This window comes from Acidobacteriota bacterium (assembly GCA_020349885.1).
In the GTDB taxonomy this organism is placed as follows: Bacteria; Acidobacteriota.
This window is the reverse complement of record CP070701.1, coordinates 1-55,038: the sequence shown is the minus strand read 5'-3', so window position 1 is coordinate 55,038 and position 55,038 is coordinate 1. Positions and strand designations below refer to the sequence as shown.

At 63.9% G+C, this 55,038-nt stretch carries 57 protein-coding genes and 4 tRNA genes (1 of these 61 only partly in view); 21 read left to right on the top strand and 40 right to left on the bottom strand.

Going from position 1 to position 55,038, the window contains the following annotated elements:
- The 8 genes from recA to JSV08_00270 form a co-directional block, all read right to left on the bottom strand.
- Nucleotides 1-876, bottom strand: partial view of a recombinase RecA gene (gene recA, locus JSV08_00305; protein ID UCF80903.1) — the 5' portion only. Its footprint begins 219 nt before the window's first position; 876 of the gene's 1,095 nt are visible here — the first part of the coding sequence; its start codon is at nt 874-876; the stop codon falls past the left edge of the window.
- Between the two features lie 93 nt (nt 877-969).
- Nucleotides 970-1,398 (bottom strand): archease, encoded by a 429-nt coding sequence (locus JSV08_00300; GenBank protein ID UCF80902.1) that lies wholly within the window; start codon nt 1,396-1,398, stop codon nt 970-972.
- Between the two features lie 120 nt (nt 1,399-1,518).
- Nucleotides 1,519-1,590 (bottom strand) — tRNA-Cys (locus tag JSV08_00295).
- A gap of 34 nt (nt 1,591-1,624) precedes the next feature.
- Nucleotides 1,625-2,575: a 4-hydroxythreonine-4-phosphate dehydrogenase PdxA gene (pdxA, locus tag JSV08_00290; protein UCF80901.1), complete on the bottom strand. Its 951-nt coding sequence runs from the start codon at nt 2,573-2,575 to the stop codon at nt 1,625-1,627.
- A gap of 118 nt (nt 2,576-2,693) precedes the next feature.
- Nucleotides 2,694-3,212, bottom strand: a complete 519-nt coding sequence (locus tag JSV08_00285; protein UCF80900.1) for a hypothetical protein — start codon at nt 3,210-3,212, stop codon at nt 2,694-2,696.
- 258 nt (nt 3,213-3,470) lie between these two features.
- Entirely contained in the window at nt 3,471-4,148 is a 678-nt protein-coding gene (queC, locus tag JSV08_00280; protein UCF80899.1) for a 7-cyano-7-deazaguanine synthase QueC, read from the bottom strand.
- A 16-nt stretch (nt 4,149-4,164) separates the two neighbouring features.
- Nucleotides 4,165-5,265: a mechanosensitive ion channel gene (locus tag JSV08_00275; GenBank protein UCF80898.1), complete on the bottom strand. Its 1,101-nt coding sequence runs from the start codon at nt 5,263-5,265 to the stop codon at nt 4,165-4,167.
- Nucleotides 5,262-6,056 carry an MBL fold metallo-hydrolase gene (locus JSV08_00270; protein UCF80897.1) on the bottom strand — a complete coding sequence of 265 codons (795 nt, stop codon included), beginning with the start codon at nt 6,054-6,056 and terminating at the stop codon, nt 5,262-5,264. The genes JSV08_00275 and JSV08_00270 overlap by 4 nt, the downstream gene beginning before the upstream one ends.
- A 261-nt stretch (nt 6,057-6,317) precedes the next feature.
- Between JSV08_00270 and JSV08_00265 the strand changes: the two genes are divergently transcribed.
- Nucleotides 6,318-6,704 (top strand): hypothetical protein, encoded by a 387-nt coding sequence (locus tag JSV08_00265; protein UCF80896.1) that lies wholly within the window; start codon nt 6,318-6,320, stop codon nt 6,702-6,704.
- Between the two features lie 157 nt (nt 6,705-6,861).
- Nucleotides 6,862-7,005, top strand: coding sequence for a hypothetical protein (locus tag JSV08_00260; protein UCF80895.1), 144 nt, complete (start codon nt 6,862-6,864; stop codon nt 7,003-7,005).
- Nucleotides 7,006-7,161: 156 nt separating this feature from the next.
- Here the strand turns inward: JSV08_00260 and rsmG are convergent, their stop codons facing one another.
- The 11 genes from rsmG to JSV08_00205 form a co-directional block, all read right to left on the bottom strand.
- Nucleotides 7,162-7,788, bottom strand: a complete 627-nt coding sequence (gene rsmG, locus JSV08_00255) for a 16S rRNA (guanine(527)-N(7))-methyltransferase RsmG (protein ID UCF80894.1) — start codon at nt 7,786-7,788, stop codon at nt 7,162-7,164.
- Nucleotides 7,789-7,798: 10 nt separating this feature from the next.
- Entirely contained in the window at nt 7,799-9,238 is a 1,440-nt protein-coding gene (locus JSV08_00250) for an MCE family protein (GenBank protein UCF80893.1), read from the bottom strand.
- Complete coding sequence (locus tag JSV08_00245; GenBank protein ID UCF80892.1) at nt 9,210-9,983, bottom strand: ABC transporter ATP-binding protein; 774 nt, start codon at nt 9,981-9,983, stop codon at nt 9,210-9,212. The genes JSV08_00250 and JSV08_00245 overlap by 29 nt, the downstream gene beginning before the upstream one ends.
- Nucleotides 9,980-10,750, bottom strand: coding sequence for an ABC transporter permease (locus tag JSV08_00240; GenBank protein ID UCF80891.1), 771 nt, complete (start codon nt 10,748-10,750; stop codon nt 9,980-9,982). The genes JSV08_00245 and JSV08_00240 overlap by 4 nt, the downstream gene beginning before the upstream one ends.
- A gap of 111 nt (nt 10,751-10,861) precedes the next feature.
- Nucleotides 10,862-11,962: a rod shape-determining protein RodA gene (rodA, locus tag JSV08_00235; GenBank protein UCF80890.1), complete on the bottom strand. Its 1,101-nt coding sequence runs from the start codon at nt 11,960-11,962 to the stop codon at nt 10,862-10,864.
- On the bottom strand, nt 11,949-13,805 hold the full coding sequence (gene mrdA, locus JSV08_00230) for a penicillin-binding protein 2 (GenBank protein ID UCF80889.1): 1,857 nt from the start codon (nt 13,803-13,805) through the stop codon (nt 11,949-11,951). The genes rodA and mrdA overlap by 14 nt, the downstream gene beginning before the upstream one ends.
- The gene (mreD, locus tag JSV08_00225; protein ID UCF80888.1) at nt 13,802-14,287 is read right to left on the bottom strand and encodes a rod shape-determining protein MreD; all 486 of its coding nucleotides are present in this window, start codon (nt 14,285-14,287) and stop codon (nt 13,802-13,804) included. The genes mrdA and mreD overlap by 4 nt, the downstream gene beginning before the upstream one ends.
- Complete coding sequence (locus JSV08_00220; GenBank protein UCF80887.1) at nt 14,277-15,107, bottom strand: rod shape-determining protein MreC; 831 nt, start codon at nt 15,105-15,107, stop codon at nt 14,277-14,279. Before JSV08_00220 ends, mreD begins: the two co-directional genes overlap by 11 nt.
- A 36-nt stretch (nt 15,108-15,143) precedes the next feature.
- Entirely contained in the window at nt 15,144-16,169 is a 1,026-nt protein-coding gene (locus JSV08_00215) for a rod shape-determining protein (protein UCF80886.1), read from the bottom strand.
- 25 nt (nt 16,170-16,194) lie between these two features.
- Nucleotides 16,195-17,628 carry a sensor domain-containing diguanylate cyclase gene (locus tag JSV08_00210; GenBank protein ID UCF80885.1) on the bottom strand — a complete coding sequence of 478 codons (1,434 nt, stop codon included), beginning with the start codon at nt 17,626-17,628 and terminating at the stop codon, nt 16,195-16,197.
- On the bottom strand, nt 17,625-19,064 hold the full coding sequence (locus JSV08_00205; protein UCF80884.1) for a fibronectin type III domain-containing protein: 1,440 nt from the start codon (nt 19,062-19,064) through the stop codon (nt 17,625-17,627). Before JSV08_00205 ends, JSV08_00210 begins: the two co-directional genes overlap by 4 nt.
- Before the next feature lie 286 nt (nt 19,065-19,350).
- Here JSV08_00205 and JSV08_00200 point away from each other — a divergent pair, with 286 nt between their 5' ends.
- From JSV08_00200 to JSV08_00165, 8 genes are all read left to right on the top strand, one after another.
- A complete protein-coding gene (locus JSV08_00200; GenBank protein ID UCF80883.1) occupies nt 19,351-22,521 on the top strand; it encodes a S8 family serine peptidase in 3,171 nt (1,056 codons plus the stop codon).
- A gap of 228 nt (nt 22,522-22,749) precedes the next feature.
- Nucleotides 22,750-24,174: an aldehyde dehydrogenase family protein gene (locus tag JSV08_00195; protein UCF80882.1), complete on the top strand. Its 1,425-nt coding sequence runs from the start codon at nt 22,750-22,752 to the stop codon at nt 24,172-24,174.
- 16 nt (nt 24,175-24,190) lie between these two features.
- Nucleotides 24,191-24,982: a SurA N-terminal domain-containing protein gene (locus JSV08_00190; protein ID UCF80881.1), complete on the top strand. Its 792-nt coding sequence runs from the start codon at nt 24,191-24,193 to the stop codon at nt 24,980-24,982.
- 99 nt (nt 24,983-25,081) lie between these two features.
- A tRNA-Glu gene (locus JSV08_00185) sits at nt 25,082-25,156 on the top strand.
- A gap of 59 nt (nt 25,157-25,215) precedes the next feature.
- Nucleotides 25,216-25,288: transfer RNA gene (locus JSV08_00180), tRNA-Ala, on the top strand.
- A gap of 34 nt (nt 25,289-25,322) precedes the next feature.
- Nucleotides 25,323-25,883, top strand: a complete 561-nt coding sequence (gene pgsA / locus JSV08_00175) for a CDP-diacylglycerol--glycerol-3-phosphate 3-phosphatidyltransferase (protein ID UCF80880.1) — start codon at nt 25,323-25,325, stop codon at nt 25,881-25,883.
- A complete protein-coding gene (locus tag JSV08_00170; GenBank protein ID UCF80879.1) occupies nt 25,880-26,557 on the top strand; it encodes a DUF502 domain-containing protein in 678 nt (225 codons plus the stop codon). Before pgsA ends, JSV08_00170 begins: the two co-directional genes overlap by 4 nt.
- Before the next feature lie 99 nt (nt 26,558-26,656).
- Nucleotides 26,657-27,493, top strand: coding sequence for an ABC transporter permease (locus tag JSV08_00165; GenBank protein UCF81800.1), 837 nt, complete (start codon nt 26,657-26,659; stop codon nt 27,491-27,493).
- Between the two features lie 44 nt (nt 27,494-27,537).
- Here the strand turns inward: JSV08_00165 and JSV08_00160 are convergent, their stop codons facing one another.
- The 11 genes from JSV08_00160 to JSV08_00110 form a co-directional block, all read right to left on the bottom strand.
- Nucleotides 27,538-27,768, bottom strand: coding sequence for a type II toxin-antitoxin system HicA family toxin (locus tag JSV08_00160; protein UCF80878.1), 231 nt, complete (start codon nt 27,766-27,768; stop codon nt 27,538-27,540).
- A gap of 2 nt (nt 27,769-27,770) precedes the next feature.
- The gene (locus JSV08_00155; GenBank protein UCF80877.1) at nt 27,771-28,007 is read right to left on the bottom strand and encodes a type II toxin-antitoxin system HicB family antitoxin; all 237 of its coding nucleotides are present in this window, start codon (nt 28,005-28,007) and stop codon (nt 27,771-27,773) included.
- Nucleotides 28,004-28,402 (bottom strand): hypothetical protein, encoded by a 399-nt coding sequence (locus JSV08_00150; protein UCF80876.1) that lies wholly within the window; start codon nt 28,400-28,402, stop codon nt 28,004-28,006. The genes JSV08_00155 and JSV08_00150 overlap by 4 nt, the downstream gene beginning before the upstream one ends.
- Nucleotides 28,403-28,426: 24 nt before the next feature.
- On the bottom strand, nt 28,427-29,773 hold the full coding sequence (locus JSV08_00145) for an FAD-dependent oxidoreductase (protein UCF80875.1): 1,347 nt from the start codon (nt 29,771-29,773) through the stop codon (nt 28,427-28,429).
- Between the two features lie 37 nt (nt 29,774-29,810).
- The gene (locus tag JSV08_00140) at nt 29,811-30,671 is read right to left on the bottom strand and encodes a phytoene/squalene synthase family protein (protein ID UCF80874.1); all 861 of its coding nucleotides are present in this window, start codon (nt 30,669-30,671) and stop codon (nt 29,811-29,813) included.
- Nucleotides 30,668-31,612, bottom strand: coding sequence for a squalene synthase HpnC (hpnC, locus tag JSV08_00135; protein ID UCF80873.1), 945 nt, complete (start codon nt 31,610-31,612; stop codon nt 30,668-30,670). The genes JSV08_00140 and hpnC overlap by 4 nt, the downstream gene beginning before the upstream one ends.
- Nucleotides 31,612-32,433 (bottom strand): ABC transporter substrate-binding protein, encoded by an 822-nt coding sequence (locus JSV08_00130; GenBank protein UCF80872.1) that lies wholly within the window; start codon nt 32,431-32,433, stop codon nt 31,612-31,614. Before JSV08_00130 ends, hpnC begins: the two co-directional genes overlap by 1 nt.
- A 76-nt stretch (nt 32,434-32,509) precedes the next feature.
- Entirely contained in the window at nt 32,510-33,292 is a 783-nt protein-coding gene (locus JSV08_00125) for a Stp1/IreP family PP2C-type Ser/Thr phosphatase (GenBank protein ID UCF80871.1), read from the bottom strand.
- A 122-nt stretch (nt 33,293-33,414) separates the two neighbouring features.
- The gene (locus JSV08_00120) at nt 33,415-34,062 is read right to left on the bottom strand and encodes a DnaJ domain-containing protein (protein ID UCF80870.1); all 648 of its coding nucleotides are present in this window, start codon (nt 34,060-34,062) and stop codon (nt 33,415-33,417) included.
- A 6-nt stretch (nt 34,063-34,068) separates the two neighbouring features.
- Entirely contained in the window at nt 34,069-35,220 is a 1,152-nt protein-coding gene (locus tag JSV08_00115) for a hypothetical protein (GenBank protein ID UCF80869.1), read from the bottom strand.
- The gene (locus JSV08_00110; GenBank protein UCF80868.1) at nt 35,180-35,983 is read right to left on the bottom strand and encodes a helix-turn-helix domain-containing protein; all 804 of its coding nucleotides are present in this window, start codon (nt 35,981-35,983) and stop codon (nt 35,180-35,182) included. The genes JSV08_00115 and JSV08_00110 overlap by 41 nt, the downstream gene beginning before the upstream one ends.
- A 125-nt stretch (nt 35,984-36,108) precedes the next feature.
- On the opposite strand from JSV08_00110, the gene JSV08_00105 reads away from it, so the two are divergent.
- The 3 genes from JSV08_00105 to JSV08_00095 all read left to right on the top strand — a co-directional run bounded on the left by JSV08_00105 (nt 36,109) and on the right by JSV08_00095 (nt 38,637).
- Complete coding sequence (locus tag JSV08_00105; protein UCF80867.1) at nt 36,109-36,627, top strand: helix-turn-helix transcriptional regulator; 519 nt, start codon at nt 36,109-36,111, stop codon at nt 36,625-36,627.
- A gap of 238 nt (nt 36,628-36,865) precedes the next feature.
- Complete coding sequence (locus JSV08_00100) at nt 36,866-37,708, top strand: RNA polymerase sigma factor RpoD/SigA (GenBank protein UCF80866.1); 843 nt, start codon at nt 36,866-36,868, stop codon at nt 37,706-37,708.
- 11 nt (nt 37,709-37,719) lie between these two features.
- Nucleotides 37,720-38,637 carry an ATP-binding protein gene (locus JSV08_00095; protein ID UCF80865.1) on the top strand — a complete coding sequence of 306 codons (918 nt, stop codon included), beginning with the start codon at nt 37,720-37,722 and terminating at the stop codon, nt 38,635-38,637.
- A 176-nt stretch (nt 38,638-38,813) separates the two neighbouring features.
- Here JSV08_00095 and JSV08_00090 read toward each other — a convergent pair whose 3' ends face one another.
- Both JSV08_00090 and JSV08_00085 read right to left on the bottom strand, forming a co-directional pair.
- Nucleotides 38,814-39,146 (bottom strand): response regulator, encoded by a 333-nt coding sequence (locus JSV08_00090; protein ID UCF81799.1) that lies wholly within the window; start codon nt 39,144-39,146, stop codon nt 38,814-38,816.
- A gap of 48 nt (nt 39,147-39,194) precedes the next feature.
- Nucleotides 39,195-40,088 carry a GAF domain-containing protein gene (locus JSV08_00085; GenBank protein UCF80864.1) on the bottom strand — a complete coding sequence of 298 codons (894 nt, stop codon included), beginning with the start codon at nt 40,086-40,088 and terminating at the stop codon, nt 39,195-39,197.
- A gap of 301 nt (nt 40,089-40,389) precedes the next feature.
- Here JSV08_00085 and JSV08_00080 point away from each other — a divergent pair, with 301 nt between their 5' ends.
- Genes JSV08_00080 through JSV08_00070 form a run of 3 tightly spaced genes read left to right on the top strand, consistent with a single transcriptional unit; the run spans nt 40,390 to nt 43,700 of the window.
- Complete coding sequence (locus tag JSV08_00080) at nt 40,390-41,160, top strand: succinate dehydrogenase (GenBank protein UCF80863.1); 771 nt, start codon at nt 40,390-40,392, stop codon at nt 41,158-41,160.
- Nucleotides 41,161-41,163: 3 nt separating this feature from the next.
- Entirely contained in the window at nt 41,164-42,960 is a 1,797-nt protein-coding gene (locus JSV08_00075) for a fumarate reductase/succinate dehydrogenase flavoprotein subunit (protein ID UCF80862.1), read from the top strand.
- Nucleotides 42,960-43,700: a succinate dehydrogenase/fumarate reductase iron-sulfur subunit gene (locus JSV08_00070; GenBank protein ID UCF80861.1), complete on the top strand. Its 741-nt coding sequence runs from the start codon at nt 42,960-42,962 to the stop codon at nt 43,698-43,700. The genes JSV08_00075 and JSV08_00070 overlap by 1 nt, the downstream gene beginning before the upstream one ends.
- On the opposite strand, the gene JSV08_00065 is transcribed toward JSV08_00070, so the two are convergent.
- The 3 genes from JSV08_00065 to JSV08_00055 all read right to left on the bottom strand — a co-directional run bounded on the left by JSV08_00065 (nt 43,621) and on the right by JSV08_00055 (nt 47,132).
- On the bottom strand, nt 43,621-44,898 hold the full coding sequence (locus JSV08_00065; GenBank protein UCF80860.1) for a PD-(D/E)XK nuclease family protein: 1,278 nt from the start codon (nt 44,896-44,898) through the stop codon (nt 43,621-43,623). The two genes, JSV08_00070 and JSV08_00065, sit on opposite strands and share 80 nt — an antisense overlap.
- A 98-nt stretch (nt 44,899-44,996) precedes the next feature.
- Nucleotides 44,997-45,995: an esterase gene (locus JSV08_00060; GenBank protein ID UCF80859.1), complete on the bottom strand. Its 999-nt coding sequence runs from the start codon at nt 45,993-45,995 to the stop codon at nt 44,997-44,999.
- Nucleotides 45,996-46,052: 57 nt separating this feature from the next.
- Entirely contained in the window at nt 46,053-47,132 is a 1,080-nt protein-coding gene (locus JSV08_00055; protein UCF80858.1) for a PIN domain-containing protein, read from the bottom strand.
- A 179-nt stretch (nt 47,133-47,311) separates the two neighbouring features.
- Here JSV08_00055 and JSV08_00050 point away from each other — a divergent pair, with 179 nt between their 5' ends.
- From JSV08_00050 to JSV08_00030, 5 genes are all read left to right on the top strand, one after another.
- Nucleotides 47,312-48,688 carry a tetratricopeptide repeat protein gene (locus tag JSV08_00050; protein ID UCF80857.1) on the top strand — a complete coding sequence of 459 codons (1,377 nt, stop codon included), beginning with the start codon at nt 47,312-47,314 and terminating at the stop codon, nt 48,686-48,688.
- A gap of 8 nt (nt 48,689-48,696) precedes the next feature.
- Nucleotides 48,697-50,232: a 2,3-bisphosphoglycerate-independent phosphoglycerate mutase gene (locus JSV08_00045; protein ID UCF80856.1), complete on the top strand. Its 1,536-nt coding sequence runs from the start codon at nt 48,697-48,699 to the stop codon at nt 50,230-50,232.
- Nucleotides 50,229-51,155 carry a ComF family protein gene (locus JSV08_00040; protein UCF80855.1) on the top strand — a complete coding sequence of 309 codons (927 nt, stop codon included), beginning with the start codon at nt 50,229-50,231 and terminating at the stop codon, nt 51,153-51,155. Before JSV08_00045 ends, JSV08_00040 begins: the two co-directional genes overlap by 4 nt.
- Nucleotides 51,106-51,462, top strand: a complete 357-nt coding sequence (locus JSV08_00035; GenBank protein ID UCF80854.1) for a hypothetical protein — start codon at nt 51,106-51,108, stop codon at nt 51,460-51,462. The genes JSV08_00040 and JSV08_00035 overlap by 50 nt, the downstream gene beginning before the upstream one ends.
- A gap of 73 nt (nt 51,463-51,535) precedes the next feature.
- The gene (locus tag JSV08_00030; protein UCF80853.1) at nt 51,536-52,693 is read left to right on the top strand and encodes an SAM-dependent methyltransferase; all 1,158 of its coding nucleotides are present in this window, start codon (nt 51,536-51,538) and stop codon (nt 52,691-52,693) included.
- Between the two features lie 41 nt (nt 52,694-52,734).
- Here the strand turns inward: JSV08_00030 and JSV08_00025 are convergent, their stop codons facing one another.
- The 5 genes from JSV08_00025 to JSV08_00005 form a co-directional block, all read right to left on the bottom strand.
- Nucleotides 52,735-53,244 (bottom strand): molybdenum cofactor biosynthesis protein MoaB, encoded by a 510-nt coding sequence (locus tag JSV08_00025; GenBank protein ID UCF80852.1) that lies wholly within the window; start codon nt 53,242-53,244, stop codon nt 52,735-52,737.
- 36 nt (nt 53,245-53,280) lie between these two features.
- Nucleotides 53,281-53,700 carry a molybdenum cofactor biosynthesis protein MoaE gene (locus JSV08_00020; GenBank protein ID UCF80851.1) on the bottom strand — a complete coding sequence of 140 codons (420 nt, stop codon included), beginning with the start codon at nt 53,698-53,700 and terminating at the stop codon, nt 53,281-53,283.
- Between the two features lie 7 nt (nt 53,701-53,707).
- The gene (gene moaD, locus JSV08_00015; protein ID UCF80850.1) at nt 53,708-53,953 is read right to left on the bottom strand and encodes a molybdopterin converting factor subunit 1; all 246 of its coding nucleotides are present in this window, start codon (nt 53,951-53,953) and stop codon (nt 53,708-53,710) included.
- Entirely contained in the window at nt 53,950-54,786 is an 837-nt protein-coding gene (locus tag JSV08_00010; protein ID UCF80849.1) for a TIM barrel protein, read from the bottom strand. Before JSV08_00010 ends, moaD begins: the two co-directional genes overlap by 4 nt.
- Before the next feature lie 62 nt (nt 54,787-54,848).
- Nucleotides 54,849-54,936: transfer RNA gene (locus JSV08_00005), tRNA-Leu, on the bottom strand.
- Nucleotides 54,937-55,038: the final 102 nt, after the last annotated feature.

The window sequence follows — 55,038 nt, the reverse complement described above, 5'->3', positions numbered from 1 at the left end:
TTCTCCCGCGCGCGAGATGCCCTTCCCGTAAAGAATATCGAACTCCGCCTGCCGAAACGGCGGCGCCAGCTTGTTCTTGACCACCTTGACCGCGGTGCGGTTTCCGACGGTGTCCTGGCCCTCACGAATAAGGCCCTTGCGGCGCACCTCTACGCGAACCGAGGTATAGAACTTGAGGGCGCGGCCGCCCGTCGTCGTCTCCGGATTGCCGAAGAAGACGCCGATCTTTTCCCGTATCTGGTTGATGAAGATGAGGCACGTCTTGGACTTCGAAAAGATGGCGACCAGCTTGCGCATGGCCTGCGACATTAGGCGCGCATGGAGTCCCATGAAGGAGTCTCCCATTTCTCCCTCGAGTTCGGCGCGGGGCACGAGGGCCGCCACGGAATCCACGACGACGATGTCCATCGCGCCGCTCCGCAGGAGCATCTCTGCAATCTCGAGCGCCTGCTCGCCGTGGTCGGGCTGAGAGACGAGGAGCTCGTCCGTGTTGACGCCCAGCGAGCGCGCGTACACGGGGTCGAGCGCATGCTCGGCGTCCACGAACGCGGCGGCACCGCCCGCCTTGTACGCCTCCGCGATGGCGTGGAGGGCAAGCGTGGTTTTCCCGGAACCCTCGGGGCCGTAAATTTCCGCGAGCCTCCCCCGCGGGTAGCCGCCGACTCCCAGCGCATAATCAAGCATCAGCGAGCCCGAGGGGATGCTCGGAACCTCCACGCGCACGTCGTCGCCGAGGCGCATGATGGAGCCTTTGCCGAAGCGCTTCTCAATCTGGGAGACGGTCGTCTCGACAACCTTCTTATGTTTATCGCCCGTCGCGGCCGGCGCGCCGCGCTTTTCCGAAGCTTTCGCCTTTTCGGCTGCGGGGGTGGTCATGTGGGCTCCTTTCGCAGAAGCATGTCCATATACGAGTTTTGCCGATAGAAAAGGGATTATAGCATGAGACGTGGAAGAAGGCTACGGCCGGCCCTACACGTCAAAGAGCACGGTGGCCTTCCAGCTCTTCTTTCTCACCTTTTTGAGCGTGAGCCCATGGTAGGTCACGGCCTTAATGTCGCGCAGGACGGTGTGGCGTTGCGGGTCGAGCGTTTCCCCCCTCACCGAGGCGTGCAGCGTCCGCTCCTCTATGTTATGCACCTCGACGCGGCCTCCCACAAGGCGCTGCGTCTGGTAAAGGTAGTTGAGCTCCTGGAGAAAGCGCACAAAAAGCGCCTCGATGTCGTGTGCGCGGATCGAGAGCTCGACGGTCTGGCGCGTGCGCACGTCGCCGCCCTTGACCAGAAGGGCGTAGAAACCCGCCGCCGCGTTCTCGAAAAGCTTTCTCAGGGTCTGGCCATGCGCTTCCAGACCGATGTCGGCGGTGTGGTCCAACACTCGGTATGGCTTTCTCTCCGCCATAGCGTGCCTCATGATACACATGAGGACACGGCTTGCAAGTTACCCATGGGGCTCCGGCAAGGAAGCAAAAAAAGGGGGAACAAAAGCCCTTGACGGCCTCGGCGGTTTAGGGGAGGAGAGAGGCGGCGGCCGGACTCGAACCGGCGAATGAGGGTTTTGCAGACCCTTGCCTTACCACTTGGCTACGCCGCCTATATACCACTCTATCCGCGCACCGCCGACGTTGTCAATTGCGTTCGGGCCGAGATACCCTCCTCTGGGCGATCCGGGCCGCAAGCAGCACGGCCTCACGCATGCCCCGGTCGTCCGCACGTCCCGTGCCGGCCAGCTCGCAGGCAACGCCGTGGTCGGGCGACGTGCGCACGAAGGGGAGACCGAGCGTGAGGTTCACATAACGGAAAAGCCCCTGGGCCTTGGAGGCGATAAGTCCCTGGTCGTGGTACAAGGCGAAAACCACGTCGAAGTTTCGGGCTTTCGCCTGAAGGAAAATCGTGTCGGGCGCAAAGGGCCCTTCCGCGCGGACGCCGCGGGCGCAGGCTTCTCGGACGGCCGGCGCAACGGTGCGCTCCTCCTCGGCCCCCAATAGCCCGTCCTCGCCGGCGTGGGGATTAAGGCCCGCCACGGCGATGCGCGGCACGCGCCCGAAAAGGCGCGGATATTCCCTGGCGAGAAAAAGAAGGTTCTGCACGAGGCGGCGCTTCGTAACCTGCCGAAGGGCTTCCCGAAGCGGCAGGTGCACCGTATGGAGCGCCACCGCCGGGCCGTGCCGCTTCACGAAAATCATCATGGTGCGCCGCGTTCCCGTCCGGTGCGTGAGATAGTCCGTATGGCCGCTGGTGCGATGCTTCGAGCGGCGGAACGCGGCTTTCGCCATGGGAGCCGTAACCAGCGCGTCGGCCTGCCCGCCGAGCACGAGGGCTGCGGCGGCGTTGAGGGCATGGATCGCCTCGCGGCCCGTTGCGAGGGAAGGCGCCCCCGGACGAAAAGCGAAATTTTTGCCCGTCGGATGGAGCGTGCGGGGGAGCGGCAATTTGAGCCTTCGCGCGTACCGGGCAAAGACCGCGCGGTTGCCGACCAAAATGAGCTTGGCGCGCCTGCAAACGTCGGAGCGGGCGGCCACACGCAACAAAAGCTCGGGCCCGATGCCCGCGGGCTCGCCCATGCTCAGCGCCAGCACGGGCCGGCTCCGACCCCCGGCTTTTCCGTCGGGGGAGGGCAAGCCCCGACTTTGTCGGGGCAAGCGCTTGAGAGCGGCCGGTCCACCCTCCGTAGCAGAGCTACTGCGGAGGACGGGCCTACTGCGCCTCCCGGGGTTGTTTGGCACGCCGCGTGCGCCGCTGCTTCTTGGGTGGCTCGGGTGCCTCCTCGTCGGTGTGCTCCGCCTCCCCGGTGTGCTCCGCCTCATCCTGCACCTCCGCACCGGCGCCGTCCTCGCTTTTGTAGAGGTACTTGATGTTGCGCTTGGGCACAACCAGGTTCGGCTGCCCGTCGCGCACCAGCTTGATGGCGTCGCGGTCGTACCACTCGATGACGCCGTAGAGGGTCTCGCCGTCAAGCAACTGCACCGCCATGAGGGTGCGGCTCTTCATCTGCTTGAGGTAGTAAAAGCTCTCGGCGAAGGTCAGGTCAAAGGGCAGGCGCCGCGGGCGGCTGCTCTGGTGGTGCCGCTGCTGCTGCCCTTGATGGCCTTGGGAACGGGAAAAGGACGCGCTCCCTCCTCTGCCGCCTTGTGTCTGCGCCGGCGGGCGGGGCGGGGGCGGCGGCTCCTCCCTGGCCTGCGTTAAATTGGGGCGAATTAGGCGTCTCGTATTCACGGTATTGCCACGCTCCTTACATCCATGGATGTTTTCTTTTCGCTTGTCGCAGAGGGTCGTCCCACGAACGATCCCCCTCTTTGCGGAAACAGGTTAGCATGGCCGGAGAGAAAAAGTCAAATGGGCGAATTGCCGATGTGCCCCCCCGTTCTCGCAAGTTCGTTCTGAATTTGCCCGATCCCGACGCAGGCGTCGGGTTTTGTCAAGGCAGAATAAAACACCGCACCAGCGGGACGGGGCGAGACGCGCGGAGGAGCGTTACTTCGCGTAGCGGACGGGATCCTCGACGCCCGCCTCGCGGAACCCCTTCAAGCGAAGGCGGCAGGCGTCGCACGCGCCGCAGGCGGCGCCGCGAGGCGCGGGGTCGTAGCAGGAGCGCGTCAGCGAAAAATCCACGCCCAGGCGGAGCCCCAGGCGCACGATTTGCGCCTTGCTCTTCCTCAGAAGCGGCGCGCGGATGCGGAATTTTCCCCTGCCCTCGACGCCCGCCTTGGTGGCGAGGTTCGCCGTGCGCTCGAAGGAGCGAAGGTACGCGGGGCGGCAGTCGGGGTAGCCGCTGTAGTCGACGACGTTCGCGCCGATGAAGATGTCGAACGCCTTGCGCGTCTCGGCGTAGGTGAGCGCGAGCGACAGGAAGACCGTGTTGCGCGCGGGAACGTAGGTGGCGGGAATGCCGCGCGTGCTTTTCCTCCGCCCGGGGACGGCGATATTTCCAGTCAGAGCAGAGCCGCCGAAGGCCCTCAAATTTACGGGAAGCACGAGGTGCTCGCGGACGCCGAGGGCCTTCGCAACGCGGCGCGCCGCACGCAGCTCCGCCGCATGGCGCTGACCGTAGCGGAGCGTTAGGGCGTAAAGGGAAAAACCTTCGCGTTTCGCCGCGGCGGCCGCCACGGCCGAGTCCATGCCACCGGAGATGAGAACGACGGCGGGGGTCACGGCGTGAGAGGAATCCTCAGGAAGGCAGCTTCACATCCGACTTCCGCAGCTTCTCCAGCTCCGCGTCCTCGACGCGGTGCAACACCGTGCGGTGCGGGAACGGGATCTCGATGCCTTCCTCGGCGAAGCGCTTGTCCACGAGCGTGTGCAGGGCGTCCACGGCGGCGAAGCGGTCCCGGTAGTTCCTCACCTTGCCGAGAAGCAGGAAGTTGAGCGACGAGTCGCCGAACTCGATGAAGCGCACCACCGGCTCATCCTCCTTGTCGATGCTTTCCACCTGCCTCGCGCACTCAAGGAGCAGCCGCTTCACCTTGGCCACGTCGCTCCCGTAGGCGACGCCCACCCGCAGGCGGACGGTCTGGACGAAATCGGGGTAGCCGTAGTTGACGAGACGCTCGTTGACGAGGTCCTTGTTGGGAACGATGATGACGTTGTGGTCGAAATTCTTGATCTTGGTCGAGCGGAGCCCGATGTCCACGACGTCCCCGACGGTGCCGTCGGAGAACTCGATGCGGTCGCCGATGCGGAAGGGCTTGTCGAGCATTATCAGGAAGCCGGCGATGATGTTCGCTATCGTGTCCTGCGCCGCCAGGCCCACCGCGAGCGAGCCCACGCCGAGCGACACGACCAGGGAGGCGATGTTGAAGTGGAAATGCTGCAGAACCACCATCGCGCCGGTGAGCGCCACGAAGATGCGCCCGATCTTGTAGAGAAGCGGCAGGAACTTGTCGTCCACCTTCGACTGCGTGCGGCGGGCCAGCTCGGCCGCGTACCAGTCGAGCACCGCACGGAGAAGGCCGTGGGCGAGCATGACGCCCACGACGACGCCGATTACGTAGATGCCCCCCTCGAGGTACTGGACGGCCACGGGGTGAATCCTGTCGCCCAGGCGAAGCACGGCCGCGCGCACGACCAGGAGGACGACGATGAGCATCACGGGCCTGTGCATGACGGCCAGGATGGCGTCGTCGAGCTCGCTCTTGGTTTTCCGAGCTAACCGGGCGACCCAGCGGATCAGGACGAAGTCGAAGAGGCGAGCCGCAGGCCAGGCGAAGAGAACCAGGACGAGCGCCTGAAGGTACGGAGACCGCCAGAGCTCCGCAAAGTCGGCGCTCACTTACTTCTCCTTCCGTCGCGGACGGGCACAAGCTCGGAAGGCTCTTCCTGCCTCGCGACGCGGACCGTCGGCGCAAAGCCGCGCTTCTCGCACGCCCAGTCAGCCGCCTCAAGTGCCCGCGAGGCCTCGTTGTTCTGCTCGCTCAGGTGCGCGAGGAACACGTCGCGGCAGCCCTTGTGGAGAATCGACGAGAGAAGGTGCGCCCCTTGGTCGTTGGAAAGGTGACCGCGGCGGCCGCGTATGCGCTCCTTGAGCCAGGGGTCGTAGGGGCCGTTCTCGAGCATGTCGCGGTCGTGGTTGAACTCGACGACAAGGGCGTGGCAGCGGGAAAGCTCCTCCACGGCCGTGGGCGTGGGCATCCCGATGTCCGTCACGTAGCCCAAGCGCACGCCCGCCGCCTCGATGCGGAACGCGAAGGGGTCGATGGCGTCGTGCGGCACGGGAATGGGCGTCGCGCGGATTCCGCAGACGTCGACCGCCTTCCCCGCCGTAAGCGGCACGCGCGCCTGGACGTACTGAAGGGTCCTGCTGCGCTGCAGAAGCTTCTTGGAGGCGTAAACGGGAACGCGGTGTTTCGCGGCGAACCGCTCCAGGCCGGCGATGTGGTCGGAATGCTCGTGCGTGACGAGGATGCCCGCCACCGAGTCGGGACGGCGGCCGATGGCCTTGATGCGATGCTCGAGCACCCGCGGGCCGAGGCCGGCGTCAATAAGGAGCGCCGCCCCGTCGGGCGCCTCCACCCACGTGGCGTTGCCTCTGCTTCCGCTGGCGAGAACCGAGACTCGAAGCATAATAAGAATTGCCCCCCGTCATCAGTCGGGACGATGCATGATAAAGGAAACGCGAAAAGCAGGCAACTTTTCCGCGGGCCCCGGAGGGGCAGGCTGGCGAGCAAGCCCGCGACGCGTTTCGACGAAACCGAGAACGCTCCATTCCCGACTTCAAGACGGTACTCCCTACGGCAAGAGCCCGGATGACTCGACTCGGGAGGTAGCGCCGACGCAGCGGGTTGTGCTATGATGCACCGCTTTGAACTATAGGAGGATAAAGCCGTGAGCAAATTTTCCGTTTCGAACTTCAGCCAGGAAGACATTCAGATTCACGCCAAGGAAATCGAGGGAGGCGCCGAGCTCGAATTCGTCGGCGAAATCAGCATGCCGGATCCTTCCGACATCCTGTTCTCCTACATGACTCAGGTGCACCAGCAGGCCATGGAGCATGGCTTTTCCGAGGTGCGCCTGGATTTCACGAAACTCGAGTATCTCAATTCCGCCGGCATTCTGCTTTTCCTCAAATGGATCAAAATGATTCAGGACGCATCGCCCGAGCTGCGCTACACGCTGCACATCGTCTACGCGGGAGAGCGGGACTGGCAGCGCGTCGGCATCGTGACGGTGGCCAAGATGGCCGCGGGCGTCGTAAAAACCACAAAGACCTGAACCTTCTTCCAGGGAAATATGATGTTTATACATAGGTTATATACTCCTATGGTTTTTTGACGCGGTGCCGGAAGAAAAAAATTAATTTTTTACAAAAAGACTTGACTTTTTCAAAAAGAGTGTTATTCTGAAAGGCCCTAACAAAAAACGAAAGGGGGTGAATGCAAATGAAAAAGCGAGCGAAAAAGGGCGGGAGCAAAAAGAAGAAGGCAACGAAAGGGCGCGCAACACGAAAGCGCACCAAGAAAAGCGCCGCCAAGAAGAAGACAAAGAAGAAGGCGACAAAGAGAAAGGCAACTAAGAAGAAGGCAACTAAGAAAAGGAAAAGGCGCTAAGCTGCCTTTGGCAAAAAACTGAAAAGGGCGCAGTAAACACTGCGCCTTTTTCTTTTAACTCATTCTCCCGCAAACGCGGCCGCCTCTCTTCCCCCGGCGAGAAGCGGAAAGGGACGCAGCAATCAGAGGAAACGCAGCGCCGCAAGCACGGACGCGGGCGACGAAAGCGCCTTCCTCTTTATCACGGCGACGCGGCCCTCGCGGACGCAGGACGCCAGCCGCTGCGCTTTCAGGTAAGCGAGCACGACGGGCTCCTTCCCCGCAAGCGCCTTGAGCCGGGGAAGAAAAGGCGCGAGCTCGCCCACGGCGCGGAGCGCGAAAAAACGGTAGCGCGACCCGAAGCGGTCCTGGACCGCGGCTTCTTCGAGACGGCCCTCAACGACGCTCGCGTTCGTCAGGGAAAGACGCGCGACGGCCTCCCGCAGAAACGCGGCCCGCTTGGCGCGCGCTTCGAGGAGCGTCACCCGCAGCGCGGGGTGGCGCACGGCGAGCGGGAGCCCCGGAAAGCCCGCTCCGGAGCCTACGTCGAGGAGCGGGCCCGCCAGCGCGAAACCCATCTGCTCCGCGAGGAGCGACTCGACAAACAGGACGCGCGCGATGGCGGCGGGCGTTTTGAGGCCCGTCAGGTTGATGCGCGCGTTCCAGCGCGTGAGAAGAAGATAGAGGGTCTCGAACGCTTCGCGTTCGCGCTCGCCGAGGCGCAGCCTGCGCCGCTTGGCCTCTCGTGCAAGCGCGCGGGGAAATTCCATGCCGCCGCGCTTAGGAAGGATTCTTCAGGGGGGGCGGCGGCTCGGCGAAGGGGTCGCGCGGACGCTTTGCGGTCACCACGACCTCGTCGTGCGGCGCGGGAAGCGTCCGGCCTTGGGGCGCCAGCGCGGAACGTTTTTCCCCGCCGTGGAGGAGCCCGGCCTCCTGTTCTTCGGAGAGGGTCTCGTCCGGCAAGTCGGGCTCGTCCGGCAAGTCGGGCTCGTCCGACGTCTCCCCAGTCGGGCTGGACAGTGAGTCCGCCGGCGAGTCGGAGGACGGGCGTTTCTTCCCTTCGGAAGAAGATTCCTCCTCCGCCGCGGCTTCAATGCGCTCTTCCTTCAATCGCTGGCGCTCGCCCTTGCGGCGCTTCTTGCGTATAAACCACTTCGTCGGGCCGCTCTTTGACACCGCACCCACGATGTCCTCCATGGCCTGATAGAGTGCGGGCTCGTTCAGGAAGGCGCCGGCGCTGCCTTCGCCGCGGTCGAGCTTGTCCAGGATGGAGGCAAGGCTGTGGAGCGTCGCGTGGAAGTTCGCGGCCATCTCGCGCCCCTCCGTGGAGCCCTCGATGAGCGAAGGCAGGAAGCCCTCGTGCTTCTCGAAGGCCTCGCCCACTTCCCGAAGCCCTTTCGAGAAAACCACGAGGTTGTCGAAGAGCTCCTCGCTTTCGGGCGATTCGACGAGCAACTTCCCTGCAAGGTTTTTGCCCTCCTCGGTGGTTGCGAGGATGCGCTCCAGGCGCGCGATGGACGTTTCGAGCTCGCCCGTGATTCGCTCGGCGTAGGCCTCGTCGGTCAGGAAGCGGCCGGCGAGGCCGCGCCCCTCGTGCACGCCGGAGGAAATTCCTTCCCAGTGTTTGACCGTCCGGGTCATCGAATCGACCAGGTCGTGGCCGAAGTCGGGGTCGCTGAAGAGTTTTCCTGCGAGCGTCTCACCGCGCTCGAGTCCCAGAAGAAGCTGCCGGAGCGAGGACGTGATGATGGCGGCGTTCGTGAGAATATCCTCGCTCTGGCGGACGAGCACGTCGTAGTCCACGAGCTCTACGACGCGAATCGCACCGCCCGGCTCGATGGGCTCCGCCCCGGGGTCACGCTCCGAGGAGAGGAACACGTACTTGTCGCCGAGGAGGCCGATGGTTTTAATCTGCGCGACGGTGTCGGTGCGGATGTGCTGCGCGTAGCGCCGCTCGATGGAGAGCACGACGTCGATGCGCTGCTCGATGGGATCGGGCGTCAGCGACACCGACTTGACCGTTCCGATGCGCACGCCGTGGAGCTTCACGGGCGACCCGTCCTGAAGGCCCGCCACGGTGCGGAAGTGCACGGTGTACGTCACGGAGCGCGTAAAGAGCTTCTGGCGCGTTCCCACCGACACGACGGCGAAGGCGAAAATGGCCAGCGCCACGGCGATGAGAGCGCCGACCTTAACCCGCGTGCTGGATGATTCGCTCATAGCCTCCACCTCGCTCGCCGCCCGTTGTGAACTCGAGGAGCGTCGGATCCGCCGCGCGCCGCACCTCGTCGCGCGTTCCCACGAAGGCGATGCGCCCCTCGTGGATGAGCGCGATCCGGTCGCCCACCTTGAAGGCGCTCACCAGGTCGTGCGTTACGACGATGCTCGTCACCCGCAGCACTTTCTGCATGCTCATGATGAGGTCGTTGATCTTGTTAGCGATGATAGGGTCCAGGCCCGTCGTGGGCTCGTCGTACAGGATGGCCTCGGGCTCGAGCACGATGGCGCGCGCCAGGGCGACGCGCTTCCGCATGCCGCCCGAAAGGTCGACGGGCATTTTTTCCTCGACGCCGTAGAGCCCGACGAGCCCCAGCGTGTCGCGCACGCGGGCGCGCACCGCCTCCTCGGGCAGATCCCGATGCTCGTGCAGCGGGTAGGCTACGTTCTCGTAGACCGTGAGCGAGTCGAAGAGCGCGCCCGCCTGAAACACGATCGCGATTTTTTCGCGCACCGCCTGGAGCTCGCTTTCCGAGAAGGGGACGATGTCAGTGCCCTCGACCCGCACCTCGCCCCGGTCGGGCTTCAGAAGGCCGATGGTGTGCTTGAGGAGGACGCTTTTGCCCGTGCCGCTTGCGCCCAGGACGACCATCGTCTCGCCCTTGCGGATTTCCAGGTTCAGGCCGTCGAGCACGCGGTTCGTGCCGAACGACTTGTGCAGGTCGCGGTATTCGAGAAACGGCGTCATGGCGAAAAGATTAAGAAGAGCTTCGTCAGAAAGAAGTCCGAGATGAGGATTGTGATAGAGGCGGCAACAACGGTGTGCGTCGTGGCGCGCCCGACGCCGTCGGCGCCGCCCGAGGCGTTGATGCCGTTGTAGCAGCCGATGGAGGCGATGAAGAGGCCGAAGAAGAACGTTTTCCCGAGGCCGCTCATGATGTCCCCGAAGGACAGGGACTCGAGGACGCGCGTTATGTAGAAGTGCGCCGTGAGGTTCAGCTCGAACACGGCGATGAAGAGCCCGCCCAGAATTCCGATCGTGTCGGCGAGCACCGTCAGTATGGGAAGCATCAAGACGAGCGCCAGGATGCGGGGGACGGCGAGCTTCTTGAAGGGGCTCGCCCCCATCGCCCGCAGCGCGTCGATCTGCTCGGTCACGGCCATCGAGCCGAGCTCCGCCGTGATGCCCGCCCCGACGCGCCCCCCCACCATGAGCGCCGTGAGCACGGGGCCGAGCTCGCGCACGAGGGCGATGGCCACAATCTCGCCGATATAGGCCTTCACGCCGAAGCGGTCGAGCGCGACGGACGTCTGAAGCGCGAGCACCATGCCCGTAAAAAGCGCCGTCAGGGTGGTGATCGAAAGGGAATCCACCCCCAGGTGCTCCATCTGGCGCATAAGGAGAGAGCTTTCAAACGGGCGCCGAAACAACTGGTGGAACGACTGGGCGATGAGCTCGCCCCAGCCTCCGAGGTGCTCAAACGAGTGAAGCGCTAACGACGCTACGCGCCGCATGGGGATTTCCTTCGGCTCATGGTGATGTGCTGGATTGGATTAATTCCTTATTTTAGCGGCATTTAGGCGGGAGAGTCAAATCGGGGCCGGGAAGCGCGCATGAAAGAAGGTTCAATTCACGAAGCGGCGCATCCTGACGTTCAGCACGAGCCCCAGCGCGGCCATGAACATCGCCATCGCCGAGCCGCCGTAGCTGAACCACGGAAGCGGCAATCCCGTGATGGGAAAGAATCCGATGACCATTCCTATGTTGAGCACCGCCTGGAACGCGACCAGCGCGAAGACGCCGGTCGAGACGAAGAACCCGAGAGAGTCCTTGGCCATCTGGGAGATTCGCAGGATGCGGAAGAGGATGAACCCGTACGCCGCAAGCACGGCGCTCACGCCGAGGAGGCCCCGCGCCTCCGCGTAGGCGGCGAAGATGAAGTCCGTGTGCTGGGCCGGGATGAAGCGCAGGCTGCTGAGCGTCATCCTGCCGCGCTCCTGCCCCGCGAGCCCCCCGGAGCCCACGGCGATCTTCGACTGAAGGAGCTGGTAACCGCTGCCCTGGGGGTCGTGCTGGGGATTGACGAACGCGACGACGCGCGCCTTCTGGTAGTCCTTGAGCACCACGAGCCAGGCGACCGGGGTGACCAGGGCGAGCGAGAGGGCCAGCCCCAGAAACCACCGCCAGTCCGCGCCGGCGACGAAGAGAAATGCGGCGTAGACGGGCACGAAGCTCAGGGCGGAGCCCAGGTCGGGCTGAAGCGCCGTGAACACCGAAGGCACGCCGAAGATGGCGCTCAACGTCAGGAACTTCTTCCACGTGAATCGCCGCTCCTCCTCGCGCTCGGTCAGGTAGACCGAGGCCATGAGAATCGCGGCGAGCTTTGCGGCCTCCGCGGGCTGCAACGACAGGGGCCCGAGCGCCAGCCAGCGCTTCGCCCCAGAGAGCACCTTGCCGAAAAGGAGAAGGTACACGAGGCTCCCAAGCGACACCGCGTAAAAAAACCGTGCGAAGCGGGCCAGGAAAAGATAGTCCACCGATACAGCGACGAGCAGGATGCCGAGCCCGATTCCCGTCCACGCGATCTGGCGCAGGAAGTAGGGCGTGTCGGCGGCCTCCGAGAGGCGGGCCAGCGTCAATAGGCCCGCGCCGACCAAGCAGAAGGCGGCGCCAGCGAGCGCAAAGTCGAACTCCCCAAGCAGACGGCCCAGGCTACGCTCCGGCATGGCTCTCCTCGTCAGGACGGTCTCGTTCCGTCGAAGCGTAGCCGGGGCCGCGTCCTGCGCGGTAGGCTTCGAAAAACCGCTTGGCGATGGGGGCGGCCGTTTCTCCCCCGAAGCCGCCGTGCTCGACCAAGACGGCGAGGGCGACCTCCGGGTGTTCAAGCGGCGCGAAACCGAGGAACCACGAATGCGTTTTAAGCGCTTCCTCTTCTTCCTCTCCGGAAAGGTGCCTCTTTGCCACGACCTGGGCGGTACCCGTCTTGCCGCACACGTCGAGGCCCTCGATGCGCGCCCGCCAGCCGGTGCCGCCTTCGTTCACGACGCCCCAGAGCATGCGGCGCAGGCGCTCCGCGACCTCCTCGTCGAGAGCCCGTAGGCGCCGGGGCGGCGCACTTTTTTCCAGCCGCTTCCCCGAGGGTGAACGCACCTCCTCGACAAGGTAAGGGGTCACGAGGAAGCCGCCGTTTGCGACGGCGGAGACCATGACCGCCTGCGCGAGGGGCGAAACCGCGATGGGCCCCTGCCCGATGGCGACGGAGATGGTTTCCCCGTCGTACCAGTCCTCGCCGAGATTTTTCCGCTTCCAGTCCGGAGAGGGAATAATTCCCGGCTTCTCCCCCGGAAGGGCGAGGCCCGCCTTGCCTGCAAGGCCCAGGCGGGAAGCACACTCCGCGAGCGCCTCGATTCCCACCTTCTTGCCGAGGTGGTAAAAATAAACGTTGCAGGAATGCACCATGGCGCGGTGCATGTCGAGGGCGCCGTGCCCCTCAAGCTTCCAGCACTCGAACAGCTGGCGGTAGAAATAGGCGCCGCCCCTGCAGGAAAAGGTGCGCCTGGGCGAGACGACGTCCGCCTCCAGCGCGGCGGTCGCGTTTACAATCTTGAAGGTGGAGCCGGGCGCATAAAGGCCGGCGATGGCGCGGTTGTGGAGGGGGCGCAGGGGATTTTCGGAAAGCGCGCGCCATGCCTCTTCGGAAAATCGAAGGGCGAAATCGTTCGGGTCGAACGATGGGAAACTCAACAGGGCAAGCACGGCGCCCGTCTGGGGGTTCAGGGCAACGGCGGCCCCATGGTGCTCGCCGAACGCCTCCTGGAGCACTTGAGCGAGGTGCGCGTCCAGCGTGAGCTGCAGCTCGTTCCCCGGCTCCGGCAACGTCTTGCCGAGCATGCGCACCTCGCGTCCCACGCTGTCCACGATGACGCGGCTCGTTCCCCGACGGCCGCGCAGCAAGGCGTCGGACAGGGCTTCGACGCCCATCTGTCCCACGATGTCGCCCTGCTGGGCGTCGGGAAAGGCGCCGCGATCGTCAAGCTGGCGGCGCGTGATTTCGCCCACGTGTCCCAGCGTGTGGGCCATGAGCGGCCCGCGGGGATAGCGGCGCGCGTCCACGGCCTGAATGGCGAGGTCGGGAAATTCCGCCGCTCGCGCCGCGAAGTGGGCCATCTGCGCAAAGGAGATGTTCTCCGCGATGGGGACGGGACGGAACGACGGCACGGCGTCGTAGCGCCGCAGGCGCTCCCGGAGCACACTTTCCGAAATGTCCAGAATGGCCGACACCCGCTCAAGCGTCGTTGCGGGACTGGCGGAGCGCTCGCGGTCGAGGAGGAGATGAAAGATGGGCGCCGTATCCGCAAGCACCTCTCCTCGGCGGTCCCGCAGGAGGCCGCGCGGCGCGGGCAGATCGAGCGCGCGCAGGCTGTTCGTGAGCGCCATCTCGGAGAATTCCCGAAACTTTATGACCTGCGCATGCCAAAATCCCAGGAAGAGCAAGAAGAGAACTCCTCCCGTGGTCACGCGCAACCAGAGCAGGCGGCGCTCCACGGCGGGCTGCTCATGCCACTTCATCGGCCGTACCTCCGACGTTCCCGGGCGCGCTCCGCGCGCTGGATTCCCCGGAGAGCGAGGAGCCCCACCACAAGCGTTCCAACCGCACGGAGAAGCGTTTCCTGCACGGCGGGAGGCTCACCGCGGCCAAAAAGCGCCCCGAGCGCGTGGAGCACGACCGCCTCGACGCACACGCCCAGGGTGAGCGCGGCTCCCTGCACGGCCGGCGCGTCGGCGACCATGTAGCGTCCCGCGATGTTGGTGAGGTAGCCTACCACCGTCTTGGAAAACCCGTAGAATCCGAAGAATCCCCCCGAAAGCGTGTCCTCCACGAGCCCCGCCGCCGCCGCGGAGAAGATGGCCTTGGGGGCGCCGCGCGTCAGGCCGGCGTAGACCAGAAAAATCATGAGCATATCGACTTCATAGAAGCGCAGCCGCGAGAACGCGACCTGGACCACGGAGCAGGCAAGAAACACAGCGAAAAGCGGCAGCCTATAAGACATCTTGCGGGCGCTCCAAAACCACCAGCAGGTTCATGGTTTTCTGAAGGGGCGCGGCCGGGCGAATCCGCGCAATCCGTTTCCCGTCCTCATCGAACACGCGCTCGACGCGCCCGATGTGAAGCCCCGCCGGGTAGATCCCTTCCAGCCCCGACGTGACGACTGCATCCTGCGGCGCCACGCGGGCCTCGCCCGAAAAATACTGCATGCGCAGAAGCAGCTCCCCCTGTCCCGTCACGAGCACCTGGTCTCCCGAAGGAAGATGAATTCCCGCAAGGGCGCTCCGCGAGTCCGTAATAAGCTGCACCTGCGCGCTCCAGAGGGAGAGCGCCGCAATGCGCCCCACCACGCCCTGGGGGGCGATAACGGCCATGTCCTTCTCGAGGCGGTCGCGCCGCCCGCAGTTCAGGACGAGCATTTGGTGCGGGTCGCGCACGTCGCGCGCCACCACCCGCGCCGCCATCGTGGCCAGGGGCGACGCCTCTCTATAGCCCACCAAGGCGCGAAGCGCTTCGTTGTCGTGGAGGGTGAATTCCCACTTCAACTGCTGCGCTTCGAACTCCCGAAGGCGCTCGTGGAGGCGCTCGTTCTCGCGCACGACGCTCCGAAACGCTGCGTAGTCGTGCGCGAGCCGCCGGGCGCCGTGGTAGACGGCGTCGCTTGCCCGCAGAAACGGCGCCGCGGCTTGGTACGCGATCCGCTTAAAAAGGGAGGTGCCTTCCGGGGTGGTTACCTGGGTCGAAAGAAGCACCAGGAACCCGAAGAGCACCGCACCGAGGAGCACTTCGTCGCGGTAACGGAACGTCGAGAAATCGCGGAACATGGCGCGTCAACGATCGCGAAAAGCGGCCTTGCGGCCCTAGGAAAGGGAAACTTTGCGCAATAAGGGAAAATCGGTCAGCATCGCCCCCGTTCCCAGCACAACCGACGAAAGCGGGTCGTCGGCGAGGGTTACGGGAAGGTTTGTCTCCTCGCGCAGCCGCTTGTCGAGGTTGCGCAGCAGGGATGCGCCTCCCGAGAGCACGATGCCCTTGTCGATGATGTCCGCCGAGAGCTCGGGAGGCGTGCGCTCAAGCGCTTGGCGCACGGCGTCCACAATGGCGTTGACCGGCTCGGCCAGGGCCTCCCGAATCTCCTCGTCCGAGACGACAAGCGTTTTGGGAATGCCGTCCATAAGGTCGCGCCCCTTGATTTCCATCGTCTGTTCCTCTTCCAAAGGAAACGCCGAGCCTATGCTAATCTTGATGCTCTCCGCCGTGCGCTCCCCGAGCAGCAGGTTGTATTTGCGTTTAATGTAGTTGATGATGGCCTCGTCCATCTCGTTTCCGGCGATGCGCACCGAGCGGCTGTAGACGATTCCCGCGAGCGAGATCACGGCCACGTCGGTCGTCCCTCCCCCGATGTCCACGATCATGTTCCCCGACGGCTCCGTGATGGGAAGCCCGGCCCCGATGGCGGCGGCCACGGCCTGCTCGACCAGGAACACTTCGGCCGCCTTGGCGCGCTCGGCGGCGTCTCTGACCGCGCGCTTCTCGACCTGCGTGATTCCGGACGGGACGCCGATGACGATTCTCGGCCGAACGCCGAAGTTGCGGTTATGCGCTTTCCGAATGAAGTATTCGAGCATGCGCTCCGTAATCTCGAAATCGGCGATGACGCCGTCCTTCATCGGGCGAATGGCGACGATGTTGCCGGGTGTCCGGCCCACCATCTCCTTGGCCTCTCTTCCCTCGGCCTCCACCTTGTTCGTGTTCTTGTTGACGGCCACGATCGAGGGCTCGCGCAAGACGATCCCCTTGCCCTTGACGTACACCAGCGTGTTGGCCGTGCCCAGGTCAATGGCCAGATCGTTCGAGAAAAGGCTCATGAGCGAACGCAGGAACATGGGTCTGGAAAATTCTCCTTTTGGATTAAGGCTGTGTCACGGCGGGCTGTCCTGTCGGGGCGACGGCGACCCCGTTTTTCCCGTTGAGTTTGACGTAATACATCGCGGCGTCGGCGGCCTGAACGAGCTCGACGCGCGAGGACACATGGGTGGGATACGAGGCCACCCCGAAGCTCGCGGTAATGCGAACGGCGAGGTCCATGCTCTGAAGAAGAGTGGCATCCTCGATGAGCTTGCGCGCGCGCTCCGCAATGCTCTTCCCGCCCTCCTCGTCCGTTTGGGGAAGTACCATGGTGAACTCGTCGCCCCCGTAGCGGCAGACCACGTCGCTCACCCGCGCCGCCTCCTGGAGGATGCGGCCGACCTCGCAGAGCGTTCGGCTTCCGGCCAGGTGGCCGAAGCGGTCGTTGACCGTCTTGAAATTGTCCAGGTCCAAAAAGACGAGAGACACGGCATTGTTGTGGCGCTTCGAGCGGCCAATCTCGCGCTCCAGCACATCGTTAAAGTAGCGGCTGTTGTAGAGGCGAGTGAGATCGTCGGTCACCGTAAGGCGGCGCACCTCCTCGAAAAGAAGGGCGTTCTCAATCGCGACGGAGGCGGGCTCGAGCAGCGTGCAGAGCATGGCGAGGTCGTTCTGGGTAAAGCCGTCCCGCGCCTTCTTGTTGAGGACTTCCACGGCCCCGATCGTCTTGCCGCGGCTTACGAGCGGCGCGCAGAGCATCGAGCGCGTGTGAAAGCCCGTCTTTTTATCAAAACTCGGCTCGAAGCGGGGATCGTTGACCACGTCGTTGATGAGAGCCGGCTCCTGGCGCTCGACGACCCAGCCGGCGATGCCCTGGCCCGGCTTTAGAGGTTCGTTGATAAGGCAGTCCCCCTTGGGGCCCAATACCCGTTTGAAGACGAGTTGCTTGTCTTCCGTCGCAAGCAGGATGGACCAGCCTTCCGCCTGGATGAGGGAACGAATCTTGTTCATGACCACTTCGAGCACGACGTCGATCTCGAGCGACGAATTGGCCGCATGGATGACGTCCGTGAGAATTTCGCGGTAGCGCGCCTCTTCGGCGTGGTACGCGCGCACCTCCTGGAGTTTCTGCCGCAGCTCGCAGAGCTCCTGCCGGGCCCGTATCGTATGCTCGATCGCCGCCCCGTCGTCGGAGGGAAGAAACACCTGGGAAGGTTCAAACGCCCCGGGAAGGGAGCGCGAGGGGCGGTCATGAAACCAAAACGCCGCACCGCGCGGCTCGGCCTTTTGCAGCCGCTTGACCAGAGACGCTGTGGGGTGCTCGGTCTCGATAAGAAGCGCGCACGGCGAGTCCTGCGTCTTGGCCAGGGCGTCGCGGAGCGCCGCCGCCCGGGCGGGCACACGCTGGGGCGTGTAGCCCAGCGCCCTCAGGGAAGTCTCGAGGTTTCCCAGTCTCGTTTTCTCCGCATGGAAAACATAAAGGACGGGCAGAGTCATTGTTCGAGGAACACGACGGCGGTGCGCTCGGTGCGCCCTCCCGTGGCACTTTGGACGATCACCTTGAGTTCGTTTTTCCCCAGGCGGTCAAGTTTGACAATGGCCTCAAAACTTCCATCGTCGAGAACGTCGAAGCGCCTCTCGTTAATGGTAAGGTATGCGCCCGAGTCGGTTCTTCCCTTCAGGATAACGAACGGCCCCATCTGAACGGGGTTGGGTTCAATCTCCAGCTTCGGAGCCTCGTCGGAAGTTCCCTGCTCCTCGGTGAGGATCCGGAAAGACCGCGTTTCGCTGAACGAGCTTTCAAACCCCGTCCGGTCGATCGCCGACACCCGCCAGTAATAGGTCCCTTTCACCAGCTTTTTGAGCTGGACGCCTTTACGGTCGGGGCGCAGATCTTTGTTGTCCACCAGCGCCGCCGTGAAGTTCTTGGAATGGGACACCATCAAACGATAGCGGTGGACCCGGGGATCGATTTCCCAGACCAGCGTGACGCTGCTTTGTTCGAGGTCGGAAAATATCAACGGCTGTCCATGGGGCGGCCTGAGGAGCGCCGGGGCCGAAGGCAGGTCTCGCGTGGCAATGTTGCCCCGGTCGCGCACCACGGCTGCCGTTCGCGGCCCGACTTGTCGCTCCACTCCCGTGCTGGTTTGTTGAACGCGCGCCGTGCCTTCGAGCGAGCGCACCTCGGTTTCTTCTTCCTTGGGATGGACGCGCAGGCGGGCCTCGTCCTGCCCGATTTCCACCAGGGCGTGCTCGGTGAGCAGGCGGGTGTAGGAACCTTCCTTTCGCTTTTCGGTGGTTGCAACCTCGGTCACCGCCCCCGAAATGCGGATGCTCAGGCGTTCGGCGGAGGTTTCAGGATCCACCCGGCTCTCGTAAATTTCGATAAGGCCTCCGGGACTCACAAGCTGCTTGTCGCCGTTTCGGAAAATAATCTCCGCGCTTCCACGCACTCCGGCGCTCACCTTATCGCCCTCCTTCAGCTCCATCCCCCGCTTGGCGCCGAGCCACCGGAAGTCGCCGGCGGGTTTGACCTTGACCTCGCCCTCCATGCTCACGATGCGGGCCGTGTAGCGCGACTGGATGTGGCGGAGTTCTTCTTCGATGGCTTCCACTATTTGAGAGGCATCGTCCGCCCTCGCCTCGGCCGCGGAAAAGTCGTTGCGCGCCAGCGCCTCCCACGCCGTCTTCGTGATCTCCACCGCATCCTCGTGCAGGGCGCTCAGATTCTTGTTTCGCCTGACGCGCCCGCCCAGGTCCTCGAGTTTAAAGTCGAGGCTCTTGAGCATAGCCTCCACCGAGATTCCAGGTTTGGAGAAAAAGTGCTGGTAGCCCGCCAGGCCTACGATTACGAGAATCACCAGCGCAACCGCGTAGATGGAGCGGTATGAGACGGTAAACCATTCAAGATCGAGAATCGCTTTTCTTGGCATTCCTGCGTCGTTTCCTCAGCCGTCCGCGTTTTCTGCTGAAATTCCCGGCAGGTTCTAAAGGCACCGGCCCAGCCCCGCCTCTGCAAAAGCGCCGGTTTGCCCGCCCTAACGACCCTGGCGGGCTTGCCCCGAGCCCTGCCCGTGATTTCCTAATATTCCCGAAACGTCCTAGTATACCACAAAGGCCCGTCCGCAAAGCATGCCGCGTGGCCGCCGCCCCGTCGCGGTCGACTTGCCGGGGCGGGAGCGAAGAACCTATAATGGAGCGTTGGCAAGGAGACCGGAAATGAAAGGAGCAGTGACGTGGGTCGGCTCTGCGCTGGCGGCTGTCTCGATCGTATGGGGAGGTAAACTCTCAGCCGTCCAGGAGGTTCCATGTGCCAGACTGCCCGACCCACCGAAGGTCGGGGGGGAAGTCGAGACAGCCAACGTCCCCTTCGACATGAACGAAGTCATCCGCACCGCCCGGAAAAACCGCGGCCTTCCTGAAGAATCCCCGCGTCGAGGATTTCAGGCGGAAGCGCGCGGCGAGCGGCCGTTTGTCTCCAAAGGGAATGCCTTCTCGCACGAGACGGCGCGCTTTCAGGCGGAGGTCGGCGAGGACGCCATCCTTCTGCGGGCGACAACCTTCACCCCGCCTTTGGAAGAGCCCGACATCCCCGAAGATTTGAAGTGCACCGAGCACCGGAGCTATTACCTGGTCCAGCTTACCGAAACCATCACCGTGCAGGCCCGCGACGATTTGCTTGCCGCTGGCGTGGATTTCGTGGGCTACGTTCCGAAGCGGGCCTATCTGGTCAGGATGGCCTTGGACACAAGGGCTGTGGTGGAAACCTTGCCATTTGTACGGTTCGTGGATCACTATCATCCGGCCTATAAGAGCATGCTTCACGGAGGCACGGGAGTTCAAACGATCGCGGTAAAGGTGTTCGGCAACGCCGACGCCACGGTAACGGAAGTCAAGGAGGCCGTCGAAGCGCTGGGGGGAACGATCCTTGGTCCGGGCGACGTGCCGGTCAAGACAGGCGACAAGGTCACGCTTTGCCACTTCCCGCCGAGGAATCCCAAGAACGCAAAGACCATAAGGATTTCGCAGGCCGATGCGGGCGGCCATTTGGCCCACGGGGATTTCCTGGGCCCCTGTGAAGGGGAGGGCGAACGGGAGCCCGGAGCGGCGAACCTCGTCATACGGGCGGAGGTCGACGCCTCCATCATAAAAGACATCTCCTTCATTCCTTCGGTGGAGTTCATCGAAGAAACCGGGCCGCCGACCACCTTTATGAGCAACATTCGGGATACGCAGTACATGGGGGCCGTGGCTTTGGACGCAAGCGGCTTTACGGGAAAAGGGATTGCCGGGGCGGTTCTTGACGGCGGGCTTGATGAGAGTCACCCTGATTTTTGTGACCCCTTGCAGACTCCCTGCGATGATAACAACAACAGAGCAATTGTTTTCAGCAACCTTGCGTCACCTGCAGGTCACGGAACGGCTGTCTTCGGGATTCTTTTCGGGAACGGGTCGGGGAATCCCGGTGCGCGCGGGATGCTGCCCGAAGCAATCGGCGCATTCGATTCTATTTATACGTTTCCTACTTTAGCCGACGCACGCTGCGGCGCGGCCGTGAACGCTTTCGGCGCCGGCGCGCTCTTCCAGAGCCACAGCTGGGGCTACCAGACCGACCTAAGCGGAGCTTACTCCATTGATTCGCAGATAATCGACCGGCTCGTTATCGAGTACGATCGCTTGCAGTTTCAGGCCATGGGAAACAAGGGCCATTGCGGCATTAGCATAATGTCCCGAGAGGCGGCCAACAAAAACGGCATTTCGGTAGGCGCAATGTGTCACATGGATACCGCCGATCCGACGGACGATGAGTGGAACCCCACCTCCGGATGTTATCAGCCTGTTCTTGCGAAGGTTTCCGCGGCAGGCCAGGGCCCCGCTGATTGCTATCTCTGTCACATGAAATCAACGCCAGGGTGTTTCACCTCTTGTTTTTTGTGCGACTGTCAGGTCGGTTGCACATGTGGTGAGCTCGTATGCGCAGGCTTTGCGGGCAGGGTCAAACCGGACCTCGTAGGCCCCTTTGACCGTGTACATACAACGGATATGGTGAACGCTGCAGGGTTCTGCGACGGGAATTACACGAATACAGGGCCCATCTCAGAAGAGTGTTTTATCGAGTTTAAGGGCACCAGTGCCGCCACGCCCGTCATCGCGGGAGCGGGCGGCCTCGTCTATGAGATGTATATCAAGGATCACTTCGGCAACAATTCATCGAAGGCCGTACCCCACGCGGCCACGGTGAAGGCCATTCTCATTGCAAACGCCCGGCAGTATGATTTCACGCAGGGCAACCGTTATCAACAGGGATGGGGAACGCCGGACCTTCAACGAACGTTCGAGGTCGGGTACTGCCATTTCATCGTGGACGAGGAAGCGGCCCTGGGCACAAGTGAGGACATTTCTTATCCGATTCGGGTGATGGACTCATTCAGATCGCTAAAGATCTCCCTCGTGTGGGCGGATCCGCCTGCTGCTCTTCCAGCAAAAACGCCTCTGATCAACGACCTCGACCTGGTTGTAACAGATCTTACGACCGGCGACCAGTATCTGGGCAACGTCGGCTTACTTGATGGCAGGTTTTCGACTAAAAACCCGACTGGATTCTTTCTCGATTGTACGAAGGAAAACGATTGCAAAAACAATGTGGAAAACGTTTTTGTTGAAACCCCCACTCCGGGAGAGTGGAGCATTCAGGTAAAAGCGGGTGCCATTAACAGCGTCACCGTTCCAGACGCGTGCGGCCTGGGCGGCCTGACGACAAACCCCACGCAATACTTCGCGCTTGTTGCGTCGGGGAACCTGGGTATAGTAGCCGATCTCGTTTTTTCTCCGGCAAGTCCCTGCGTCGGGCAGCCGGTGACGTTTACGGATACCTCAACGGGGAATCCTACGGCGTGGCAGTGGGATTTCGGTGACGGCGTAGGAAGTTCAACGCTTCAAAACCCAAGTTATACGTACACCGCGGAGGGCTCCTACACGGTGACGCTTACCGCGTCGAACGACTGCGACACGAGCACGTCAGCGCCGCACACGGTGACGATAGACGACACGGATGGAGATGGATTGAGCGATGCCTGCGACAACTGCCCGTTGGTGCCCAATCCATTGCAAGAGGATGCAGACTCAGACGGCATCGGCGACGTGTGCGACGCCTGCCCGGCGATTCCAAGCGCTCCCTCAGGCTGCACCCCTGCAGGCTCCATCTACCCCACCGACCTTAACTGCGACGGCTGCGTGGACGGCATGGACCTTGGATTCATCGGCCGGGCGTTCGGCGAGTTCTGCGGCGACCCGTACTACAACGCCGACTCGGACGTGGACGCAAGCGGCGTCGTGGACGGCGCCGATCTCGACGCCCTGATTGCGGACTTCGGAAGCGGCTGCACGTAACGAGGGAGGCAGGCGGACAAAATCAGGGCAAAAACAGGCCCCCTTAAAGAAATTACGGAACGAACCCGGGAAGCGCGCATAAACAAAAGGTTTCCTCAGGTTCGCTCCCCTAACGAACCCGAGAACCCGGGCACGAAGATCGATGAGTTTGCTTTTCCCCGGGGCGTTTGATAGCCTAGCACGAACGCTGCAACAAACTTCCAACTAACAATTTAGGAGAGTTACGTCATGTCACGCGAATACCAGCTCTATTACGGAGGAAAGTGGCAAGCGGGGGAGAAGGTGAAGGAGGTTCGGAGCCCCTACGACGGCAAGGTCGTCGCGCGCTGCCAAATGGGCGGCGAGAAGCACCTAAACGACGCCGTCGAGCAGGCGCACGGCGCCTTCGAGGAGATGCGCCGTCTCTCCTCATGGCAGCGCTCCAAGATATTGAACCAGATCGCCGACGGGATCGAGAAGCAGCGGGACGAATTCGCTAGCGCCATCGTCGAGGAGGCCGGCAAGCCCATCTCGCTCGCGCGCGGCGAGGTGGCGCGGGCCGTCCATACCGCCCGCATCGGCGCCGTCGAGGCGGAGCGCATGGGCGACGAATCGATCTCGCTCGACACCACGGAGAAGACCAAGGGATTCTGGGGCGTCATGCGGCGCTTTCCGCTGGGGGTGGTCGGGGGCATCGCGCCTTTCAATTTCCCCCTCAACCTCGTGGCGCACAAGCTCGTGCCCGCCCTCGCCTCGGGCAACACCATAGTGCTGAAGCCGGCCTCGCAGACCCCGGGCGGGGCCGTGCTCCTTGCGGGCGTGGCGGCGGAGACCGACCTTCCCAAGGGCGCCGTGGCCGTGGTGCCCTCGCCGGGCCGGGTCGCCGAGGCCATGGCGCGGGACGACCGCGTAAAGAAGCTGACCTTCACGGGCTCGGCGGAAATCGGCTGGTCGCTCAAGGAGAAGGCATGGAGAAAACGCGTCACGCTGGAGCTCGGCGGCAACGCCGCCACCGTGGTCCACGACGACGCCGACCAGGAGAAGGCCGCGTCGCAGCTCATCCTCTCCGGCTACGGCTACGCCGGGCAGGTCTGCATCTCCACCCAGCGCATCATGGTGCAGGAGTCCATTTACAAGGACTTCCGCGAACGCTTCGTGGCGGCCGTGCGCGAGGGCGCCAAGATGGGCGATCCGTACGACGAGTCGGTCATCGTCGGCCCCATGATCGACGAGGACTCGGCCAAGCGCACGGAAGAGTGGGTCAACGCGGCGGCCTCGAGGGGCGCGCGGGTGCTCGTGGGCGGAAAGCGCCGGGGCACCCTTTACGAGCCGACGGTGCTCGAAAACGTAGAGCCTTCCTGCGAGGTGTGGTGCGAGGAGGTGTTCGCCCCCGTGACGGCCCTCGCTCCCTATAAACATTTCGACGACGCGCTCCGCATGGTGAACGACTCGCGCTTCGGGCTTCAGGCCGCCGTATTCACGCGCGACCTGGACCGCGCCCGGAAAGCCTTCACCGAAATCGAGGTGGGCGGCGTCATGGTGAATCAGTCGCCCACGTTCCGCGTCGACTCCATGCCTTACGGCGGCGTCAAGGACTCGGGCTTCGGGCGCGAGGGCCTGCGCTACGCCATCGAGGAAATGACCGAGTTGCGCCTTGCGGTGTTCGCTGCGTGAGGGACTGCGTCCTTTCGTGTTCCAGCGCCTTATAGGACTTGCCGCCGTCTTCCTGCTCGCTGCGGCCTGCGCAGGGTGCGCGGGCGAAGGGCCGGTAAAGAAAACCGAGCCCGAAGCGCAGGCGCCCGCGCCCGAAAAGCTCGCCGAGGCGGACAAGCCCGCGACGAGTCGGGACGAGCCCGCCGGGTCGGACAAGCCCGCGACGAGTCGGGGCGAGCCCGCCGAAGCCGTCGCCAGGGTAAACGGGGTGGAGATTTCGCGTGACGAGCTCGAGGCGCGCCTCGCCCGCATTGTGGAAAACCGCGAGCTGCGTGCGCAGCGCAAGCTGAGGCCGGAGGAGGTCGAGGAATATCGCCACCGTACGCTTGATATGCTCATCGCCAACGAGCTCCTGTACCAGGAGGCCGTGCGGCACGGCTACGAGGCGACACCCGAGGAAATCGAAAAGCAGCTTCAACTGGAAAAGATGAAGTTCGCCGAAGAGGTGCACTTCCTCAAAGCCCTGAAGCACCAGGGGATCACCATGGATGCTTTCATGGGGGACATGAAGCGCATGGTGATGATCAGTAAGTTTCTTGAAGCGCATGTCTTCAAGGACAAGATCAACCTTAGGGAAGAGGACGCCCGCGCCGCCTACGACGCCACGTTGGAAAAATTCAAGGCCCAAAATCCGGACCGGGAGCCGCCCTCGTACAGCGCCATGCGGCCGCAGATTTTCCTCCGGATGGAGGAAGACCTCCGCGACCGCCTCAAGAGCGAGTTCTTGTACGAGCTGTCGCAGCGCAGCACGATCGATGTGTACGAATAGGGCCTCCGCGACCGAAAAATCGCCCCGCTTCTATCCGGGGCGCCGCCGGGTCGCGCGTTGACAGTCTCTTCGCCGACAAGATACAATAAATGGTTCGTAGGCGCATTCGTCTAACGGTTAGGACGCCGCCCTCTCAAGGCGGTAATACGGGTTCGATTCCCGTATGCGCCACCAAAAGAGTTTAAGGGTTATTCTTCATCAACTCGGAACTCTTAACTCTGAAACTTGTTTGCGGGGCAGTAGCTCAACTGGGAGAGCGCCAGGCTGGCAGTCTGGAGGTCGTGGGTTCGATCCCCATCTGCTCCATTTTGGTCGGCCTGATCCGGAAATGAAAACTCGGATGAACCTGCCCAACGCGATTACGGTTTTCCGCATCTTTCTGATTCCGGCGCTCGTGGCCATCCTGCTCATTCGATTCGAGAACCGCGAGGTCTACGGCGTCGCCGTCTACCTGCTGGCCGCGCTCACGGACTGGCTGGACGGATTTCTCGCGCGGCGCTGGAGACAGGTGACGGTCACCGGCAAATTGCTCGACCCCGTCGCCGACAAGATGCTCACCTCCGCCGTGCTTATCACGCTCGTGCAGTTGGGGGGGGTGTCCGCGTGGATGGTCGTGGTGCTTATCGCGAGGGAATTCGCCGTCACGGGCCTTCGCATGATCGCCGCAAGCCAGCGGCTCGTCATCCCAGCCCATTTTCTCGGCAAGGCGAAGACCTTCGCCGAGGCGCCGACGCTCGTCGTGCTCATCCTCGGGGAGACATGGCTTGGGCCTGTGGGGCCGATAGCCGGAAAGGCGGGGCTATGGATCGTGCTTCTGCTGAGCCTCTCCTCGGGGGCGGATTACCTGCAAAAATTCTGGAAGCGCATTGATTTCGAGGCTTCCGCGGAGGAATCGCCATGAAAAAAGAAAAAACTTTCGGGGCCTATCTGCGCCGCACCTTCCTGGCGGGGCTCCTCATTATGATCCCGCTCTTTGTGACGTACGTTCTGGTTGCCTTCCTCTTCAACCTCTTCAGCGGCGCCGGCACGCCGGTTGTCAAAGGGGCGCTGCAGCTCCTGGACCTCGGATGGCTCGAGGACGAAAGGTGGTTCGCTTTCGTGATTCCAGCCGCGAATCTTATCTTTACGCTCTTCGTCATTTTTCTGTTGGGGCTCGTGGGCACGAACGTCCTGGGGCGGCGGGCCCTCGAGGCGTTCGACATGCTCCTGCTCCGACTGCCCATCGTGAAGAGCATTTACGGGGCCGCAAAACAGCTCGTGGACACCTTCCGCGATTCGAACCGCGGCAGCTTTCAGAAAGTGGTCCTCGTGGAATACCCGCGGCCGGGCGTGTGGACGATGGGCCTCGTGGCGGCCGAGCGGCCCGATTCGGCCGGACTTTCCCCGAGCAAGCGCATGCTCTCGGTCTTCATCCCCACGACGCCCAATCCCACGTCGGGAATGCTCGTTTTGGTGCCGAAGGAATCGGCCGTGGAGATCGATTACGCCGTCGAGGACGCCTTCAAATTCGTCGTCTCGGCGGGCATCGTAGGCGAGGAACTCCGGCGCAAGGCGGAAGCGTCCAGAAGCTCCTGAACGAAACTCGGCAGGCAAGGAAAGTTGCGCGTGGAGGCGACTTCGCAAACCTTTGAGCAGGGCCGCTCGGGGAAGCCCCGCTCGCTCTGGCAGGACGCGATGCGGCGCCTCCTGCGCAACAAGGCATCCATGGTGGGCGGGCTGCTTATCGTGCTCATGACGCTGACATGCATCGCCGGCCCCTGGCTTTCCGCCTACGCCTACGACGAGCAGAATCTCGCACGGCAGTTCGAGTCTCCAAGCGCGGAGCACTGGTTCGGCACCGACGCCAAGGGGCGCGACCTCCTCGTCCGCTGCCTCCACGGCGGGCGCGTCTCGCTCGCCGTGGGCGTCATCGCAACGGCCGTCTCGCTGGTCGTAGGCGTGCTCTACGGCACCGTTTCGGGCTACGTGGGCGGCAAGACGGACGAGTTCCTGATGCGCGTCGTGGACGTCTTGTACGCGCTTCCCTACATCGTGATGGTGATTCTACTGGTTCTCTACCTGGGACGGAACATCTACAATCTCTTCCTCGCCCTCGGCCTGGTGCAGTGGCTCACGCTGGCGCGCATCACGCGCGGGCAGGTGCTCCACGTCAAGGGGCAGGAATTCATCGACGGTGCGCGCGCCATGGGCGCAAGCGGGCGGCGCATCATGCTCCTGCACATCATCCCGAACATCCTGGGCCCCGTCATCGTCTACGCCACGCTCACCGTGCCGCAGGTGATGCTGAACGAGGCGTTCCTCTCGTTCCTGGGCCTCGGCGTGCAGGCGCCCATGGCGTCGTGGGGCTCGCTCGCGGCCGAGGGCGCGGCGAACATCAATCCCCTGCGCGTTTACTGGTGGCTGGTGGTGTTTCCGGGGGGCCTGCTCGCCCTCACGCTTTTCGCCATGAACTTCTTCGGCGACGGCCTCCGCGACGCCCTCGACCCCCGCAGCAGGGAGCGGGTGTTCTGATTTTTTGAAGCGGGCCGCCCCGCCGCGCCTCCGGTCAGGGCCGGCTATTTTGCCTTAAAGCACGGCTTGCGCTCTTCGAGGTAATCTTCTAGGGAGAATCCCGCGTCCTTCAATATCCTCAGAAACAATCCTTTGGGCAAGTCACCTCGATGTATAGGAACAACGGCACGGTGCCCCGTTGCGGGACTCTTTAAAACCAAGTGGGAGCCGGTTTGCCTTTTCTCCTTAAACCCCTTTCGTTTGAGAAAGCGGGTGATTTGCTTGGCCGTAGCCACCGTTACTTGCCGACGGCAATACGAACCTCGTCCACCTCCACTCGTTTGGCACGGGGCTGCGGAATGGTGTCGCCGTCGGCAAGGGCATCCTCAATGTAAAGCTGCAGGGCTTGGGAGAGATCTTCCTTGGCTTCTCTTTCCGTTTTTCCCAGGCCGTATACGCCCGGCACGTCCGGCAAATAGGCCCACCACTTGCGGCCTTCTTGAACCAATACGATGGGATAGGTTCGTTGCATCATTCCACTTTTCTTTTCTCTGTCCAAATCGCTACAGCGCGCAACACTGCATAAGCCAAAAGCGCAATAACGAAAAATGCAAGTAGCGCCCACGCGATGCCCTGAAGCGTTTCGATAAAGGAGCGATATATTTCCAGAATCCATGCGTTCACATTTAAAGGATCAGGCGGCTTGTCGCCCTTTGGCTTGATGTACCGTTCTATTTTCCATATTTTAACGCCTGCGGATACACCGACCACGAAGATGGCAAACACCAAGAAGCGGTGCCAGGCTGCAGCGATAGGATCATCGATAATTTTTTCGAGGATGCCTTGAATGGGTTTTCGGAAAAACAAAACAGCAACCCAAGAGGTAAGCAAGGCAACCAAAAATGTGGCTGGAAGAAGAATAATAAACATGGAAATTAGCCCTAAGAGTTAAGGTTAACAGAAATCTCTTTCCAGCACAAGGCGCGCGCACGCCTCGCCGCTCCGCACGGCGCCCTCCATCGATGAGGGCCAGCCCGTCGCCGTCCACTCGCCCGCAAGGAGAAGGTTCGGGATTCCGGCGCGGGGAGCGGGGCGCAGGCAGTGGTAGCCGGGAAATGGAAGGAGCGTGGCGGCGGGCTCCTTGACGACGCGCGAGTACACGAGCGCCGCGCGCCTCGCTTCGGGAAAAAATTCCTTGATCGCCTCGTCCATGGCCTGCACGGCTCGCTCCTTGGGCGCGTCGAGCCACTCCCGCGCCGAGCTCAGGACGACGCTCAGGTACTGAGTGTCGCGGGAGGGGATTCCGAAGATGCGACTTTTGTTGAAGACCCACTGGAGGCGGTGGCCGGGGAAGCCGGCGAAGTCGAAGTCCACGACGGGCCGGTCGTACCAGAGGTGCACGCCGACTATGGGAGAACCTTCAAGGCGGGGGAGATGCGAGAAAGGCTTCAGGGTGCGGAGCGAGGGCGGCGCGAGCGCGTAGAGCTCCGCCGGGGGAAGAGCCAGAATGTATGCGTCGGCGGTGTGCCGCTTGTCGGTTACGTCCTGCACGCCCGCGACGCTGGAGCGCTCGAGCGTCAGGGCCGCGGCTCCGCGCTCGGTGAGGACGCGGCCGCCGCGCGATTCGACGTAGGCGCGCGCCGCGCGCCCTACGGCTTCCTGGCCCCGCAGGAGATAGCCCACGGAGGAGAATTTTCTCGATTCGAGAAGTCCCTTGCGGAAGACGAAGAAGGCGGCGGCGGCGTCGGCCTGGTCGACGTGCGCGTTGAGGGCCGCGAGCGCAAAGAAATCCCAGAAATAAGTCACGGCGGCGGGACTCTGGCCCGTCGCGCGCAGCCACTCGCCGAAGTTCTTTCCCTCGAAGCCGCGCACCTCGTCCTCGCCCATGCGCCGAATCCGGTCCATCGCGCGCGCCACGGCGAGGCGCTCGCGCCACGAGAGGGGCTTCAGCCGGAAAAGCGCCGGCGCAAGGTGCAGTGGCGCCGGAAGGGGCGCGGCGTGAAACACGACCTGCCCCCGGGGCGTGAAGAGGCGCAGGCGGAAAATTTCCTGAAGGTGTGCGTCCTCTTGCAGCCCCAATTTCTTCAGAAAGCCGCGCAGCCGCTCGAAGCACCCGAGGAACACGTGCTGGGCGTTGTCCACAGCGCAGTCCATCCGCGCGTCGCGCACGGAATAGACGCGGCCTCCGAGGAACGGCCTCTTTTCGAGAAGGGTGACCTCACAGGCGTCGGCCAAGGAGCAGGCCGCGGCCATCCCGGCCACGCCTCCTCCCACCACGAGCACGCGAGGGCGCTTCGTCATGCCCTGGGGCGCCGGACGGAAGGTCTCGGTTTTTTTCTCAAGGCAGAAGCGCGTTGCGCAGGAAGACGCCCGCGGCGAGGCTCCACTTTTCCCCGCCGTTGAGCCCGATGTTCCGGGAGAAAACGTCGTAGCGGGAGCGCTCGATTTTTCGGAGGATTCCCAGGTAGAGCGCCGCGATCATGCGGGGGCAGTAGCGCGCGCGGCGGGGGATTAGCCGAAAGAGGGGGTTTGCGTCCCGGAAGCACTGGTGCGCGCGCTCCGTCTCGAACTCCATCAGCGCGTGGAAGGCGCGGTTGGTCTCGCACCGGAAAAGCTCGTCCCGCGTGTAGCCGAAGCGGCGCATGTCCTCCTCCGGCAGGTACACGCGGTGCCGCTCGGCGTCCTCGCGAAGGTCGCGCAGAATGTTCGTAAGCTGCATGGCGAGCGCGAGCGTCTCGGCGTGGCGCTTGGCCTCCTCGCTCCGGTAGCCCAGGACTTCGAGCACCATCAAGCCGACGACGCCCGCGACCTTGTGGCAATAGCCTTTAAGCTCCTCGAACGTGGCGTAGGAGGTCGTGCCCAGGTCCATCATGACGCCGTCCACGAGTTCCTCGAAATAGGAGCGGGGGATTTGGTAGCGTCGGATGGTGTCGGCAAGGGCGACGAACACGGCGTCGTCCACCTCCTCGCCGCGCTCGATGCGGCGCAAGTCTTCGAGGTAGCCGTTGAGCATCGTGAGCTTCTGGTCAACCGAGAGCTCGCCGTCGGCGATGGAGTCGCAAGAGTGGCAGAAAGCGTAGATGGCGTAGAGCGCCTCACGCTTCGGGCGGGGAAGGAACAGGAAGGCGTAATAGAAATTGCGCGCCTTCTTCCTCGCGATGATGCGGCAGTGGCGGTAGCCGTCGGCCAGGTTCATCACGAGGAAACCCTCGGGTTCGCAAGGAATCCGCCGGGGAGGAAACGCCGCCGTCCCCACAGCGCCGCGACCCAGAAAATCTTCCTCCAGCGCGGCACGGCGGGGCGGGCGCGGAGGACGTCGTAGCGGGCGCGCTCGATTGCGCGCAACACGGCGCGGCCCCCGCGGAGAAAAAGCCGCACCTCGCCCGAAAGGCTCGGCGGCACCTCCGCGACGAGGGGCTCGCCCTCGTCGAAGAGCATGCGCGCGCGCTCGACCTCGAACCGCATGAGCGCCGCGAAGCGCTCGTCCGCCTCGCCCCGCGCAATCGCCTCCTCGCGGACGCCGAAATGCCGCATATCTTCCTCAGGAATGTAGATGCGGCCGCGTCTTGAAGAATCCTCGCGCACGTCCTGCCAGAAGTTCGCGAGCTGGAGCGCCGTGCAGACGGCGTCGGAAAGCTTTCCTCGCCTCGAGTCGCGCAGGTCGTAGAGCGCGAGCACGATGCGCCCCACGGGGTTGGCCGAGTGGTCGCAGTAGTAGAGAAGGTCCGCGTAGGTCGCGTAGCGGCTCCGGCGCTGGTCCATCCGGTTGGCCTCGATGAGCTTCAAGAAAGGCTCCGCCTCGAGGTCGTATCGAGCTATGACGTCGCCCAAGGCCACAAACGTCGGGTGGGAGGAAGTTCCCTGGAAGGCCGCGCGCGTCTCTTCCTCCCATCGGTCGAGAAGCGCGAGGCGGCGCTCCGTCGCCGCCTCGTCGCCCAGGTCGTCCACCCCGCGGCAGAAGGCGTAGACGGCGCAGAAGGCGCGGCGCTCCTCCAGGGGAAGAAGCCATGAGGCGACGGGGAAATTCTCGTAATGGGTTTTCGCCAGACGCTCGCAGGCGCGGTAGGCCTCTTCCAGGCTGGTAGGCGGCGCCCCCGCTTGGAGCGCGCGGCTTGCGGCGGCGCTGGGCGTGGGTGCCATCAAAAGTCCAGAGAAACCGCGGGAAGGAGCCCGCGCTCGTGCGCCATGTCAAAAAGCGTTTTTATGGCGCGGCGCCCCTCCGCTCCGTAGTCCAGCGTGTAGCCGTTGACGTACATGGCGACGAACCGCTTGCCCGCCTCGCGCGAGAGTCCCCGCCCGAACCGCATGGCGTAGTCGAGCGCCTCGTCCGTGTGCGCCAGGGCGTACTCGATGCTGAGCCGCATGGCGCGCTCCGCCTTGGCGCGCACGCCGTCGGAAAGGCTTCGCCGGATGACGTTTCCGCCCAGGGGCAGGGGAAGCCTGGTCTCGTCGAGCCACCAGGCCCCAAGGTCGGCCACCTTCGCAAGGTCGTGCTTGGCGTAGGTGAGCTGTCCCTCGTGGATGAGAAGGCCCGCTTCGACTTTCCGCTCGGACACGGCGTCGAGGATGGTGTCGAAGGGCATCACGACCGTTTGCACGCGGGGCTCGTAGAGGCGCAGGAGAAGGTGCGCCGTCGTCATCTCCCCCGGCGTGGCCACCGTCGCGCCGGCCGGGGAAAACGCCTTGTCGTCATTGCGCGCCACCAGGACGGGGCCGTAGCCGCGGCCCACGCTTCCCCCGAGGGGCATGAGCGCGTAGCGCTCCGAGAGGCGGGGATAGGCATGGAACGAGACCGCCGTGATGTCGTACGCCCCTTCGAGGGCCTTGCGGTTGAGGGTTTCGATGTCCGCGAGAACGTGCTCGAACACGAGCCCGTCGGTCGGCACCCTCTCGTGCGCGAGCGCGTAGAACATGAACGCGTCGTCGGCGTCGGGGCTGTGGGCGAGCGTCAGGCGGGTCATGCTTTTAATGACCGATGACCAATGATTGATTATTGATGACCGGCAAAGAATGAGGACAGCCGGCATCGATCACCGGTCATTGGCCATCTTCCTCCACAGACACCAGGACCACGGTGGTGTTGTCCTCGCCCCCGGCTTCGTTCGCGCCTTCGATGAGTTTATTGCACATAGCTTCCAGATCGTCCGCGCCCGCCAGGGCTCGTTTAAGAATTTCCTCATCCGAAATCATGGTGTTCAAACCGTCGGTGCAGAGGATGAACAGGTCGCCCGGCTGCACGTCGCACTCGATGATGTCCGCCTCGACCTCCTCGTCGCTTCCGAGAGCGCGCGTGATGACGTTCCGCAGGGGATGGCGGCGCGCGGCCTCGGTCGAGATGGCGCCGCTTTCCACCTGGGCGCTGATCCACGAGTGGTCGGTCGTAAGCTGCTCGATCTTGCCCTCGCGGATTCGATACGTGCGGCTGTCGCCCACGTGCCCGATGTAGGCGTGCTCGCTGTCCGCCTCGTCGGCGCGCACCGTCAAGGCGACGAGCGTCGTTCCCATGCCGCGATAGCGCTCGTTCTTCTTGACCTCGTCGAGCACGCGCCGATTGGCGATCCGGATGGCCTGGGCGAGCTTGTTGCCCTCCAGGCTTAAGCGCGGATTGGACTCATACGGCCATGTGGCTTCCTCGTCGGCGCTTTCCAGAAATTCCTTCACCGTGTCGACGGCCAGACGGGACGCCACCTCGCCCGCGGCGTGGCCTCCCATGCCGTCGGCCACGATGAAGAGCCGCCGCGCCTCGTCCACCAAGAAGCAGTCCTCGTTATGCTCCCGCACAAGTCCTTCGGTCGTCGTGCCGTAGGCGCAGATGTTCATGGCGCTTTTTTCAGAGGTTTAATCCCGACCGAAGCTTGCCTCGATTCATCGGGGCTTGCCTGTCGACAAATCCAGGACGGTCGGCGGATCGTTCGTTGAAAAAAAACAGACGCTATCCTTGCTTACTTGTCCTTCGGTTTCCTGAACCACGCGCCCGTCATGAAGCCTCGCTCCTGCGGGGCTTCGGGGCCTTGGGCGATGCTCTGGAGTTCGGTGTCCTGCGGGGCGAGCGTCAGGGCCTTCTGGGCGAGTTTCTGGGCGCGTATCTTCATGCCTTGCTTTTGGTAAAAACTGATAAACGCTTTGTAGTATTCCACATTCTTCGGCTCCAAGGCAACCGCTTTCTGGTAATTTCCCACTACGTCGCGTCGCCATTTGGCGTTGGACTCCTGGAGGCGCGCCAAGTGGTAGGGGTATTTGCCCACCTTGCCGTCGAGGGCGCTGGCGCGCTTGTAGCATTCGATGGCGGTGTGGAAATCCTTGACCTGCTCCGCCGTCTGCCCCCGGCCGAAGTAGACGCGCGCCTCTTCCTCGGGAGTTTTTCGCTCCACTTCCTGCTGAAGCCCTTGGTCGTACTTGGCGCGCGCGGCGGAATCGCGCAGCGTATTAAAGGCCTCGTTGATCGCCTGGACGTATTTTTCGGCTTCCGCCCGCCGCGCAGGGTCGGAAAAGCGGTCGGGATGATTCTCGCGCATGAGCTTCATGTAGCGCTCGTAAATCTCGCTCTGGCTCGCCTTCGGGGAAACGTCCAGGACTTCGTAATAAGTCATGGCCCGTTATTTCTTGACTTTCGCCTTTTTCTTCGGCTGCGTCTTGCGCATATGAACGAACTTCGCCTGCTTGCGGACGGCCTCGGGGATGTTTTTGTCGGTCTGGGCGACCTGGAGATCTTTGGCCGAGAGTATGGGCATGAGATTGATGGACGTGTGCTGCGGCGTGAGCGGATTCTTAATGAGGGAATGGACGATGAAATAACTTTTGCGAAACTTCTTGTTCTCGGAAATCATGGCAAGCACGTCGCCCGACACGTTCCGCAGCTGGGCAATAATCTCGGCCTCCGACGCGGTAAGCTTGGGGCTCTTGACAACGGCTTTCTGCACGGAGGGGTTGGCGTCGCGGACCAAAATCATGCGCGCGTCCCGCCCCTCGCGTATGGCGGCGAGGATCTTCTGGCCCGTGTTCATAGCCTTGATTCTTGCGTAGGTCGAGAGATCCTCCTCCTCTTTCTCGTCCTCTTCTTCGGGTTCGGCGTGCCTCGCCTTGAGCTGGCCCTTGATTTCCGAGAGCATCTCCTCGGCCTCGGGCGGCGGCGGTGCGGCGAGCGCGGCTTGGGTTTCCCGCTCCTCCTGGGCCTGGGCTTCGGCTTGAAGGTGCGCGAACTCCTTGTCGTCGGTCTTAAGGCCGAAGTGGCGGATCTGAAGCTCGCGCAGGCGCAGGCGCACGCGCGGCGTAAGGGCGGGGTTCGCGAGCATGGCCTCCACCAGGGGCTGCGCCCGCATCAGGAGTTCCTCGTTGATGCTGATGAGCTCGAGGAGGTCCGAGTCGGCTCTCTGCGCGAGAAACTGAACGGTTCCGATGTCCACGCTGGTGTTGAGCACCACCTCTTCCAGGACACGCGTCCGGTTCGGGCACGCGGCGCACAGAAAATGCAGAACGGGCGGCTCGACGCGTTTGTCGCTCGCCATCGCGGCGAGCATCTCCTCGTCGTAGGTGTCGATGGTCTTCTTCAGGGTGAGGCGGATGTCCTTGTCAGGATCCCGGCTTAAAAGGTAGAACGAGCGCGCCAGGTCGGCGCGGTCGAGCGGGAGGGCGCCTTTCGCCCCCGCGCTCCGAATGCGCTCCTCGGCCTGGCCCGTGGCCAGTCTCTGGAGGATGGGATTCGAAAGATTAATGGAGGGCTGCGGCGTCGCTAATAGGGCTTGTGCCATACTCCAATTTACCTTCTGCGGCGTAAAGATACAACGCACTCCGTCCGGGCGGCGTCGATAGCTCTTTCCCGGCCACCGTCAGCCGGAGTGCGGCGGCGTACCCGGCGCGGAGGGAAAACGCGCGCCCGAGGGGGTACGTGCGCTCCTCGCCCGGAAAGAGCTCGCGGTCGAGGAACACGTCCCCTTCCCGCTCCACGTAGACATGCGTGCGGCGCAGGGCACGGACCGTAAGCAGCGTTTCTTCGCCGATGGCCCGCAGAATCTGCGGCGTTCGGTCAATAACCTCACTGGACACGGAAGGCGAAGCAGGCGGCGTCTGACGGTGCGTCGCCCGCAATGCCGACCACACCGCAGGGACCACGCCGGCAAGCGCCAGGCCTACCAGCACCACAAACAAAAGGAACGCTTCTTTCCGCGGTTCCATCCTCCGCATCGACGCAAGCGTCGAGACTACGGAGGACGGGTCGCTTTGGGCGCGGCGGTCCGTCGGGGAGACGTCGTCCGCCGCCTGGCGTTCCGAAAGCGCGGTGCAGCGCTCCAAGAAATCGGCGGCGTTCGCGCCGATGCACTCGCAATAGGCTCGGACGAAGCCCTTCGCAAAGACGCGGCCCGGAAGGCTCTCGAAGCGTTCCTGTTCCAGGGCCTCGAGGTGGCGCCTGGAGATCCGCGTCTTGCGCGCGATTTCCTCAAGCGACACCCCGCGCGCCTCGCGCTCGCGGCGCAGGGCCTCTCCGAACGAAAGGGGTGAGTTTTGGCCGGACATGAGAACCTCTCTTGCTACATGGTAAGGGGACAAAATTGGAATTGTCAACGCCGGGCTTTCATGCATGCCCGTGAAAACATTTCGTCGAGGTCGGGACCTCGGTGTGGTATACTGAGGATGCTTCCATGGTACGCCGCGCAGCCAAAGCCGATTCGACTCCAAAGGCCAAGACTCGTGCACGCACGGTTTCCGGAGAGCGCCGCGGCCGCTCCGGCGCCGCGTACGCCATCGGCGCGGTCGCGGAGCGCTACGGCATTCACCCGCAGACGCTGCGCCTCTACGAGCGCGAAAACCTCCTCGTCCCCGCCCGCAGCGAGGGCAATACGCGCCTCTACTCCGAAGAAGACCTTGAAACCCTCGAGTTCATCCTGAACCTGACGCGAAACCTGGGCGTGAACCTGGCGGGGGTCGAGGTCGTGCTGAACATGCGCGGACGCATGCTCGAGATCCAGCGCGAGGTGGAAGAACTGCTTCAGAGGATGCAGCGGGAATTCGCGGCGCGCCGCATGGAGCCTCCGCTCACGCAGGCGCTCGTGCGGCTCAAGGATTTGTACCGAGAGGATTACGCGCTCGAACACCGAGAGCGCACCCTTTCCCCTTCTTCCCATGGCCAAGGCAAAGAAAAGAAAGGCGAGCGCGGCTAAGGCGAAGCCCTCAAAAAAGACGGCAGACGCCCGACGCCGCCGGCCTGTCCGGCCAGGACCGCGTCCGTCGTCAACCCGAGCGGGCGCGACCTCGCCCGCCCCGGCTCGGCGGAGCCGGGAAAGACGAAAGGCTTCTTCCGCGACACCATGCGAGCCGCCAACCCACGCTCTGCCAAAGGCTTCGCGGAGGCGAGAGGCCCGGACGACCTCGAAGAAAAAACGGAGCGTTCTCGAGCGGGTGTACGACGAGGGCATCACCGCCGACTCGCTCCAAACTTACCTCCGGGAAATTTCCGAGATCTCGATGCTCACGCCGGAGGTGGAAAAGGAACTCGGCGGTAGGTATTTCCATGGCCGGGACGAAGAGGCGCTCAGACAGCTCATCGAGGCCAACCTGCGCTTCGTCGTGGCCGTGGCGAAGCGCTACCGCCACCGCGGGGGCATCTCGTTTCACGACCTCATTAACGAAGGAAACGTGGGCCTTATTCAAGCCGCACGCCGCTTCGATCCGGAGAAAAACGTCCGCTTCGTCACCTACGCCATGTGGTGGATTCGCCAGTCCATTCTGCGCGCCCTGAGCGAGTACGAACAACCCTTCAAGCTTCCGCCCCGCAAGGTGGCGCTTTCGCACCAAATCGCGCGTAGTGCGAGGTCCCTGCGCTCCGAACGCGAGCGCGAGCCGACCCTCGAGGAGATTGCCGAAGACGCGGGCACGACGCTCGAAGAGGTTACCGAGCTCTACGGCATGCGCAAGGAGTCGCTCGACGAGGTGCTCGACGAGGAATCGGGCTTCACGCTGCTCGACAGCCTGAAGCAGGAAACCGTGCCCTCGGCCGAGGACTCTCTGCTTCGCCACATGCTGATTGCGCGCGTCGGGGAGGTCCTCGCGCGCCTGAGCGAGCGCGAGGAAAGGGTCCTCCGCCTGCGCTTCGGCATCTACGGGGGAGATGCCATGACCCTGGAGGAGATCGGCGAGGTCATGTACCTGTCGCGCGAGCGGGTGCGCCAGATCGAGAAAAGCGCGATCAACAAGCTGCGCCGCTCGCACCTGGCGTTCCAGTTGCGCGGCAGTTTGAACTGAGTGGAGGCCCCATGGCCAAGACCACCCCGAAATCAATTGCCCCACCCGAAACGCCTTCGGTCGGCGGACGCGCCCGGGAGGGGCCCTCCGACCGGCCCGGCGGGGGGGCGGCGCGCAGGGACGCGTCGCTTGCCCCGGCGCTTGCGTCGGGACTGGCGCCACCCGAGGAATTCGCGGAAGCCTCATGGCGCTGCGCCCGGTGCCGGGATACGGGGTGGGTCGAGGAAGAAGCGGGCGAGCGCGGCTACATGCGCGTGCGTCCCTGCGCGTGCCGGACGGAGCGTGCATGCGAGGCCGCGCTTCGAGAGGCGGGCATTCCGCCCCGATTCGCCCGATGCACCCTCGATAATTTCAAGACGGCCGGCCTCGGCGAGGACATTCGGAGCGCGCTTCAGGCCTCCCGGGGCTTTGTCAAGCAATTTCCCATGAAGAAGGGACTCCTCTTCATGGGCAGTCCCGGGGTCGGAAAGACGCACCTGGCGGCGGCCATCCTGAACCGGCTGCACGAGACGTTCGGCGTCCGGGTGCGCTTTGAAGATTTTTCGGAGCTTCTCGCCCGCATCCGCCGCTCGTACGACCCGCGCGCCGAAGCACTTCCCCACGAGCAGGAGATCCTCGCGCCCGTCTACGACGCCGAGGTGCTTCTGCTCGACGATCTCGGGGCCTCACGCCTTTCGGAGTGGGCGCGCGACATGCTCTATCTCGTCGTGAACACCCGCTACACCCGGGGACGCCTCACGCTCGCGACCACTAATTTCATGGACGCCCCTCCCCGCCGCGCACGCTCCTCGTCCAAGCGGACCCCCTCCGATCCCATCGAGTCCGACACGCTCGAGGAGCGCGTCGGCCCCCGCATCCGCTCGCGCCTCTACGAGATGTGCATGGTCGTCCGCATGCAGGGCGACGATTACCGCCGCCGGAAAAAATAGCGGCGCCGCGCGCCGCGTCGGACCCGCCCTGATGCTTGAGACACCGGGATTCGTTCCGCAATTTCCTTATAATGGTGGGCCGAAGCTCCCCTCTATGCCTCTGCCTTACTGTTTACGTCGCCTGTCCAGCCCCGCGGCAAAACTTTCCCGGTCGGCGCCAAGGCGCGCTGGCGGGTCTACGCCGGCAGGAGGCTGGTGATGGTCTTGATGAGGTTGGAAGACTGGATGGGCTTGGCGATGTAGGCGTTCGCGCCAAGCTGGAGGCCGCGCTCGCGGTCCTCCTCGGCGCCCTCGGTCGTGATGATGATGATCGGGAGGTGCTTCAGCTTGTCGTTCTCGCGCACGAGCTTGACGAGCTTGAGGCCGTCCATCACCGGCATGTTGATATCCGTCACTATCATGTCCACGCTGTCGGTAGAGAGTTTCTTCAACGCGTCCACCCCGTCCACCGCCTCCACGATCCGGCACCCCTCGAAACGCTTCAGCGAAAACGAAATGAGCTGCCGCATCGTGGGCGAGTCCTCCACGACCAGGAACGTGATGGAATTCGAAGCCACTTACTCTTCGCCTTTTTCGTCCGACGTGGTGGTGAGCAGGTCGAGAAATCCCTGGATGGTGGAGAGCTTGCGCTCCGACTGGGAGTAGAGCTTCGAGCTGAACAGCGCCGTCGCCGCGTGCCCCGCAAGCAGCGTGAACAGCTCGTAGTCCACCGCCGAGAAGCTGTCCTTCTGCACCAGCAGCTTGTAGAGCGTTATCACCCCGATGACGTGCTCCTTGATCTTCAGCGGTATGCACACCAGCGGGTGCTCGTAGCCCACGTCGCAGTGCTTGGGGTCCTGGTTGATGTAGTACGGCTCGCCCGTCCTCGCAACCGTCCCTATGATGCCCTTGCCTATCGAGATGCTCGTCCGGGGGTAGTTTTCCATGCTCTCGTGCGCCACGACGGAAAGCTCGTTCGTCTTCTCGTCGAGAAGCATCAGCGCGAACTCCTCGGCGCCGATGAGGTTGATGATGATTTCCATGACGATCTGAACGACTTCCTGGAAGTCGAGCGTCGAGTGGAGCTGGTAGGAGGCGACGTAGAGGTTGGCGAGGTTGTTGTTCTGCTCCTCGATCTCGAGGTAGCGGCGGGCGAAGTCCTTGTTCTCGCTCTCGACCTCGCGGTACTTGGACTCGAGGAGTTTTTTCTCGTCCTCGGCCCGCTCGAGCTTCTTCTGCAGGTGCGAGACTTCTTCCGGAACGTCGCCCCCTCCGGACTGCACCCGGCTTTCTAGCGAGGCGACCTTGTAGCGCAGCTTCTCGTTCTCGCGCAGCACCTCCTCGGTAAACTGCTTGCCCATGTTGTAGATTTCAAGAAATTTCTCTCCCTTTTTGAGGAGGTCGCTCTGGGGCTCACCCCCTTGCAATTGAGGAGCCGTGGCCGCCGTTTTCTTCTTCGATTCGTCCGCCATTTTAAAGAATTCTCCTTTGTTTCATTACATTTTAGAAAGTGCAATATAGCATAACACCACCGACACCGCAAACCGGCGGCCATCCGCCCCGCCCCTTGGACGGGGTTCCCGGCCCTCTCAGGTAGCATAGCGAAGCCCCGCAGCAATTGCAAACCCCGTCAAGGCTCCCCGCCTCCCTCCCGGGCCGGCCGGGCCAAAAAGACTTGCATGTCCCTAAGAGTTGTTCTATACTCTATTTCAATACTTGTGATTTTGCCTAAAAGACTCCGACACGACGCGTGATAGGTTACGCAACAACTTTATGACAAATCCAACCAGCGCGGTTTCCTCTCCAGGCGGTTTCGGAGTCACCCTGCGGCGCGACCTCTGGTGGATGGGGCCTCTTGCGACGGCAACGGCACTGTTCCTCTTCATCGTGTACTCCACATGGCGGGCGTTCCAGGGAATGCACTACGAGTGGGGGCCCTACACATCGCCCTTTTATTCTCCCCAGTTCCCCTTTCCCGAGTTCTGGCCGGAGTGGATTCCGCGCTCGCCGGCGTTTCTGATCGTGTGGGCGCCCGCGGGCTTCCGCCTCACGTGCTACTACTTCCGCAAGGTTTACTACCGCGCGTATTTCCTCGACCCGCCCGCCTGCGCGGTTGGCGAGCGCTCGAAGCGCCGCTACAAGGGGGAAACGGCGTTTCCTTTTGTCCTGCAAAACCTCCACCGCTACTTCCTCTACGTCGCTCTCGCCCTGCTGGTGTTTCACTGGCATGACGTGGGGTTGGCGTTCTTCTTCGACGACGGCTTCGGCGTAGGGGTGGGAAGCCTGGTGCTTCTCGCGGACACGAGCCTTCTCACTCTGTACGTGTGCGGATGCCACGCCCTGCGCCACCTGATCGGGGGTAACGTGGATTGCTTCTCATGCGCCTCTCTCGGCGGCACGAGACACAAGACGTGGAGCCTCGTGAGCATCCTGAACCGAACCCACATGTTCTGGGCGTGGACGAGCCTTTTCATGGTGGGCTTCGCCGATTTCTACGTGAGTATGGTCGCCTCCGGCGCCTGGACGGACGTGAGGATTTTCTAGGCCATGGCGAGCTACGAAACACGCGATTACGACGTGCTGGTCGTCGGCGCGGGCGGAGCGGGGCTGCGCGCGGCCATCGAGGCGTCGGCCCTGGGCGTGAAAACGGGCCTCGTCTGCAAGTCGCTCCTCGGGAAGGCGCACACGGTCATGGCCGAAGGGGGCATGGCGGCGGCCGTTGCGAGCGTGGACCCGGAGGACACCTGGAGAGTCCACTTCCGCGATACGATGAAAGGCGGCAAGATGCTCAACCACTGGCGCATGGCGCAGCTCCACGCCATGGAGTCCCCCGAGCGCGTCCGCGAGCTCCAGGAGTGGGGCGCGATCTTCGACCGCACGGCCGTGGGCGGCATATCGCAGCGCGCGTTCGGAGGCCACACCTACAAGCGGCTCTGCCACGTGGGGGACCGCACGGGCCTCGAGATGATCCGCACCCTCCAGGACAGGGGCGTGCACGCGGGCATGGACGTCCACATGGAGTGCACCATCACCCACTTGCTGAAGGACGGCGAAAGAATCGCGGGCGCCTTCGGCTACTTCCGCGAGAGCGGGCTGTTCGTGCTGTTCCGCGCGAAGGCCGTCGTGCTCGCCACGGGGGGCGTCGGCAAGGCCTTCAAGGTGACCTCCAACTCGTGGGAGTACACGGGCGACGGCCACGTTCTCGCCTACGAAGCCGGCGCGGACATGGTCGACATGGAATTCATGCAGTTTCATCCGACGGGCATGGTCTGGCCGCCGAGCGTGCGCGGCACGCTCGTGACCGAGGGCGTGCGCGGAGACGGCGGCGTCCTGAAAAACTCGAAGGGCGAGCGCTTCATGTTCAGCTACATTCCCGAAGCGTTCAAAAACGACGTGGCCGCCTCGGAGGAGGAAGCCTCCCGCTGGCTCGCGGGAGACAAGCAGGCGCGCCGCCCTCCGGAGCTTCTCACGCGCGACGTCTGCGCGCGGGCCATCGTGAGCGAGGTGCGCGAGGGGCGCGGCAGCCCGCACGGCGGCGTTCTTCTCGACATCGCCTACATGGACTCCGAGTACGTCAAGAGACGGCTGCCCAGCATGCACCACCAGTTCATGGAGCTGGCCGGGATGGACATCACGAAGGAGCCGATGGAGGTCGGCCCCACGGCTCACTACGCCATGGGCGGCGTCCGCGTGGACCCGGAGACGCAGGCCGCGACCGTGCCCGGCCTCTTTGCCGCCGGGGAAGCGGCGGGGGGCATGCACGGCGCGAACCGCCTGGGCGGCAACTCGCTCTCGGACCTGGTCGTGTTCGGCCGGCGCGCGGGACAGGGCGCGGCGGAATACGCAAAATCCCTCCGGGAAAAGCCGCGCGTCAACCTGGCCGAGGCGGAAGCGTGTGCGAAAGAATTGCTGGAGTCGTTCAACCGCAGCGAAGGGGAAAACCCCTTCGTCGTCCACGAGGCCCTTCAAGATATGATGGAAAAGAACGCGGGCATCGTCCGGAACGAGAAGGACCTGCGCGCGGCCATCGATGCGCTCGCCGGGCTTCGCAAGCGCGCCTCCGGCGTCAAGGTGAGCGGCACCCGGCAGTACAACCCCGGCTGGAACGAGGCGATTGATTTAAAGAATCTCCTGACGGTGAGCGAGCTGCTCGCGCGCGCCGCGCTGGAGAGGAAGGAAAGCCGCGGCGCCCACACGCGCGAGGATTATCCCGACTACGACAAGGCGTTCGCGAAGGTCAACGTCGTGATTCGAAGGCGCGACGGCGCGATGCAAGTGGCCCAGGAGCCGCTTCCCGAAATGCCGGACGAGCTGAAAAAATTGCTCGAAGGGGAGAGCGCGTGATGTCGGACCTCACGCTGCGCCTGTTCCGCGGCGACGCCCAGGGCGGCGAGATACGGGAATACCGCGTGCCGGTCGAGGAAGGCATGGTGGTGCTGGACGCCGTCCTACGCGTCCAGTCGCGGCAGTCGAACGAGCTCGCGTGCCGCTGGAACTGCAAGGCGGGAAAATGCGGCTCCTGCAGCGCCGAGGTGAACGGCCGGCCGCGCCTGATGTGCATGACGCGCCTCGACCTGTTCCCAGAGGGCGAGCCCCTCACCGTGACCCCCATCAAGACGTTTCCCGTCATCAGGGACCTGGCGACGGACGTCTCGTGGAACTTCGAGACCAACAAGCGGATCACGCCGTTTACGCCGAAGGCCGACGCGGACTGGAAATTTTTTCAGCACGACGTGGAGCGCGCGCAGGAGTTCCGCAAGTGCATCGAATGCTTCCTCTGCCAGAACGTGTGCCACGTCCTGCGCGACCACGATCTGAAGGACGCCTTCATGGGGCCGCGCTTCCTGGTGCGCACCGCGGGGCTCGAGATGCACCCGCTGGACGTCGCCGACCGCCTCCGGTACCTCAAGGACGAGGGCGGCATCGGCTACTGCAACATCACGAAGTGCTGCACCGAGGTGTGTCCCGAGAAGATCACGATCACCGACAACGCCATCATCGCCCTCAAGGAAAGGGTGGTGGACCGGTTCTACGACCCGTTGACGTGGCTTTGGCGGCTGCTGACCGGCCGCCGATCCAAGTAGCCGCCTCCCCTACCCCTTCTTCTTGAGGCTGATCTTCCACTCGTCGCGCCGGTCGAGTAATTTCTCGATTCTTTTCTGAAGCCGGTCGTCGAATCGGCCCGTGAGGAACGCCTTGTTGAGGGCGGCGTGCTTCAGCTCGGAAAACTCTTCCCACAGGCCCTCCCGCCGAAGGAACTCCTCCAGGGGGGCGCGGTTCCCGGAGTCGATCGTGGGCGCGGCGAGGTATTCCTTGTGCCGGACCATGGCCGCTTTTTCCGCCCCCTCGAAGGAATCGATCTCGCAGCTTTCGGCGAGCTCCCTGAGCCGCTCCTTCGCCTCGTCGATCTCCTTTTTCGAGAGTTTTCCTTCGCCCCTCCAGCTCCTCCCACTTGTCCACGAGCGCGGCGCCCTCCTTAAGGGCCTCGCGGCGCTCGGGGGTGACCTTGGGCGGCGCGGGATTCTTCGCCGGGCAGACGCTTTGGAAATCGCACCAGTTGCAGAGGACCGATTCGCGCGGCTCGAACGTTTCCTCACGCTCGATACGGCGGATTGTGGAAACCGCCCACCGGCGCGTGTCCTCGACCTTCGCCGGGGTGGGCGAGACGCGGATCTCGCGCCCGAACACGAGGTAGTGCCAGACGAACTCAACGCGCCCGACGTCCGGCATTGTCTGCCGGACTCCGATGCCGTAGAGCGCGAGCTGCCGGTCCTTCTCCATGTCGTCCTGCGAGGGAAGGCGCATGGAGGACTTGTAGTCGTGTATCTCGACCTCGCGCGGCTTGGGCTCCATGAGGCGGTCAATGACGCCCTGCATCCTGTACTGCCCCGCGTCGTCGAGGGCAAAGCGCACGTTCTCCTCGAGGCCGAGGATGCGGCCCTCGCCGTCGAACGGGTGGTGCTTGTCGTAATAATCGGCGACGCAGCGCTCGCCCGTGCGGCGGTAGTCGTCGGCGGTGTACTGTTCCTTGACGATCGTCACGTCGTCGCCCCACTCCTTCTCCCAGACGCTGTGGTAGTCCTTCACGACGTCTTCCTTCGCCGGAACCTTGCTCACGAGGAGGGCGCGGTAGAGGTTCTCCAGCGCCTTGTGCGCGACGCTGCCAAGGAACATCTCGATGCCCTTGAACTCGGGAACGTCCGGCCTTTTGACGTAGCGGAAGTAGAATTTCTTCGGGCACTGCTCGAACGTGGTCAGGCGCGAGTGCGAGTAGACGGGCATGGTGTTTTGCTCCTTCGCTATTCTAACAGAGTGCGAGCGACGAGTCTTCGTCGGGACTCCGTTTACCCCGGGGACAGGGGAGGGCGAACGGGTTTTCTTTATGCAAGCGCCTTCGCGAGAAGCGGCAGGCTCACGTCGAAGCGGTAGGAGACGGCCCGGTGGCCGCCGTCGAACTCCTCGTAGCGCACCGCGAGGCCGTGCCGCCCGAGCTCCGCCGCGAGAGCGCGCGCTCCCCACTGTAGGTTGTACTCGTCCCTCGCGCCGCAGTCTAGGTAGACGAGGCGCAGCTTTTTCAGGTTCTCCGCGTACCTTGCGACCATGTTGACGGGATCCCACGCGCGCCACCGCTCCCACACCTCCGGCCTGAAAACGCCCGTCTCCAGGTCGAAAGGGAAATCGATCCCGAGGTGCGGAGAGTCGGGGTTGGGAGAATAGTGGGCCGCCATGGCCAGCACGTTGAGCGCCTTCGCCCACTCCTTCCCCTTCCGGTCGACGTCGGCCCAGAATTTCTCGAGCCACGCGGCCGGCCCCCCCGCCTCACGGAACCGCTCCAGGGCGTCGGGAACGTCGGGCAGGTAGCAGAGCTCGAAGTTCGAGTCCCCCGAGTGGTCGGCGAGTGCCTCAAAGATTTCCGGGTGGCGCATCCCGAGCACGAGGGAACCGTAGCCCCCGGAGGATTTTCCGAAGATTCCCCACCTCCCCGTCCGGTAGCGCCCGCTCACGAACGGTACGATCTCCTGCAGCAGGTAATCCTCGTAGGGGCCGACGGCCGTCGAGTTGATGTACTGGCTGCCCCCGAGGCGGGTGAAGCAGTCCGGGGCGACGACGATAAGAGGCGGGCACGCGCCGGAGCCGATGAGCCGGTCGAGGCGTTCCTTGAGATCCTCGCCCAGGGGGTCGACGTTGAAGAGCGCCGCCCCGGTCCCCGCGAATCCCGCCGCCGCAAGAAGGGTCGGGTATCTTTCGCTCGCGCTCTCCCCGTAGCCGGGAGGCAGGTAAATTGTAAGATCCCTCTCGCTCGGGTCGCCGAGGGGATTCCCCTTGAGCAGCTCGCTGTCGAACCGCTCGACTATCCGGCTGCCCTGCCCGGCGCTCATCGCTTTCTTGCCTTGTCCCATCCCCGCCAGCGGGATGCGCGCTCCGAAGGGAAGCGATTACGCGCGGTACCCGCCGCGCTCGCGATAGTGCGGGGGTTCGGAGCGGCCGCCGCCATGGCCCGACGCGGGATCGGCATGCGAGCGCGACTCGCCGGAGCCCGCCACCTCGCCGAAAATCATCTTGCCCGCAGTGGTCTGAAGGACCGACGTGACCGTGATGGAAACCGTCTGGCCGATGTGGCGGCGCCCGTCGTCGACGACGACCATGGTGCCGTCGTCGAGGTACCCCACGCCCTGCGTGCGCTCCTTGCCCTCCTTGAGGATGAAGATCTCCATCAGCTCTCCGGGAAGCACTATGGGCTTGAGGGCGTTCGCCAGCTCGTTGACGTTCAGAATGTCCACCCCCCGAAGGCGCGCCACCTTGTTGAGGTTGAAGTCGTTCGTGATGACCTTGGCGCCGAGGCGGGTCGCCAGCTCGATGAGCTTGAGGTCCACCTCGCGGATTTCGGGAAACTCGGCCTCCATGATGACCACGTTGATGTTTTTGTTCTTCTTCATCCGCTGGAGCAGGTCCAGCCCCTTGCGGCCGCGGGTACGCTTGATGGAGTCGGCCGAGTCGGCGATGTGCTGGAGCTCGCGCAGGACGAACTGGGGAACGATGATGTCCCCTTCGATGAAGCCCGCCTCCGTGATGTCGGCGATGCGGCCGTCGATGATCACGCTCGTGTCGAGGATCTTGTTGATGGTGCTCGGGGTCTTGTCCCCGAAAAGCGCCTTGATGGTGTTCGAGTCAAGCCACTGGCCAAAATGCGCCCCGATGCGAAGCCCCAGGTAGCCCATGAACAAAAGCGTCGCCACGTAGACGAACTCGATGTGGTGGCGGTAGGCGGTGGTCGAGGCGGCGATGGCCTTGTTGATGAGGAACGCGACCAGGGCGCCGCACATGATGCCCACCCAGCCGCCAAGGACGACGTTGAGGGACATCTGCGGAATGCGCCGCTCGAGGTAGAGCATCCCAAGCCCCAGCACCGCGCCCAGCCCCATGCCCTCCCAGCGGTTGAGCTCCCAGGGGTGGAGCGAGTAACCGAGTATCAGGAAAAGGGCAAACACGAAAACACGAGTCAGGTATCGCTTCATGGTAACAATCCTCCATAAAATAGTGTTTTGCCGTCATCATAAGCCTATATTTAACCTATCCCAACAGTATATCCTATTTGAGCGCAGGAAAGCAAAAATCCTCTGCGCCAAAAAAACGAACCGCTTTGGCTTTTTTGCCACGTTTGCGATATACTCCTTGGGTGAGAGTGTAATACGAGATGCGTCCTTGGACTACGGTTAAGCTCATTCTTCTTTTGGCGATTCTGGTCGTGCTTGCCTTCATCGCCGACGCCAACCGGAACATCCTGGGGCAAGAATTCGAGTTCTTTGGCGTCTACCGCATGCCGACGCTTCTGGTGATCATCCTGGCGTTCGTGCTCGGTCTTCTTGTCTCGGTCATCATGCTGGGTCTTCGGGAGGCCGAGGCGCTCGCGGGCAAGTGGCGAGGCCGCGTGGGCAAGAAGGAGGCCGCCCGCGCCGACGCCCTCACGTTCGCCGCGATGGACGCCATCATGGAAGCGCGGCTCGCGGACGCAAAGCGCCTTCTGGCGGACGCGCTACGTACTCAACCCGACCATCCGCGCGCCCGCCTGTGGCTCGGGCACGTGCACCGCTTGGAAGGGCGGGCCGAGGAAGCGCTTCGGGAGCATCAGATACTTCTCGCGCAAACCCCAGAGGCTTGGGCGCCCCAAGTTGAAATCGCGCGTGATCTCATGGCGCTCGAACGCCGCGACGAGGCGGTCGACACGATGCGCCACGCGCTCAAGCAGCACCCGGCGCGATGGGAGGAGGGAAATCTGCTCCTGCTGGACATCCACATGGCGGCGGGAGAGTGGGACCGCGCGCAGGACGTGTACGAGCAGATCCAGAAGCGTGCCGAGTCGGAGCGCCGCGATGACCCGCGCCCCGAGTGCCAGTACGTGCTTCCCTACTGCAAGGCAACGGCGCTCATCGAGGCCAAGGATTTCAAGGGAGCGGAAAAAATTCTTCGCCGGCTCGTGAAGGAGCAGCCGAAATTCGCGCCCGCGTATGTCGCCCTGGGAAAAGCCCGGATGTTCCTCGGCCGCGAGGGCGAAGGCGTCGAAACGTGGGTTGAGGGGATGCGCGTCACGGGATCGCTCGCCTTTCTCCCCATGCTGGAAGAACACTTCCTCGCCACCGAGCGCCCGGACAAGGCACTCGAAGCGTTTCGCGGGATCGCAGCCTCGGAGAAGAACAACGTGCTCTCTCAATTCCTTTTGGGCAGGCTCTATCACCGGCTCGAAATGATGGACGAAGCCTACAAGCAGTTTCGCACCATCGAGTCGCGCGTGTCCCACTCCCCCACCTTTCACTACTTCATGGGAAAGCTCCGGGAGCGTCGGGGCGCGCTTCCGGAGGCGCTCGAAAGCTACAAGCGCGTCATCGAAGAAAGCGGCGTCCTTGCCCTTCAGTACGTGTGCCGAAGCTGCGGAGCCTCCAGCGAATCCTGGAGCGACCGATGCGAGCGCTGCCGCACATGGGGAAGCACAGAGCTCGATTTTCGCACCGAGCTCACGCCCGACGAAATGGGCCTTGCCGAAGCGCCGGTTTACTCGGCCGCCTCGGGCACCTAGGCCGACCCATGTACCCCTGCCTCCTCATCGTCCTCGACGGGTGGGGATGGCGTGAGGAGACGCGCCACAACGCCGTGCTGGCCGCGAACCCGCGCCACGTGTACGGCCTTTCGGATCGCTATCCCTCGACGCTTCTCACGGCATCCGGGCTGGCGGTGGGCCTTCCCGACGGCTACATCGGCAACTCCGAAGTGGGGCACCTCCACATCGGCGCGGGCCGCACGGTTCCTCAGCTTTTGACGCAAATTTTCACTGACATCGAGAGCGGAGCCTTTTTTCAAAACCCGGTGATTCGGGAAGCGCTGCGCTGCGCCCGGGAAGACGGCGCCGCCCTGCACCTCATGGGCCTCCTTTCGGACGGTGGCGTGCACAGCCACCAGGCGCACCTCGAGGCACTGCTTCGGGCCGCCCGGGAGGCGGGATGCCGGCGCGTCGCGGTCCACGCCTTTCTGGACGGGCGCGACACGCCGCCCGAAAGCGGCGTGGGCTACGTCGAGCGCCTGCTTTCCTATATGAATGAGACGGGCGTGGGGACGCTCGCGACGCTCATGGGGCGCTTCTACGCCATGGACCGCGACAACCGCTGGGATCGCACGCGTGCGGCCTTCGATGCCCTCGTCAAGGGGGAAGGGCACGGGACGCTCGACCCGCTGGACGCGTTGCGCGCCTCCTATCGAGGCGGAACGACCGATGAGTTCGTGAAGCCGCACGTCGTGGGCCCCCCGAAGGAAAACCGCGTCGGCGAGGGCGACGCGGTCGTGTTCTTCAACTTCCGCGGAGACCGCGCCCGCCAGCTCACGCGCGCGTTCACGGAGGGGGATTTCAAGGAATTCACCCCGGACGTGCGGCCCGGCCTGGGCTACTTCGCCTGCATGAGCGAGTACGACAAACGCTTCACGCTGCCCGCGGCCTATTCAAAGCGGAAGCTCGCGGGGATCTTTGGAGAAACGCTGAGCCGCCACCGCATTCCCCAGTTCCGCGTGGCCGAGACGGAGAAATACGCCCACGTGACCTATTTCTTAAACGGGGGCGAAGAGCGGACGTATTCAGGCGAAGAACGCGTGCTGGTGCCCTCGAACCGCGCGGTCAAAACCTACGCCGAGGCGCCCGAGATGAGCGCCAGGGGCATTGCCGAGGAGGCCTTGCAGCGCCTGGAGCAGGGCCCCAAGAAGCAGGTCATCCTCGTGAACTTCGCCAACCCCGACATGGTCGGCCACACGGGAGACTTCGAGGCGGCGCGGCGCGCCTGCGAAGTGGTCGACGGCTACGTGGGCGAGCTGGTGGAGCGGGCCCTTGCGCTGGGGGGAAGCGCCTTCGTAACGGCCGACCATGGCAACGCCGAGCGCATGGTGGACGAAAACGGCGACCCGCATACGGCGCATACGACCAGTCTCGTGCCCTTCGTGGCCGTAACGCCGGAGGGAAAGAAATTCTCGCTGCGTGACGGCGGAACGCTCGCCAACGTGGCGCCGACGCTTTTCGAATTCCTCGAGATCCCGCAGCCGCCGGAAATGGCCGCCCCCTCCCTGGTGGAAGCTCCATGAGAGCGGCCGTCGTCGACTCGCTTGTGCATCTGCTTTTTGCGGTGGAGTGCAAGGTGTGCGGTGCCGCCACGGCCCTTAGGAGCGAGACGATTTGCTATGCCTGCCGCGAGGCCGCGCCGGAAATCCTGAGCTCCGTGTGCGCGGCGTGCGGTCGGCCGTTTCTAGGAGAAGGATCGGCGCGCTCGAACTTGCTTGTGCAAGCAAGTCGCAACTGCGGCCAGTGCCTTCGCAAACGTCCGCCTTTCGAGGCGGCGCGCTCGTTCGGGCTTTACCGCGACGGCCTCCGCACGATGGTGCACGGATTTAAATACGGCGCCGACCTTTCCGCCGGGCGAGTGCTGACGCGGTTCCTGCGGAAGGCGGCCGAGCGGCACGGAATCTTGGAAAACGTGGACGCAGTGACTTACGTGCCGTCGCATTGGACGCGGCGCTTGGCGCGCGGGTTCGAGCCGGTGCGCGTCCTGGCCATGGAGCTGGCGCGAGACGCGGGGCTTCCGGCGGCGAGACTTCTGCGCAAGAGGTTTTTGCGCAAGAGGCTTTCGCTGATGGCGAGGCTTTTGCTCAAGACGCTTTTGCGCAAGAAGCTTTCGCTGGTGGCGAGGCTCTCGCTGGCGGCGAAGCTTTTGCGCAATACGCGCATCACCAACCAAGTGGGGCTGTCGCTTCCGGAGCGGAAGAGCAACGTGCGGCGCGCCTTTGCGCCGACGCGGCGCATGCGGGGGAACCGGCCGCGCAGCGTGCTCCTGGTCGACGACGTGTACACCACCGGCGCCACGGCCCGCGCGTGCGCACGCGCTCTCCGGCGCGGCGGCGCCCGCCGCATCCGAATCCTGACGGTGGCGCGGACATGGAACATCGAAAGCGAGGAACACGATGGAAAAAATCAACCTGGGCGAGAGGCTGTTTCGAGCGTTGGGCTCTAAGCCCTCGGCGCCGACGCCCGTCGCGCTCGTGGACGACGGCTACTGGGTCTACCTCGCGCGGTACCAGGGCGAGTGCGGAACCCAGCAGAACGAGAAAGACATGTTCTGCCTGCTCCTCGAGGGGGAGCTCGAAGTCGAAATGGAAGACGATCAGCTGTCGCTCGAAAAAGGCGAGGCGTTCCTCGCGAAAGGCGGCACCCGGTGGCGCCCCGTGGCCAAAGGACGAGGCGCCGTGGCGCTCCAGTTCGAGTCGCGCCGAAAGCGCTCGTTCGGCGAAGCGGACGTGATGGACCTGGACGTGATGTAGCCGCGCGAGAGGCGTCCAGGCCCTTTCCCCCCTGCGGTACCGTCATGCTTACCCCGCTGCGGCGCGGCCACTAATGAGCGTCTCCCCTTCCAGACCTGCCGGCGCGGCCCTGGAGCGCCTGCTACGCGAGGCGATTCGCCGCGAAGGCGCCCTGCCCTTCTCGCGCTTCATGCGCGAAGCACTCTACCATCCGAAGCTCGGCTACTACATGCGCGGGGCACACCCCACGGGCCAGGCGGGGGACTTCGTGACGGCGCCCGAGATGACGCCGGCGTTCGGAGGGCTCGTGGCGGCGTTCGCGGAGCGCCTCGCCCCATCACTCCCGTCGTACACGCTCTACGAGTTCGGCGCCGGAGCGGGAACGCTGGCACGGAGCGTTCTCCGGGCGCTTTCCCCCCCGGCACGCCCCGTGCGCTACGTCCTGGTCGACAACCACCCGGCGGCCGCGCAAGGCGCGGCCTCCCTCGTGAAGGAAGGACTCCCGGCGGATGCGCTCCCCTACCCGCTTCCAAGCGCTCTCTCCGCGCCCGGAGGCAAGTGCTGCCTCGTGCTCGCGAACGAATTCCTCGATTCCTTTCCCGTCGAGGTCGCGCGCCGGAGGGACGACGGGGGCTGGGAAACGCTCCACGTCGAGCTTCGGGGAGAAACTTTCGCCGAAGCGTGGCGGTCCGTCCCGGACGACGGCCCCCTGCGGCGCTATCTCGAACGCTACGCCGAGCACGCGGAGGCGGGGCAGCGCGTCGAGGCGCCGGCTTCGAGCCCGGAAAGCCGGGAGCCGGGGATCGAGGCGTGGCTCGGGGACGTCGCGGCGCTGACGGGGCGCGGCGTCGCCGCGGTCTTCGACTACGGCGACCTCGCCGAGCCCCTCTACTCCCCCGTGCGCAGGCTCGGCACCCTGAAGTGCCACTTCCGCCACGCGGTGGACGCGCGCCCGCTCGAGCGCGCGGGCGAGAAGGACATCACGGCGAGCGTCAATTTCAGCTACCTTGAAGACGCGGCGCGCGCGCGGGGCTTCGAGGCGCGTACCGTCGAGCTGTGCGCCTTCCTGCTCGCGATGGGCGCCGAGCGCTACGTGCGGGACGAAAAATTCCAAGGCCCCGCGCGGCGGGGACTCCTGTCGCTCCTTGACCCGACGGGCATGGGCGGCCTCTTCAAGGTGTGCGTCCTCTCCCGCGGCGTCGAGCTGGAGCCCTTAAAAACGTTCCGGGAAATCGTCTCCGCCGCAGGTTGAGGCGGGGCCGTCACAATCCGGAAGGCCGGGACACCGATCCGTCAAGAGCCTTTTCCGGCCTCGAAGACCATGTGCCCTAGCTCGGGGAGCAGGATGTCGTTCATGGCGAGGCGCACGGCCTCGAGCGCTCCCGGCATGGCCACCACGACCTTCCGCTGAATGACGCCGGCCGTCGCGCGGCTCAGGATGGCCGCCGGGCCGACTTCGGCATAGCTCAGGCTGCGAAAAACCTGCCCGAAGCCGTCGATCTTTTTGTCGAAGATTTCCTCGATCGCCTCGACCGTCACGTCGCGCGGCGAGATGCCCGTGCCGCCCGTGAGCAGGATGACCTCCACGCGGTCGTCGGCGGCAAGCTTCTTGACGGCCGTCTTAATCTTCGCCTTGTCGTCCTTGAGGATGCTGTAGCCCACCACCTTGTGGAAGTTGTCCTTGAGGAGCTCCTTCACAAGCTGGCCGCTGAAGTCGTTCTCTTCGGTGCGCGTGTCGCTTACGCCCAGCACGTAGCAGCGCACATGGTCGGGGGATTTCTCTTTGTGTTCCGCTTCTCCCATAAGACTCCTTTCTTATTTCTTGTAAGCTATAAAACTTTATCCGCCGTGCGGGGCTTCCACCCACTCCGCGCCTTCGTCGTTTCCTTCCTTTTTCCAGATGGGGACGAGGCGCTTTATCCCGTCGATGATACCACGGCAGGCGCGAAACGCCTCGTCGCGGTGCGGCGCGGAAACGGCGACGGCCACGGAAACGTCGCCCACCTCGAGGCGTCCCGTCCGGTGCTCCACGGCCGCGTCGCAGAGGGAAAACTCCTCGGCGGCGCGCTCCACGATCTCGCGCATCTTTTTTTCGGCCATTTCGTCGTACGCCTCGTAGTGAATGTAGTCCACGCGCTTCCCGTCATGGTGATTGCGCACGACGCCCTCGAACACGGCGACGGCGCCCGCCTCGGGGCGCGCCACGCGCCGCCGAAGCGCGTCGAGCGAAATCGTCTCCGTCGTCAGCCGCACGTGCACGGGCGCGTCATCCTCCGCTCACGGGCGGGAAAAAGGCCACCTCGTCGCCGTCGCGGAGCGGCGCGTCGAGCTCCGCGTACTCGGCGTTCACGGCGCACAGCATGGAGCGCTCGAAGCGCTCTAGGCGTCCATTTTCCTTCACGAGTGCGGCCCACGCGCTCCGCACCGAGGCGTCCGCGGGAAGCTCCACCGCCCCGCCGCGCGTCCGGGCGGCCTCGGCAAGCGCCGCGAAGAGCCGTACGTCTACCTTCACGAAAGCTCCTCGTAGGTTCTATTGAGAAGCCGCGCGTCGTCCTCGATGTTCGGGCTCTCGCACACGAGCCAGCCCGCGACCTTCTTGTCCCGCAGGGCGCGCAGGAGCGCGCGGTAGTCCATGTCCGAGTCATCGAGGTTGAGGTGTTTGAGCTCGCCCTTGGCGCCGTAGCGGATGCCTGCGACGTGAATGTGCAGGCGCTCGAGCGCGCTGCGGCCGAGCTCCTCCTCAACCCGGTTCAGCATGGCCGTGAACTCCTCGTAGGTGTTGTGCTTGCCGTTCGAGCGCGCGTGGCAGTGAGCAAAGTCGATGCACGGGGCGACGCCCTCGACGTCGCGGCTCAGGCGAAGCAACTCCTCCAGGTCGCCCCACTGCGTCGGCTTGCCCGTAAGCTCCGGGGCGAGCGCGGCGCCGTTGCTCCCGTTTCGCTCGAGGCGCTCCCGCACCGCCCTCGTCCCCTCGAGGATGCTCGCGTAGGTACTTTCCGCCGTGTCGCCGAGGTAGAAGCCCGCGTGGAACGCGACGCTCACCGCGCCGGCCATCCGCCCGATGCGCGCCGCCTCGTACAGGCGCCGGGCGCTCTGCCTGCGCTTCTCCGGCTCTTTCGCGTGGAGGTTGATGTAATACGGCGCATGGACGGTGAGGGCGAGGCCTTCGCCCTCGGCCACGCCGGCCGCCTCGCGCGCCTGCGGCTCACGCATATACACGCCCCGGACGAACTCGAGCTCCATGCCGTCGAGGCCGAGGCGCTTCACCTCGCGCAGCCCCTCTAGGACGCTCGCCCCTTTGGCGCTGTGGGGAATGCCGGCGGTGAGAAAGTTCAGCTTGCTCATGGCGGTCTAGGATAGAACCTTCGGTAGCGAAAAAAACCCGGGCCCTTGCCCGCAAACACGGCTGGTGCCGAGGGGGGGAGTCGAACCCCCATGGGCGCGAGGCCCGGGGGATTTTGAGTCCCCTGCGTCTGCCAGTTCCGCCACCCCGGCACGCTTTTCATTATCCCCTATTTTCAGGGAGTCGGCAAGCTTTTCCTCGTCGGCGCCAGATGGAGTGCGCGCCCGGACCGCCGAATGCTTGACTTCGGGGTA

Excerpts from the sequence above, each read along its gene's own strand:
- JSV08_00045 (UCF80856.1), top strand. The coding sequence starts at position 48,697 with ATGTACCCCTGCCTCCTCATCGTCCTCGACGGGTGGGGATGGCGTGAG.
- JSV08_00110 (UCF80868.1), bottom strand. The coding sequence starts at position 35,983 with ATGTCCGGCCAAAACTCACCCCTTTCGTTCGGAGAGGCCCTGCGCCGC.
- JSV08_00245 (UCF80892.1), bottom strand. The coding sequence starts at position 9,983 with ATGACGCCGTTTCTCGAATACCGCGACCTGCACAAGTCGTTCGGCACG.
- JSV08_00085 (UCF80864.1), bottom strand. The coding sequence starts at position 40,088 with ATGGCGGACGAATCGAAGAAGAAAACGGCGGCCACGGCTCCTCAATTG.
- JSV08_00145 (UCF80875.1), bottom strand. The coding sequence starts at position 29,773 with ATGACGAAGCGCCCTCGCGTGCTCGTGGTGGGAGGAGGCGTGGCCGGG.
- JSV08_00300 (UCF80902.1), bottom strand. The coding sequence starts at position 1,398 with ATGGCGGAGAGAAAGCCATACCGAGTGTTGGACCACACCGCCGACATC.
- JSV08_00165 (UCF81800.1), top strand. The coding sequence starts at position 26,657 with ATGCGGCGCCTCCTGCGCAACAAGGCATCCATGGTGGGCGGGCTGCTT.
- JSV08_00270 (UCF80897.1), bottom strand. The coding sequence starts at position 6,056 with ATGCTTCGAGTCTCGGTTCTCGCCAGCGGAAGCAGAGGCAACGCCACG.
- JSV08_00030 (UCF80853.1), top strand. The coding sequence starts at position 51,536 with ATGAGCGTCTCCCCTTCCAGACCTGCCGGCGCGGCCCTGGAGCGCCTG.
- JSV08_00055 (UCF80858.1), bottom strand. The coding sequence starts at position 47,132 with ATGAAGCGATACCTGACTCGTGTTTTCGTGTTTGCCCTTTTCCTGATA.
- JSV08_00025 (UCF80852.1), bottom strand. The coding sequence starts at position 53,244 with ATGGGAGAAGCGGAACACAAAGAGAAATCCCCCGACCATGTGCGCTGC.
- rsmG (UCF80894.1), bottom strand. The coding sequence starts at position 7,788 with ATGGAATTTCCCCGCGCGCTTGCACGAGAGGCCAAGCGGCGCAGGCTG.
- JSV08_00070 (UCF80861.1), top strand. The coding sequence starts at position 42,960 with ATGTCGGACCTCACGCTGCGCCTGTTCCGCGGCGACGCCCAGGGCGGC.
- JSV08_00115 (UCF80869.1), bottom strand. The coding sequence starts at position 35,220 with ATGGCACAAGCCCTATTAGCGACGCCGCAGCCCTCCATTAATCTTTCG.
- JSV08_00060 (UCF80859.1), bottom strand. The coding sequence starts at position 45,995 with ATGAGCGCCGGGCAGGGCAGCCGGATAGTCGAGCGGTTCGACAGCGAG.
- JSV08_00200 (UCF80883.1), top strand. The coding sequence starts at position 19,351 with ATGAAAGGAGCAGTGACGTGGGTCGGCTCTGCGCTGGCGGCTGTCTCG.
- mrdA (UCF80889.1), bottom strand. The coding sequence starts at position 13,805 with ATGAAGTGGCATGAGCAGCCCGCCGTGGAGCGCCGCCTGCTCTGGTTG.
- JSV08_00120 (UCF80870.1), bottom strand. The coding sequence starts at position 34,062 with ATGACTTATTACGAAGTCCTGGACGTTTCCCCGAAGGCGAGCCAGAGC.
- JSV08_00210 (UCF80885.1), bottom strand. The coding sequence starts at position 17,628 with ATGACTCTGCCCGTCCTTTATGTTTTCCATGCGGAGAAAACGAGACTG.
- JSV08_00075 (UCF80862.1), top strand. The coding sequence starts at position 41,164 with ATGGCGAGCTACGAAACACGCGATTACGACGTGCTGGTCGTCGGCGCG.
- pgsA (UCF80880.1), top strand. The coding sequence starts at position 25,323 with ATGAACCTGCCCAACGCGATTACGGTTTTCCGCATCTTTCTGATTCCG.
- JSV08_00125 (UCF80871.1), bottom strand. The coding sequence starts at position 33,292 with ATGAACATCTGCGCCTACGGCACGACGACCGAAGGACTTGTGCGGGAG.
- mreD (UCF80888.1), bottom strand. The coding sequence starts at position 14,287 with ATGTCTTATAGGCTGCCGCTTTTCGCTGTGTTTCTTGCCTGCTCCGTG.
- JSV08_00035 (UCF80854.1), top strand. The coding sequence starts at position 51,106 with ATGGAAAAAATCAACCTGGGCGAGAGGCTGTTTCGAGCGTTGGGCTCT.
- JSV08_00010 (UCF80849.1), bottom strand. The coding sequence starts at position 54,786 with ATGAGCAAGCTGAACTTTCTCACCGCCGGCATTCCCCACAGCGCCAAA.
- JSV08_00250 (UCF80893.1), bottom strand. The coding sequence starts at position 9,238 with ATGAGCGAATCATCCAGCACGCGGGTTAAGGTCGGCGCTCTCATCGCC.
- JSV08_00155 (UCF80877.1), bottom strand. The coding sequence starts at position 28,007 with ATGATGCAACGAACCTATCCCATCGTATTGGTTCAAGAAGGCCGCAAG.
- JSV08_00105 (UCF80867.1), top strand. The coding sequence starts at position 36,109 with ATGGTACGCCGCGCAGCCAAAGCCGATTCGACTCCAAAGGCCAAGACT.
- JSV08_00050 (UCF80857.1), top strand. The coding sequence starts at position 47,312 with ATGCGTCCTTGGACTACGGTTAAGCTCATTCTTCTTTTGGCGATTCTG.
- JSV08_00040 (UCF80855.1), top strand. The coding sequence starts at position 50,229 with ATGAGAGCGGCCGTCGTCGACTCGCTTGTGCATCTGCTTTTTGCGGTG.
- JSV08_00130 (UCF80872.1), bottom strand. The coding sequence starts at position 32,433 with ATGACCCGCCTGACGCTCGCCCACAGCCCCGACGCCGACGACGCGTTC.
- JSV08_00065 (UCF80860.1), bottom strand. The coding sequence starts at position 44,898 with ATGCCCGTCTACTCGCACTCGCGCCTGACCACGTTCGAGCAGTGCCCG.
- JSV08_00095 (UCF80865.1), top strand. The coding sequence starts at position 37,720 with ATGGCCAAGACCACCCCGAAATCAATTGCCCCACCCGAAACGCCTTCG.
- JSV08_00220 (UCF80887.1), bottom strand. The coding sequence starts at position 15,107 with ATGTTCCGCGATTTCTCGACGTTCCGTTACCGCGACGAAGTGCTCCTC.
- JSV08_00150 (UCF80876.1), bottom strand. The coding sequence starts at position 28,402 with ATGTTTATTATTCTTCTTCCAGCCACATTTTTGGTTGCCTTGCTTACC.
- JSV08_00170 (UCF80879.1), top strand. The coding sequence starts at position 25,880 with ATGAAAAAAGAAAAAACTTTCGGGGCCTATCTGCGCCGCACCTTCCTG.
- hpnC (UCF80873.1), bottom strand. The coding sequence starts at position 31,612 with ATGGCACCCACGCCCAGCGCCGCCGCAAGCCGCGCGCTCCAAGCGGGG.
- rodA (UCF80890.1), bottom strand. The coding sequence starts at position 11,962 with ATGCCGGAGCGTAGCCTGGGCCGTCTGCTTGGGGAGTTCGACTTTGCG.
- JSV08_00195 (UCF80882.1), top strand. The coding sequence starts at position 22,750 with ATGTCACGCGAATACCAGCTCTATTACGGAGGAAAGTGGCAAGCGGGG.
- JSV08_00080 (UCF80863.1), top strand. The coding sequence starts at position 40,390 with ATGACAAATCCAACCAGCGCGGTTTCCTCTCCAGGCGGTTTCGGAGTC.
- JSV08_00205 (UCF80884.1), bottom strand. The coding sequence starts at position 19,064 with ATGCCAAGAAAAGCGATTCTCGATCTTGAATGGTTTACCGTCTCATAC.
- JSV08_00090 (UCF81799.1), bottom strand. The coding sequence starts at position 39,146 with ATGCGGCAGCTCATTTCGTTTTCGCTGAAGCGTTTCGAGGGGTGCCGG.
- JSV08_00215 (UCF80886.1), bottom strand. The coding sequence starts at position 16,169 with ATGTTCCTGCGTTCGCTCATGAGCCTTTTCTCGAACGATCTGGCCATT.
- JSV08_00240 (UCF80891.1), bottom strand. The coding sequence starts at position 10,750 with ATGCGGCGCGTAGCGTCGTTAGCGCTTCACTCGTTTGAGCACCTCGGA.